This window comes from Pseudomonas sp. GW822-FHT02G04 (genome assembly GCF_058802085.1).
In genome coordinates this window covers 171,154-227,174 of the sequence record NZ_JBXANU010000004.1, presented here as the reverse complement: position 1 = coordinate 227,174, position 56,021 = coordinate 171,154, and the positions used below count along the sequence as shown (strand labels likewise).

The following is a 56,021-nucleotide window of genomic DNA, read 5'->3' as shown; positions in this document are numbered from 1 at the left end:
GGCAAACCGGTCAGGGTTTCGATGTGCTGCAAGGTCTCGGTGATACCTTGTTCGGTCGCACAGCCGAGCACGAACCACATGTTCCAGGCGTGTTCGCGTCGATAGTTGTGCGCCACTTCAGGCAGGGCGTGCAGTTGCTCGGCGACCTCTTCGAAGCGTTCTTCCGGCACCGCCAGTGCCGCGAGGGTGAAGGCGCCACCGAGGCGTTCGATGTCGAACATCGGGCCGAAGCGCGTGAGTACGCCGTCTTCCAGCAGGTCATGGAGGCGATCGAGCAGTTCAGTGCTGGTGCTCTCCAGTTCGCCAGCCAGTACCTGCCACGGATGGCGTACCAGCGGCAGGCCCAGCTGCAAGCGGTTGATCAGCCGACGGTCGAGGTCATTCATGGAGGGGAGCTCCTGTTGGCGAGGGGGCAAAGCGTGCGCCGCATTGTTTGAAGGCATGGGTGCTGAACAGCAGTTGATGGGGCAGGTCGCTCAGCAAGTGTTCTTCCAGCAACGCCTGGATCTGCGCCTCGACCTGCGCGCGTTGGCGTCCGTGAACCATGCAGAACAGGTTGTAGCGCCACTGCGGCAGGCGCCGTGGCCGTTGATAGCAGAGGGTGATACCGCACGCTCGCCCCAGGCGTTGGCCGACTTCGTCGATCAGTGCGTCCGGAACATCCAGCACCAGCATGGCGTTGGCGGTAAAACCCAACGCGCGATGGTTGAGCACCAGGCCGACCCGGCGAAACAGCCCCTGTTCGTGCCATTGGTGCATTTGCGCGAGCACCTGGTTTTCGTCGGCGTCTATCCGCTCCGCGAGGGCCTGATAAGGGCGTGATACCCGCGGCAATCCGCCTTCCAGATGCCGACGTAGCGCCAGTGCCTGTTTGGGGCTCAATCCCGGCTTCATGGGCCTTCTCCCAGGGCAAAACCGAGGTCGATGCGGTAAGCGGTCAACATCGGCAGATCCAGCGGAACGAGGCCGGTTTCGTTCTCAAGTTCTTCGAGAACACGTTCGATGTGCGGGCGATCAGGCCCGGTCAGCACAAACCACAGGTTGTAGAAATGCTCCCGTGCATAGTTATGGTTGACCTCGGGATATTGGCTGACGCGCTCGGCGACCTGCTGCAGGCGATCGGCGGGCACGGCGAGGGCGGCGAGGGTGCTGGCACCGGCGCGACTGTGCTCGAACACCGGGCCGATCCGTGAGAGGACGCCGGCCTGATCCATGGCGTCCAGGCAAGCCATCACCTGAGCCTCGCGACAACCGAGAATCCGCGCCATCTCCTTGTAAGGTTCCGGGCACAACGGCATGCCGTGCTGGAAGCGGTCGATCAGTTGGCGGCTGAACAGGTCGAGGTTCATTTCAGTAGCCCATTTTCTGCGCGCGACTGCTGAAGAAGATGCCGCTCGGCGCGGTGGCGGGAAGGGTGCTCAGCTGCTTCAGGCTATACGGATCCCAGACCTGAACCTGATCGCCATCGCGTAACGACAGCCACAACTGGTCGCCGCGCGCGGTGAATTCCATGTGCAGCACCGCCGGCCCCGGTCGCAGATCGGCGACTACGGCACGGGTTTCGCTGTCGATGACCTGGACTCGATCGTTGTCCGGGTAGGCGAAATTGACCCACAGTTGCCGACCGTCCGGCCGCGACGTGACGAACACCGGCTGGCCGGCCACCGGGATGACAGCGGTCTGCTGCCACGTGCGCGAATCCATCACCAGCACCTGATGACGGCCGACGGCGGGCACGAAGGCCTGGTGATCGGCGACGGCCCAGCCCTCCAGGTGCGGCATCTTGTAGACGGGCAACTTCGCCTGGCCGCGTCCGTAATCACCGAGCACTCGCTGCACGCCGCGCTCCGGATGCCAGAGGTCGAGTTGCGCCATGCCGTCTTCGCCGAACAGTCCAGCCATGTAATAGCGGCCATCGGGGGTAATCAGCGCGTCGTAGGGTTGCTGGCCGATGTCGGTAAAGCGGCTGATCCGCGGCGTGCTGCCTTGACTGAAATCGGCGGTCCAGATCTCGCCAGTATCGAACAGGCTGAACACAAAACGCTGACCGGGCGCGTCGACCAGGCCCACCACCCGAGAACGTTTGCTGCCATCGGCGAGCGGTGTCGCGGGAATATCGGCCACCTGTTGCAGAGTGACGGCATCGAACACCTTCACGCCGCCAGGCACGTAGTTGGAGACCGCGATCAACTTGCCGTCCTGACTGATGGCGCCGCCGATGCTGTTGCCGCCCTGGATGACGCGGTGGTCGATGCGTTGGGTCAGCAGGTCGATTTTGCTCAACCCGCCGTCGCGGCCGAACACATAGGCATAACGCTGGTCGCGGGAAAACACCACCGAGGCATGGGACAAGTCGCCGAAGCCCACGAGGCGGGCCAGCGCGGTGTGGGTAGCGCTTTCGATGATTTGCACGCTGCCGGTGGCGCGTTCCACCACCACGCCCAGATCGCCGGTACCACGCAAGGGTGACTGAGTGCAGGCGGATAACAACAGTCCAGTCGCCGCTGACAGCAGGATTGAACGGATCATGGTGCGGGATATCCCTGGAGAAGAAGATCGACCAGCCAACGGATGTCGTCCGGGCTGAGCAACGGGGCCCAACCGGGCATCGCGGTGCCGGGGCGACCTTGGGTGACGGTGGCAATCAGGCTGTCGCGGGACTTGCCTGCCAGCGTTGCACGCCTCAGGTCGGGACCCAGCCCGCCGGTCATGTGCAGTCCATGACAGGCGCCGCAATCCTGGGCCAGCAGGTGCTCGAGTTGGGCCTGACGCTTGGCGTCCGGCGCCGCAACCGAGGTCGCGCAAAAAAGGAGGAGGGCCGCCAGAACCACTGCGTGTCGATGAACCATCATGGCGCCCTCCGTTGGCTATTTGAGACTCAGGACCCAAGTTGCAAGTGTCTTCGCTTCGTCATCCGTCACCGGGTTGGCCGGCATTGGTATCGGGCCCCAGTTGCCTTGCGTACCGTTCTTGATGTGGTTGGCCAGGGTGTCCACGGCCTCGGGCACGCCAGCGTTCTTGGCCGCGACATCCTTGAGCGCCGGGCCAACAAGCTTGGTGTCGATGGAATGGCAGGCGGCGCAGGGTTTGCTCTTGAACAGTTCCTGCGCGTCTTGGGCCAGCGCCGGCTGCACGCTCAGCGCAGCGGTCAGGGCGAACAGTGAAAACAGAGTATTTTTCATGGTCGTTCCTTGCATTGATGGAGCTCAATAAATGTCGTGTTGGGTGTTGTAGACATTGAATTTCCCGGTGGGGGTGATCAGTCGTTTGTCCTTGATCACCGATTTGAGCTTCAGCGTTTTGTCGTCGATCACCACCAGTGCTGACTCCTCTGATTGACCGCTCCACACGGAGAACCAGACCTCATCGCCGGCCTTGTTGTATTCCGGCTGCACGACCCGCATGGCGCCTTGCTTGATGCCGGCGTACTCGGCGATGGGCAGCACGGTGTAGCCGGCGTCGAGTTTGTCGAGGTTGAACACCGCCACTGACTGGCTCAGCTTGGCGTCCGGGTTGAGGGTGGTGTCGACATACAGGTGGCGCGAGTTGGGGTGGGTTTTGATGAACAACGAACCGCCGCCCTGGCCCTTGAGCGAGGCGACCTGTTTCCAGGCGTATTGCGGGTGTTTGACCGGGTCGGTACCGATCAGCGAGATGCCCTCATCACCCAGATGGCTGGTGGCCCAGACCGGCCCGAAGGTCGGGTGGTCGAAGTTGGCACCGCGACCGGGGTGAGGGGTTTTGCCGACGTCGACCAGGGCCGCCAGATTGCGCTCCTTGGAATCGATCACGGCGACTTTGTTGGAGTTGTTGGCGGCGGTCATGAAGTAGCGATGGGTGCTGTCCCAACCGCCGTCATGCAGGAAGGGTGTGGCATCGATGTAGGTGATGGTGAGGTTTTTGATGTCCTGGTAATTGACCAGCATGACCTTGCCGGTTTCCTTGACGTTGACGATGAACTCCGGCCATTCGTGGGAGGCGATGATCGCTGCGACCCGGGGTTCCGGGTGATATTCCTGCTTGTCGACAGTCATGCCGCGGGTCGAGACGATCTGTTTTGGCTCCAGGGTTTCGCCATCCATGATGGTGAATTGCGGTGGCCAATAGGAGCCGGCGACAGTGTATTTGTCTTCGTAGCCCTTGAACTTGGAGGTCTCCACCGAGCGCGCCTCGATGCCCACTTTGACTTCGGCAACCTTGGTCGGCTCCACCGGCCACAGGTCGATCATGTCGATCCGGGCGTCTCGACCAATCACCAGCAGGTAGCGACCGGAGGCAGAAATGCGCGAGATGTGCACCGCGTAACCGGTCTCGATCAGCTTGACGATTTTCTTGCTGTCACCGTCGATCAGGGCAATCTTGCCGTCATCGCGCAACGTCACCGAAAACAGGTTCGGCAGATTGAGTTTGCTCAGTTGCTTCTTCGGACGGTCCTCGGGCTTGACCAGCACTTTCCAGGTTTTCAGCGTCTCGGCCATGCCCCATTCCGGTGGCGTGGGCGGTGTGTGCTGAATGAACTTGGCCATGGCCGTAATCTGATCCTTGGTCAGCGCGTTCGATGTTCCCCAGTTCGGCATGCCTGCCGGTGAACCGTAGGTAATCAATGCCTCCAGATACGGTTGGCCGCGAGACTGGGTGATGTCCGGCGTCAGTGGTTTACCCGTGGCGCCTTTGCGCAGCACGCCGTGGCAGCCGGCGCAGCGCTGGAAGTAGATTTCCTTGGACGCGTCGAACTCGGCCTGACTCATGTCGGGCGCTCCGGCGGTTTTGACCATCAGCGGGCTGGCCGCGGCAGCGACGGGCTCATCGGCTCTGGCCGTGTGAGTCGCCGCAAGGGCCAGCGCCGACCACAATGTGGCGACAGTCAGAGCAAACGTTTTTCTATTGCTGATCAGCATTCCATTTCTCCTCAGGCAAGACCTTTGCGATGTGCTGGAACGGCAGCGCAGAACGCAGGTTCTTAGTGCCATGCAAGGCTATGCCCGAGCAGGCCAATGCTCGCTTGACCGCGATCAAGTTTGCCGGCCATGCCGCTTGCCAGGTTGTCGCAGGCGCCCGTAGCGTGTTGCTTGAATCCGCTTTTGGAACAGGTAGCCCATGGACCGAATTCAGTCTTGCGAACCCTTCTATCAACCGCTCAACAATGAGGAGGCGCTGTTCGAGCAAGCCTGGCAACACGGCATGCCGGTGCTGATCAAAGGCCCGACGGGGTGCGGCAAGACCCGTTTCGTCCAGCACATGGCCCATCGGCTGAAGCTGCCGCTGTACACCGTGGCTTGCCATGACGATCTGAGTGCCGCCGACCTGATTGGCCGCCATCTGATTGGCGCCCAAGGCACCTGGTGGCAGGACGGGCCGCTGACCCGTGCGGTGCGTGAAGGCGGCATTTGTTATCTGGACGAAGTGGTCGAGGCGCGGCAGGACACAGTGGTCGTACTGCACCCACTGGCCGATGATCGTCGCGAGTTGTTCCTGGAACGCACCGGCGAAGTGCTGCAGGCGCCGTCGTCATTCATGCTGGTGGTGTCGTACAACCCTGGCTACCAGAACCTGCTCAAAGGCATGAAACCCAGCACCCGACAACGTTTCGTGGCGATGCGTTTCGGCTATCCGCCGGTGGCCGACGAAGAGCGTATTGTCAGCCGGGAAGCGCAGGTGGACAGCGCGTTGGCGGCGCAAGTGGTCAGGCTGGGGCAGGCCCTGCGAAGGCTGGATCAGCATGATCTTGAGGAAGTCGCCTCGACGCGGCTGCTGATTTTCACCGCGCGAATGATCCGCTCCGGCATGAGCCCGCGTGAAGCGTGCATGGCCTGCCTGGCCGAGCCGCTGAGCGATGATCCGCTGACGGTTGCGGCGCTGATGGGCGTGGTTGATGTCCACTTTGGCTGAGTCCAGACGCGTTTCACCGGGTCACTTGCCGGGCGATCTGGCGATGTGGTTGTTCATTTTGGCCGAGTTGTCGGTGTTCGCTATCCTGATTCTGGCGTTCGCCGTGACCCAGGCACTCAAGCCGCAGTTGTTCGGTGAAAGCCGTCAATTGCTCAACACCTCTACCGGCCTGGCAATGACCCTGAGCCTGCTCACCGCCGGGCTGTTCGCCGCGCTGGCTCAGGAGCAAGTCAGGCGTTCCCGGTCCCGCCACGGCGCCGTGCTTCTGCTGGCCGCGTTGCTTGCCGGCAGCGTCTACGTGGTGTTGAAACTTACCGAATACCGGCACTTGCTGGCCTCGGGGCTGGGCATGGAGCACAACACGTTTTTCACCCTCTACTGGATCCTCACCGGTTTTCATTTTCTCCATGTATTGCTCGGCATGGTCATTCTCGGATGGCTGGCCGAGCGCTGCCGTCGAGGCCTGTACAACGCCACCAACCGCAGCGGGTTTGAATCAGGCGTGCTGTATTGGCACATGGTCGATCTGATCTGGGTCGTGCTGTTTCCGCTGGTGTACGTGCTGAATTGACGGAGGTTCTGATGTCGGCTTCCAGGTTGTTGCTCGTCTGCTGGGCAGCGTTGGCCACATTAAGCGTGTGCACCGTTGTGTTGTCACAAGTCGGTGCGACGTGGCTGTTGTCCATTGCCATTTTGCTGGTGGCGGTTGGCAAGGCCTGGCTGATCACCGATGGCTTCATGGAGATGCGCCACGCGCCGCGATTGTGGCGCCGGTTGATGGTGAGCTGGGCGCTGGTGTTGGCGGCCGTTGTCGGGTTGACGCTGGTGTCGTTCCGCTAGCCATCTGTGGCGAGGGAGCTTGCTCCCGTTGGGGCGCGCAGCGGCCCTAAAACCAGTCACCGCGAATATTCAGATAGAAAGCAGACACAGGTTTTACGGCTGCTTCGCAACCGAGCGGGAGCAAGCTCCCTCGCCACAGGTGGTGCCTGGCTTCATGGCGCCGATACCCGACCAAAACCATCTGCCTTTCTTGATCGCCATCAAGCAGGTTTCAGCTCTTGGCTTTCTATCATGGGCACGCCAAGCAAAGAGGAAGCGACCATGTCAGAGACCTTCACCAAAGGCATGGCCAGGAATATCTACTTCGGGGGAAGCGTCTTCTTCTTCCTGATATTCCTGGCCTTGACCTATCACACGGAACAGACCTTTCCAGTGCGCAGCAACGAAGCGCAGTTAACCGAATCAGTGATTCGCGGCAAAACGGTCTGGGAGCAAAACAACTGCGTCGGCTGCCACACGCTGCTGGGCGAGGGTGCCTATTTCGCCCCTGAGCTGGGCAACGTATTCCAGCGGCGCGGCGGGGAGGAGGGTTTTAAACCTTTTATGCATGCCTGGATGAAAATGCAGCCGCTGGGTGTACCGGGCCGACGAGCGATGCCGCAGTTCAAGTTGAGCGAGCAAGAGGTGGATGACATCGCCGAGTTCCTCAAATGGAGCTCGAACATCAACACCAATGGCTGGCCGCCAAACAAGGAGGGCTAAGAGATGAGCATCGCTAATCCGCATCTGAAATTCGCCTCGCAAGCCGTGGCCAAACCGTACTTCGTATTTGCCCTGATGCTGTTTCTCGGTCAGGTACTGTTCGGTTTGATCATGGGTGTGCAATACGTGATCGGAGACTTTCTGTTCCCGATCATTCCCTTCAACGTGGCGCGGATGGTGCACACCAACCTGCTGATCGTCTGGCTGCTGTTCGGCTTCATGGGCGCTGCCTATTACCTGATTCCGGAAGAGGCCGACCGCGAACTGCACAGCCCGAAACTGGCGATCATTCTGTTCTGGGTATTCGCTGCCGCCGGTGTGCTGACGATTCTCGGCTATCTGCTGGTGCCTTATGCGGGCCTGGCCAAACTGACGCATAACGAGCTGCTGCCGACCATGGGCCGGGAGTTCCTGGAGCAGCCGACCATCACCAAGATGGGCATTGTGGTGGTGTGCCTGGGCTTCCTCTACAACATCGGCATGACCCTGCTCAAAGGTCGCAAGACCACGGTCAGCATGGTGATGATGACCGGGTTGATCGGCCTTGCGGTGTTCTTCCTGTTCTCCTTCTACAACCCCGGCAACCTGGCCCGCGACAAGTTTTACTGGTGGTGGGTGGTGCATCTTTGGGTGGAAGGCGTGTGGGAACTGATCATGGGCTCGATGCTCGCCTTCGTGCTGATCAAGATCACCGGTGTCGACCGGGAAGTCGTGGAGAAATGGCTCTACGTGATCATCGCCATGGCGCTGATTACCGGGATTATCGGCACCGGTCACCACTTCTTCTGGATTGGTGCACCCGAGGTCTGGCTGTGGGTCGGCTCGATCTTCTCGGCACTTGAGCCGCTGCCGTTCCTGGCCATGGTGATCTTTGCCTTCAGCATGGTGAGGAACCGTCGTCGGCAACACCCGAACCGCGCCGCCACTCTTTGGGCCAAGGGCACCACGGTCACGGCGTTCTTCGGTGCGGGTGTCTGGGGCTTTCTGCATACCCTGGCGCCGGTCAACTTCTACACCCATGGTTCGCAACTGACGGCAGCGCACGGTCACCTGGCTTTCTACGGTGCTTACGCGATGATCGTGATGACCTTGATCAGCTACGCCATGCCACGACTGCGCGGGCTGGGTGAAGCGGGTGACGAGCGTTCACAGACCCTCGAAATCTGGGGCTTCTGGTTGATGACCCTGTCGATGGTGATGATCACGCTGTTCCTCACCGCGGCCGGTGTCGTACAGGTTTACCTGCAACGCTGGCAGGCTGATGGGATCGCATTGCCATTCATGGCCACGGTCGAACATCTGCAAGTGCTGTTCTGGGCGCGTCTGGGCGCCGGTCTCGGCTTCTTCGCCGGGTTGCTCTGTTACCTGTTCAGCTTCAAGCAACGTGGCCGCGCAGCCTTGCGCGCCGCGGCTGCGGTTGTGCCTTCATGAACGGCTAGAAAAGGTCGGCCCGGCTGATACAGCGGGCCGTTTTTTTGGTTTCCAGCAAGGGCAATCATCATGGCGTTTACCGTTGAACTGGAAGAGTGGGTAGGCAGTGTCTGGCATCGTTTCATCACCCGGCGCGCCAGCCCTGATTTCCCCGAAGCACGGGTTGAACTGGCCAGCCAGCAACGCCCGCTGGCGCTGTTGTTCCGCGCCATGGGCGGTGCCAATGGCGTCGGTGTGGAAGCGGCCAGCGACCGCGATCTGCTGCTGCGACGCAATGTGTTGCAGCAAATCGCCGGCACCTGCAAACAAGTACCGTTGGCGTGGTGTGACGAGCGTAATTTACGGCTGCCATCGAGCCTGGCGGTGTTTCCTGAAGTGGCACTGAATGAGGAACTCTATCGGTGGCTCGCGTTGCTCGCGGCGCAGGCCGGGCAGATGCGCCACTGGGGCCGGGACAATCAACGCTGGACGCAACAGCTGCTGCGACGCTATCCCGCGCTGCGTGTTCGGTACCAACGACTGGTCGATGCCCATCTGCAATTGCGCCCCGATCCGGCCTCGTTGAACGCCAGCGAAGCGGCGCTGGAACGGGCGTTATGCCAGGCGTTGCGTGAGCCCGGCAGTGTCGAGCATTTTCCCCGTAGCGAACGGGCCGCGTGGCCGCTGCCGCTGTGGTTGTACCCGCCGCAACACCTCGCTAGTCCCCAGGCTGCCGATCTGGGCGATGAGTCCGAAGAGTCGTTGACCACGCCACCCGGCGAGCAGAAAGGCGGGCGTAAACGCGCGACGCGGATCGATGAAAGCACCCGTGAAGGCGGGCTGCTGGTGGTGCGTCTGGAGAACCTGTTCAGCTGGACCGAGCACGTGGACCTGGATCGCTGGTCGGATGACAGCGAAGACCCGGACGCTGCCCGAGTCGCCGACGACCTGGATGAGTTGACGCTGTCGCGCACACGCCTGCGCAAGGGTGGCGGTCTCAAGCTGCATCTGGATTTACCACCGGCCGATGTCGACGATATCCCCCTCGGCGAGGGCATCAAGTTGCCGGAGTGGGACTATCGCAAACAACAGATGCAGGACCGCTTCGTCAACCTGCAAATGCTGGTGCCGCGCGACTGTGAGGCGCAGCCGCTGCCGCTACGCTTGAAGGCCTCGGCGCACCGCTTGCGGCGCCAGTTCGAGCACCTGCGCAATGATCGTCAATGGTTACGCCAACAACCTCAGGGATCAGAGCTGGACATGCAGGCCTGGCTGGATTTTCACGTTGATCGCGAGCATGGCCAGTGCGCCGAACGCGGTTTGTTCATGGAGCAGCGGCAGACTCGCCGCGACCTGGCGTGCCTGTTGCTGGCCGACGTGTCGATGTCCACCGACGCCCACCTGAACGATGAGCATCGTGTCATCGACGTCATCCGCGACAGCCTGCTGCTGTTCGGCGAAACCTTGTCGGTGCTGGGTGATGATTTCGCCCTGTACGGGTTTTCCTCGTTGCGTCGTCAGCAAGTGCGCATGCAGGAACTCAAGTCGTTCATCCAGCGTTATGACGACACCACCCGAGGTCGTATTCAAGGTCTCAAACCGGGGTATTACACACGCATGGGCGCCGCCATTCGCCAGGCCACGCAACTGTTGGGCACGAGCAAGCGGCGCAGCAAACTGTTGTTGCTGCTGACGGATGGCAAACCGAATGATCTGGATCTGTATGAAGGGCGCTACGGTGTTGAAGATACCTGCGAGGCGGTGCTGGAGGCACGGCGTCAGGGGCTGACGCCGTTCTGTATCACGATCGATCGCGAGGCCGGGGATTACCTGCCGTACATGTTCGGCGCCAATGGCTACACGTTGATCCGCCAACCCGAACAACTCCCCCTGCGCTTGCCGCAGCTGTACCGCCAGCTGACCCAGCCTTGAACCCCGGTTTGATCAACGCAGCATCAGCTGATGCTGCGCGGCAGCCAGAAAAACATCACCACGCAAAAGACCGTCAGGCCAACGCAGAACCACATGAATCGGCGCTGCCGACGTTCCCCGGCGTGTTCGGCCAGTACTGGCAGGGGCATGCCGCATTGGTGGCACTCGGTTTCTTGTGAAGGGTTGGCATGTTGGCAATACAGGCAGGCGGGCATGGTACTCACTCGAACTGTTCCAGGCGCAGACGATCAAGAATGGCAATCTGACGGCCGTCCTGAGTGATGATGTTTTCATCGATCAAGCGGCGGATGATTCGCGAAAAGGTTTCTGGCTGGATCGACAGATGCCCGGCAATCAGTTGCTTGGCCATCGGCAGTTCGAATTGGCAGTCAACGGTTTGCTGGCGCACCAGTTGCGTCAGCAGATAACGCACGACCCGGTGGGTGGCGTTTTTCAGCGACAGGGTTTCGATTTCGTTGACCCGTTGATGTAAACGAACGCAGAGCTTGCCCAGTAGTGCGAAGGTCAGCCGACTATTGCTCTGCAGCAGGCGCATATAGGTGCTGTTGGATAAACGATAGAGCTGGGTGGGGCAGATCGCTTCGGCCGAGGCTACATAGTTTGGGGTGTCCATTAGCATCATCGCCTCGGCAAAGGTTTGCCGATCGCTGATGACCTCGAACACTTTTTCCTGCCCATCCGGTGTCAGTCGGTAGATCTTCACCGCGCCGGAAATTATGAAATAGAACGCATCGGCCGGCTCACCCTGACGAAACAACGGCTCGCCTTTATCGATGCTCAGCAATTGGCTGGTACTCATCAATTCGTCCAGCTGTTCTTCGTTCAACGGCTCGAACAAATGATGACTGCGCAGAATCTGGTGATGGACGCGGTGAAGCACCATGAGAATTCATCCTGAAGATTGAGAAGGGGGCTGGCGATCAAGTCAGACGAGGCCCAGGGAAACGCCGCTGGCCACGGCCAGGATTGAGGTCAACACCACGAACCAGGCCAGTGGCTGGATGACTTTTTTCATGACGACTCCGGGTAATCGAGAGGGAACCAGGGTTTCTGTAAGGTTGCCCATGTTGAGCAAGACGCGGGCCAGGCCCGGAGGCCTTTGTTTAGTGGGGTTCTCAGCGATCAGGGTAGAAAATACCGTGATCTTTAGGGTTTAAATAACCATTAAAGGGTCATTTGTACCCTGAGCCGATCACCCTGTGGCGAGGGAGCTTGCTCCCGCTGGAGTGCGAAGCGCTCCCAAACATCGGCCATCGCAAACCGACAGATACAAGGCGTCAGCCGGTTTTACGGCTGCTGCGCACCCGAGCGGGAGCAAGCTCCCTCGCCACAGGAATACGAGAAAGCATCGAGGCACGTCCCTTGCACACTTGATCTGCGACAACGGCAATGGATCGGCAATACCCGATGATTGCCCCTGGACTCACCTCGGCGCCTGCGGGTTGGTGTCAGGTCAGCAACAAGGTAGAGGAGTGGTTTTATGCAAGTGCTTGACCGCCGTAAAGCGATGGCAATCACACCGCTGTTTCGGCTGGCCTTTCGGCCATTTTTCCTCGCCGGTTGCCTTTTGGCGGTGCTGGCCATTCCGCTCTGGCTGGCGGCCTTCAGTGGTTCGATTTCCAACTGGCAGCCGGCGGGCGGCTGGCTGGGCTGGCATCGGCATGAATTGCTGTTCGGGTTCGGGTTGGCGATTATCGCGGGCTTTCTGTTGACGGCGGTGCAGACCTGGACCGGTCGCCCCGGCCTCAGCGGCAAACCGTTGGCCGCGCTGGCGTTGCTGTGGTTATTGGCGCGGGTGGCCTGGCTGGCCAATGCGCCGTGGCCGTTGCTTGCAGTGCTGGAGCTGGCGTTCCCGTTGGCGGTGGCGGTACTCATGGGCTTCACCTTGTGGAAAGTGCGGCAGAAACGTAACTACCCGATTGTGGTGGTTTTGCTGTTGTTGGCCGTGGCTGACGGGTTGTCCCTGTATGGTCTGGTCGAGGGGCATGAAGGCTGGCAACGCCAAGGCGTGCTGAGCGGCATCTGGCTGGTGGCGGCGATGATGGGGTTGATCGGCGGGCGGGTAATTCCGTTCTTCACCCAGCGCGGCCTTGGTCGGGTTGAAGGCGTTGCCGCCTGGCCCTGGCTGGATCGACTGCTGTTGGTCGGTTCGCCGCTGGTGGCGTTGTTGTATGCCGCAGGACCTGCGCTCGCTCCCAATGTCTGGGTGGGCCTGCTGTTCGCGGTGCTGGCGGCAGGGCATCTGGTGCGCCTGGTGCGCTGGCATGACCGGGCACTCTGGCGCGTGCCGTTGCTGTGGTCGCTGCATCTGGCTTATGGCTGGTTGGCGGTGGCTTGTCTCGGGATGGCGCTGTGGCATTTCGGTGTGCCGATCAACCCGAGTCTGGCGGTGCATTGCCTGACCATAGGGGCCATGGCTGGCCTGGTGCTGGCGATGATCGCACGGGTCAGCCTCGGCCACACCGGTCGTCCCCTGGAGCCGCCATCGGGCATGACCCTGGCGTTCATTCTGCTCAACCTGGCGTGTCTGAGCCGGGTGGTGTTGATCCTGTTCTTGCCGTTGGCCGCATTGTGGCTGGCCGGTCTGTGCTGGGCGCTAGTGTTTGCGCTGTATGCCTGGCGCTACGGGCCGATGCTGCTGCGGGCCCGGGTTGACGGTCATCCGGGATGAGCACGCACACTGACAGAGGCTGCCGCTGATGTATCCGTTTTTTCTGGTCACACACCTGCTGGCGGCAATCGCCTTCATCGGCACGCTGTTTTTCGAGGTGGTCATCTGGCATCGCGCCCGCCAGCCGTTGACGGAGATTGCGCAAGTGACGGCGGATCAGGCGATTGCCCTGCGTTCGCGTAAGGTTCTGCATGGTGTGGTGTTGCTGTTGTATGGCGCCGGCATCGGTTTGGCGTGGCAGTACCGGGGCGCATTGAGTCAGCCGCTGGCCAGCAGTTTTGGTACGTTGCTGAGCCTGAAAATCCTGTTGGCCCTGAGCATCATTGGTCATTACTTGCTGCTGGCCTATTGGCTGACCCACGCGCGCCTGACCGCGACCCGCGCAAGCTGGATTCGCCGCAGTATCCTCGGGCACATGGTGTTGATCGTGATCCTGGCCAAGGCCATGTTCTATTGGCACGGCTGATCGCAATACGCCCCTCATAACCAAAACCCGCGTCAACCGGTTGGATGGCGCGGGTTGGGGGTGGCCGGCAATCGATCAATGGCGGGGGTTCAGGGCATTCATGAACAACACGTTGTTTTCCAGGTGGATGTGTTGCATCAAGTCGTCTTTGAACTCCAGCAGTCCGCGATAGAGGGCGCGCCAGGTGTTACAGGCATCGGCGGGCGGGATGATGTGATTGGTCAGGGCGAGCATTTTCTCGAGTGCTTCACCATGTTGATCATGTTCGAAACGCAGCACCTGGATCGGCGGTGCGGCCTGAGGACCAACGCCTTGTTGCAGCATCGGGAAGAGCACTTGTTCTTCCTTGAGCATGTGGCCTTCGAGTTCCTGCTGCATGTCTGTCAGCAGATCGGCCAGGCCGTTGGGGCAACTGCTGCGCGCGCCATGGACCTGCTCGACGCGGCAGGCCAGTCGGATCAGCTCCGGCAGTTGCTCGCGGTGGCGGGCGTGGTAGCGCGTCAGAAGGTGGACGATCAGCAGTTCCGACGGTTCGTTGCGCCAGTCGTGCTGGGTTTCGCCGGCGTCTTGCAGAATCTGCAGGGCGTCGGCAATGAGGACCGGATCGAGGTTTTTGCCAAGGGCCGCTTCACGCAGGCTTTTATGCCCGCCGCAACAGAAGTCCAGTTTGAAGGTGTGAAAGATCCGGGTGGCGCCGGGAATGTCGCAGGCCAGTTGGCCGAGGCTTTGTTCCAATAGGGGCTGGCTCATCAGGGTTCCTTGTTTAGGTTTCAACAGGTTCCCCAGACCCATTGCATCCGGCATGCCATTTTTAACTGATTGAAAACCATGGATTAATTTTTAGTTGTGGTGACAGGCACCCTGACGCTTTAGGGTGAATCCAACCATAGAGGGTGATTACTACCATGCTGCGAGAAAGCCTGGCAGCCGACCTGATCGTCGAGTTGCCCAATGCCGTACGGTTGCAACGACTGGTCCAGACCTTGCGCGAATACTTCAACAGTGGCGCCGTGGGGTTGTTACGTCTGGATGACGACAGCCTCAGGCCCGTTGCGACGGTGGGGCTGGTTCATGAAGCGTTGGGGCGTCGGTTCGTCATTGCCCAGCATCCTCGGCTGGCAGCGATCATGGCGTCGCGCGAGCCGACCTGGTTCGAGCCCGACAGCCGCCTGCCGGACCCCTACGACGGCTTGCTCGACAACCATGTCGGCGAGCCGCTGCCGGTGCATGACTGCATGGGCGTGAGCCTCTATGTCGAGGGGCGGATCTGGGGCGCGATCACCCTCGATGCGCTGCACGCCGGGACCTTTGACAACCGGGCGCGGGAAGAACTCAAGCGTTGCACTTTGCAGATCGAAGCCGCCGTGCGGGTCACCCGCCTGGAGCAGGAAAACCGCAGCTTGCGCCTGTCCCGTAGCGATCCCCAGGACTTGCGCATGCCCGTCGGGGAGGGCGAGATCCTTGGGCAGAGTGAGGTGTTGCATCAGTTGCTCAATGAGCTGGATGTACTGGCCGATTCCGATCTGCCGGTATTGCTGCTGGGCGAGACCGGCGTCGGCAAAGAGCTGTTTGCCCGGCGCTTGCATCGTCTTTCAAGGCGCCATCACAAACCGCTGATACAGGTTAACTGCGCAGCCTTGCCGGAGTCGCTGGCGGAGAGTGAGTTGTTCGGGCATGTCAAAGGCGCCTTTTCCGGTGCCACCAGTGACCGTGCCGGACGCTTCGATGCCGCCAACGGTGGCACGCTGTTTCTCGATGAAGTGGGTGAATTGCCGTTAAGTGTGCAAGCGAAATTGCTGCGCACCCTGCAAAACGGCGAGATCCAGCGCCTGGGCGCCGACAAACCATTGCACGTCGATGTACGAATCATCGCCGCCACCAACCGGCACCTGCCGGACAGCATCCGCGATGGCTTGTTTCGCGCCGATCTGTATCACCGCCTCTCGGTGTACCCGGTGCCGATTCCAGCCCTGCGCGAGCGTGGTCACGATGTGTTGATGCTGGCCGGGCATTTTCTGGAGCTCAATCGGGCGCGGCTCGGCCTGCGAGGTTTGCGTTTGTCGCCGGCGGCGGAGCGAGCCTTGCTGGCATACACCTGGCCGGGCAATGTGCGCGAACTGGAGCACGTAATCAGTCGGGCCGCGTTGAAGCAGCTCAGTCGCGGGACGAGTCGCACGTCGATCATGACGCTGGAGCCAGAGGTTCTCGATCTCGACAGCCCTATGGCAGTACCGGGGGCAGAGGTCGAGCCATCCCGAAACATTACGGCTGATCTGCCGTTCCAGCCCTTGGGCGAAGCCGTCGACGATTACCAGCGCAAGAAGATCCTCGAGGCACTGAGTCTGTCCGGGGACAACTGGGCCAGCGCCGCGCGGATGCTGGAAGTCGACCCCAGCAATTTGCACAAACTGGCGCGGCGCCTGCGTCTGAAGTAGGTAAGGGCGCTGCCGCTTCGACGCTCGGCGTTGATGACGGTCAAGGTGGTATTGCGCAGTGCCTCGCACACTGCGCAAAACCTTCCGGAGATCACCGTCATGCCCCTGTCCCTGGCCCAAATGCGCCGTAACTACACCCTTAATGGCCTGCAAGATGAGGCTGCGCTGGACGATCCGCTGGCGATGTTCCGGCAATGGCTGCAACAGGCCCGCGACACCGAGTGCGCACCTGTCGAGGCCAATAGCATGGTGCTGGCGACGGTCGATGATGAAGGGCGGCCGCACTGTCGGGTGCTGTTGCTCAAAGGCTTGAGCGATGAAGGTTTTACTTTTTTCGGTAATTATCAGAGCGACAAGGGTCGGCAACTGGCCGCCAATCCCTATGCCGCCATGACGTTTTTCTGGCCGGGGCTGGAGCGTCAAGTGCGCATCGAAGGCCGGGTGTCCAGGCTCGACCCACAACTCTCGGATGCATACTTCGATTCCCGCTCGATGGCCAGTCGCCTGGGCGCCTGGGCTTCACCGCAAAGCCGTCCGTTGGCCAGCCGTGCCGCGCTGGAATCGATGCTGGCGCAAACCATCAAAGGCTTCGTCGGCCAGACCGTTTCGCGCCCCGAGCATTGGGGTGGCTACTGCCTGCACCCTGAACGTCTGGAGTTCTGGCAGGGCCGTGCCGACCGCTTGCATGACCGTCTCGATTACCGGTTGCGAGATGGTGCATGGCAACGGCGCCGCTTGGCACCTTGAACACTTCTCACCGACTCACGAAATGATGCACCAAGCACAAAACCTGTGGCGAGGGAGCTTGTCGGATCGCCGCACCGTCCCGTTCGGCTGCGAAGCAGTCGTAAAACGGCGGATGCGGTCTACCTGAAGAATTGCGGGGGCAGGTTTTGGGGCCGCTCCGCAGCCCAGCGGGAGCAAGCTCCCTCGCCACAGGTCTGTGCGCCACTTGTCATCACCGCCGACTGGTATTCCACCATGTCCCCTGTCGAGGTACCTCCTTGGAGGAATAGGCTCGTTCGCTATTCCGGTTCAGGCTTTGGGCCATACCCTCATCTACGGGAAAGTCTGGATATGGCCCATCTGACGCAACGCAGTTTCGAACCCCTGAACATTGCCGTGCTGACCATCAGCGATACGCGCACTTTTGACACCGACACCTCGGGACAGACCCTGACGGATTTGCTGCAAACCGCCGGGCATGTGTTGATCGATCGGGATCTGGTCAAGGACGACATTTATCAGATCCGCGCAACGGTCTCCCAGTGGATCGCCGACCCCCGGGTGCAAGTCATATTGATGACTGGCGGCACCGGTTTCACCGCTCGTGACAACACACCGCAAGCGGTGCTGCCTCTGCTGGACAAACATGTGGAAGGCTTCGGCGAATTGTTCCGCCAGGTGTCGCTGGAGGAGATTGGCATGTCCAGTCTGCAGTCCCGGGCACTGGCCGGGATGAGTAACGGTGTGCTGGTGTGCTGCGTTCCTGGCTCGCCGGGTGCCTGCCGGACCGCCTGGAACAAGATTCTGCTTGAGCAGCTGGACAGTCGCACCGGCCCGTGTAACTTCGCCCCGCATTTGAAAGCGCAAGCGCAGCGGGTCATCGACGCCTGCGAGACACGTTCATGAGCGGCCGGGTGTGCGACCTCGGCAACCTGATGCCCGTGGACGAGGCCATCAGCCGTCTGCTCGACCAGGCGCCGCCACCGCCCCTTGCGCAAAAGGTCCGTCTGGACCAGGCCATGGGGCGGGTACTGGCGGTGGACATTCATTGCCCGGTGAATCTCCCTGCCTGGAACAACAGTGCCATGGACGGTTATGCCCTCAGGGCGGCTGATTTGCCGCAGGCGGGTGGCTGGTTGACGATTGGCGGGCGAATCGCGGCGGGGGATCAGGCGTATTCGCCTTTGCTCGCGCAACAAACGGTACAGATCTTTACCGGCGCGCCATTACCTCCGGGTGCCGATACCGTGGTGCCGCAAGAGCGCTGCCGGGTCGAGGGTGAGCGCGTCTGGTTCCCGCCGGTATCCGTTGGTGATCACGTGCGCAAGGAAGGGGAGGAAGTTCGCCGCGGGCATCTGTTGCTCAAGGCCGGCAAACGCCTGCGCGCACAAGAACTGGGGTTGCTGGCCGGTGCCGGGATAGCGCGGGTCGAGGTCTATCGGCCGTTGCAGGTGTGCCTGCTCAGCAGCGGAAATGAACTGCGCGAGCCCGGCGACCCTTTGGCGCCCGGGCAGATTTACAACAGCAACCGGTATTGCCTCGCTGCGTTATTGCGCGGCTGGGGCGTCGAGGTGCATGACTATGGCGTCATGGCCGATGAGTTGGTGGCCAGCCGGCATGCCTTGAGTCTGGCGTCTTCGGAATGCGACTTGCTGTTGAGCTCCGGTGGCGTGTCGGTCGGCGAGGAAGATCACCTCAAGCAGGTCATCGAGGAGCTGGGCAGTGTGGATTTCTGGCGGCTGGCGATCCAGCCGGGTAAGCCATTGGCCTATGGCGAAGTGGCCGGTAAACCGTGGATCGGTATGCCGGGAAACCCGTCAGGGGCGCTGATTACCGCGTTGGTGGTGGTGCGTCCGTTCCTGCTCAGGGCCCAGGGCGTGACTGACATGCTGCCAGTGCCGTTGGCTGTACCCGCCGGGTTCGACTGGTTGCAGCGAAACAAGCGTCGACAATACCTGCGGGCCAGATTGATGCCCGGCGCCCATGGCCAGTTGAGTGTGGAATTGCACCCTCAGCAAAGCTCGGCGATGTTGACCGCCGCGTGCTGGGCCGACGGGCTGGCGGTGATCGAGTGCGAGCAGCAAGTGCTCAAGCACGACAACGTGATGTTCCTGTCCTTCGCCGACCTGATGCAGTGATGGCAATTGATTGCCGTCAAGGCTGTGCCTGTCGGTCTGGCTAGACTGTGTGGCGAGGGAGCTTGCTCCCGCTGGGTCGCGAAGCGGCCCTGTTATTCAGGCCTGCTGCGCAGTCCAGCGTCGGAACGCCGCCCGGAACAGGCTCGCTCGCCACAAGCGCATTCCAACCATGGCTGATTAGGCTCCGGACTGCGCTTTTTGATGAGGATTACCCATGCAACTGGTCTGCCCGGCAGGGAACCTGCCTGCGCTTAAAGCGGCGGTGCGCCAAGGCGCCGATGCCGTGTATGTCGGCTTTCGCGATGACACCAACGCCCGGCATTTCGCGGGGCTGAACATGGACGACAAACAGTTCGACGCTGCCGTCGCTCACATCCGCCAGCATCAACGCAAACTCTACGTCGCGGTCAACACGTACCCACAACCCAAGGGCTGGGAGCGCTGGCAACGAGCGGTGGATCGTGCCGCCGATTTCGGCGTCGATGCGCTGATCGCCGCCGACCCCGGGGTGCTCGACTATGCCAGTCAGCATCACCCGCAATTGGCCTTGCATCTGTCGGTTCAGGGTTCGGCAACCCATGCCGCGGCGCTGGAATTTTATGCGCAGCGCTACGGCATTCGTCGTGCGGTGCTGCCACGGGTGTTGTCGTTGGCGCAGGTACGTCAAGTCGCCGCCAGCAGCCCGGTGCCCATCGAAGTCTTCGGCTTCGGCAGCTTGTGCATCATGGCCGAAGGGCGTTGTCACCTGTCTTCCTACATTACCGGCGAGTCGCCGAACCTGTGCGGTGTTTGTTCGCCAGCCAAAGCCGTGCGTTGGAGCGAGGACGCCGAAGGCTTGAGCGCGCGCCTCAGCGAAGTGCTGATCGATCGCTACACCCCTGACGAATCGGCCGGTTACCCGACCTTGTGCAAAGGCCGTTTTCTGGTCGATGGCAAACGCTTTCATGCGCTGGAGGAACCCACCAGCCTCGACACCCTGGACTTGCTGCCGGAACTGACAGCCATCGGCGTCGAAGCGGTGAAAATCGAGGGCCGCCAACGCAGCCCGGCGTATGTCGAACAAGTCACCCGGGTCTGGCGAGCGGCACTGGACGCCCATCGTGGCGCGCCAGGCAGTTTTCGGGTCAAGGAAGAATGGCGTCAGGTGCTGGCCGGTTTGTCCGAAGGCAGCCAGACCACCCTGGGCGCTTATCATCGATCATGGCAATGAGGGACGCGACATGAAACTCAGCCTGGGACCGGTCCTGTTTTATTGGGACAAAGAGCAACTCAGCAACTTTTACGCCGACATGTCGACCTTGCCCCTGGACGTGATTTATCTGGGGGAAACCGTGTGTTCCAAACGCCGGGCCTTTTCCCTGGATCAATGGCTGGGGCTGGGGCGCGAGTTACAGGAATGCAGCCCGGCACAGTTGGTGCTTTCCAGCCTGACGCTGATCGAAGCAGCGTCCGAGCTCTCGAGCCTGCGCCGGCTGTGCGACAACGGCGAGTTGTTGGTGGAGGCCAACGACATGGGCGCGGTGCAATTCCTGGCCGAACGCAAGCTACCTTTCGTGGGCGGCCCGGCTCTCAATCTGTACAACGGTCACTCATTGGCACAATTACTCGACAGCGGAATGACTCGCTGGGTGCCGCCGGTGGAGTGTTCGGCGGCGCTGATCAGCGACGTGATCGGGCAGGTGCGTGAATTGGGTCGTGCAGTGCCGGAAGTTGAAATCTTCGCCTATGGGCATCTGCCGTTGGCCTATTCCGCCCGCTGCTTCACTGCCCGTGCAGAAAACCGACCCAAGGACGACTGCCGGTTTTGCTGCATCAACTACCCCGATGGCCTGGCGCTGACCAGCCAGGAAGGGCAACCACTGTTTACCCTTAACGGTATTCAAACGATGTCGGCCGAGGTGACCAATCTGCTGGCCGATTACGCCGGACTGGTGGCCTGCGGTGCCGATCTGTTGCGCTTGAGCCCTCGTGCCCAGGGCATGGACGAAGTGATCGCGGCCTATCAACGGGTTCGTCTGGGCGAAACACCGCCGCTGTTCGTCGAAGGTTGCAATGGCTATTGGCATGGCCAGGCCGGCATGCTGCGCGTCGAGGAGGTCGGCCTGTGTTGAATCGAAAAAAGTGGCTGTTGAAAGGTGCCGACCGGTTGTTGCCACTGGTGCGACGGGTGCCTTTTGCCGTTCAGCGCCTGGCGTTGCAGCAGGCGCTGAATCGCTGCCTCGCCGAGCCATTGCGCGAGGGCGAGTTCGAAGTGCTGCGCGGGCGTTGGCTGTGCTTGCGGATTCCGGACCTGGGTTTGTCCTGGTACTTGACGCTCAGTCGTCAGGGCTTGCGGATTGCCGAGCGCGCTACGGCGAACGTGACCATCAGCGGTAACTGGCGCGAATTTTTACTCCTGGCCAGCCGTCAGGAAGATCCGGACACGTTGTTCTTTCGCCGGCGGCTGGTCATCGAGGGTGATACTGAACTGGGTCTGGCGCTGAAGAACCTGATCGACAGCCTTGACCCCGATGTTCTGCCTGTGTGGTTGTGGCGCAATCTGGAGAGGGCGGGGAAGGGTTTGGCGGCGGGGTAATCGACATCGTTCGGTCCTGCTCCGTGGGCCTTCCGACGGGGCAGATCAAGATCAAAAGCCAAAGCAAAGCAACAGCAGCCGTTCCCACACTGATCGTTCCCACGCTCTGCGTGGGAATGCCGCCGGGGACGCTCCGCGTCCCGCTGTCGACGCAAGGCGTAAATCCTGCGCACTGGTGACGCGGAGCGTCACGGGATGCATTCCCACGCAGGAGCATGGGAACGATCATTACGCGCAAGCGTTAAATTGCGTTGATCATCAGACCACCGTTTACTGCCGGTTTCCATGCTGGCGGGCATCACTGGCAATCAACCGCCTGATCCCTTCAAACAACTCATCACTCTGTGCATCCGTACAATCCTCGCCATAGCGTTTGCGCAGCCCGTAATGGCTGAGAATCAGGTGCACGTCGGCGTGCAGGCCATGTTGCTTGAGGCAGTTCTCGACGCATTGCAGCGGGCAGCCGTCCAGCGCGAATATCCGGCGCCCCGAGCGCGCTTTGTTGACCAGCGCTGCCACATGCCCGCCGACACCAACGATGCAGGACATTTCAGCGAGACCACTGCGATCCAGGCGCACGGCCAGGGTGTTGGCCAGTTGGGCGACGTTGGAGCAGCCTGAGCAGGAGTAAACCAAAGGCAGGGTTGAACGGGGCATTTACACTCTCCGTGGATGGGCTCTGTCAGTGTGCAAGAGGTGTGGCACGGCGCCTTGATGACGGTCAATTCTGACTATTGGAAAGCGGCCAGTTCCTCTTCAGCGAGGATGCTGATGTGGCGTCGTTCCATGGCAATCAGGCCGCTTTCCACCAGGCGATGCAGTATCCGCGAAAAGGTTTCCGGCTGAATTCCCAGCTTCGACGCCACCAGGCGTTTGGACATCTGCAAGACAATCTGGCCGGTCATCGGGTGGCGTTCCTGGAACAGGAAATTGATCACCCGACGGCTCGCACTGGCCATAGTCAAGGTATCGATGTCGCGCAGACGCAGGTGCAGGTGAACGCTCATGCTCGCCAGGATGGCCAGGCAGACTTTTGGCTGGTCCTCCAGGGCATTGCGGTAATGGTTGCCGTCGATGCTCACCAGCACGCTGTCCTTCAGCGCGGTGGCGCTCACCGGATACAGACGAGCCTGGCTGAACAGCAAGGCTTCGGCAAAAGTCTGGCCGGGCTGAATGATCTCCACCAGGTTCTCCTGGCCTTCACCGGTGAGCCGGTACAACTTGACCTGGCCGCTGACCAGCAGGAAAAAACGCCGGGCCGGATCCCCTTGATGCATGAGCGTACTGTGACAACTCAGACGTTTGAGCATGGCCAGGCTGCAGACTTCCTCGAAGACTTTCTCCGGCAGTTGGCTGAACAGATGATGACGGCGCAACGTTAAAACGATGGAAGGGTGAGTCAGCATGGCGTACCTCCGCTGACGGCCATAGTAGAGAGCGCGGGCCCGATGACCTATGCCTCTGCAGGTCTACCTCCAAAGAGGAATACCCGTCAGCCGGCGTTGCGCAGATGCTCCATGGCCCACACCGCCGCCTCTACTCGTGAGCGCAAGCCGAGTTTGTGCAACAGATTCTTGACGTGAACCTTGACCGTGCCTTCGGTGATGCCCAGCTTGTGCCCGATGACCTTGTTGCTGAAGCCGCTGGCGATGGTCTTCAACACCTGGCGTTCGCGCTCGGTGAGTTCCACCACGGCCTGACGTGCAGGAGCACGCAGCGCTTGCGCCATGACTTGGGTCAGTCCCGGGCTGATCACCAGCGCTCCGTTCAGGGCATCGCGGATGTACTGAATCAACAATTCGGGCTCCATGTCCTTGAGCAGATAGCCGTCGGCATCCAGGCGCAGTGCATCGCGAATATCGTCTTCGGCGTCCGATACCGTAAACAGCAGCACTTTGCCGGTGTAGTGCATGGCCCGTAGTCGGCGCAGGGTTTCGATGCCATTCATTTGCGGCATGTTGTTATCGAGCAAAACCAGATCCGGTTGAAGCGGCTCAATGAGGCTGAGTGCTTCTTCACCCTGGCTGGCTTCGCCGACGATCAGGAAATCATCTTCGAGTTCGAGCATCTGGCGAATGCCGTGACGCATCATCGGGTGATCGTCTACCAGCAGGATTTTGTGTTGTGGGGACGGGGTCATGTGGCGCTACCTTCTGTTTGCTGCCCGAGAAACTCCGGGTGGAATTCCAGTTGGACACGGGTGCCTTGGGGCTCCCTGGAAAATATCTGCAGTTGGCCGCGCAAGCTGCGAGCCCGCTCATCCATGATGTTCAGGCCGTGGTGTTCGCGTTGATCGACGTTGCCACTGAACCCACGCCCGTCGTCTTCGACCGACAACCTGACGGTCTCGCCATCCTGGCGCAGTTGCAGCCAGGCGTTTTGCGCATGGGCGTGACGCAGGCAGTTGGAGAGTGCCTCGCGGGTGATCTGCAAAATGTGGATCTGTTCGCTGGCCGATAGCTGAAAGGCCAGCGTGTCGACGTGCAGGTGCACCTGAAACTCTCCGCGACGGGAAAACTCCTCGGCCGTGTCCTTGAGTTCCTGGACCAGTCCCGCGTCGTGAATCTGTAAGCGAAACGTGGTCAGCAACTCGCGCAACTGGCGATAGGCATTGTTCAGTCCCTCGCGCAATTCGCCGGTGACGGTTTCCAGGGTCTGGACCGGTTCGCCGCGGCGCATCAGGGTCTGCATGCGGCTGACTTGCAGCTTCATGTAGGACAGGGCCTGGGCCAGTGAATCATGCAGCTCGCGGGCGATGATCGTGCGTTCTTCGAGCAGTAGCAGGCGATGATCCTGTTCCCGTTGGCGCTTGAGCGAGAGCGAGGTGCCGATCAGATTGGCCAGGGCCTGGATCAGTTGGGTTTCCCAGGCTTGCATGGGGTGCCCGTCGACAAAGTGCGCCTTGAGCTCACCCAGTTCACTGCCCTGGTTGCTGATGCTGAAGATTTTCGGGTTGGTTTTAGGGTGTCGCTGGCACGTGGCGCAGTCGCTACTGGCGCAGACTTCCCGGATGTTCGCGCCATGCAGGGCGAGCAACTGCTGGGCCGGTGCCTGCAGCTGTCCCTGCAGACACAGCGACAGGCGCAAGCCGGGCAGGCGTTGCTGGAAGCGTCGAATCAACTCGTCCAGCCCCTCGGCATTGGCCAGGCGTGTGGCCAGGCTTCGGCTGCTTTGATACAGAAGCTCCAGGGCGGCATTGGCTTGTTGCAGGTTCAGGGTTTTTTGCTGGACCTGACTCTCCAGGGTGCGATGCGACTCTTCGATCGTCTCGGCCATGGTGTTGAAACTCATGGCCAACTGGCCCAGCTCATCCTCGGACTGATGGTTGACCCGCACCTTGAAGTCGCCGCGACGAAAGCGCTGGGTTGCATCCACCAACTCCTTCAAAGGAGTGACAACGCCGTACTGCAGTTCGTAGAGCCCGAGCAACAGGACAATCATGGTGGTGAACAGTGCCAGGCCCTGGATCGCCTGTTGCCAGCCTTGTTTTTGTTCGCTTTGGCGCTGCAACAGATCGACGAACTGGTTCAGTTGCTCAACGAAGGACTGCGCCTGGACCTGAAAGGCCGCAGCATCGCCGCGCTCCAGTGCCGGACGCAAATCCTCATTCCAGTGTTGCTGGATTTGCCCATAACTGAGTTGCAATGCGATGCTCGGGCCATCTTCCAGCACCGCTTTGAGCGAGTGGCTGTCCAAGCGGTTTTGCAGGCTGTCGATGATGGCGGTGATTTCTTCGCCGGCGGCGCCAGCGGCGAGTTTCCAGCTCAGGTGATAGGTCTCCATGCGCACCGAGCCTGCGGTGTTGATGGCAGCGGCATCGCCCTGGCTGAACCAGGCAATCAGCCCGGCGCTCAATGAACTGGCGAGCGCCAGCACGGCGATCAGGATCACCGCCAGCCCGGCGCGAGCGGGCAGGGAGCTGCGCAACCAGCGCATCATCGGCGCAGGTCCGGGCAACAAATAAGAAAACAGAGCATGCAAAGTTCCAGCGTGGGGTTTTGCCGCCGATCCGGGGCGCGCTACCTCTAAAGAGTTGTCGACAGTTCCTTGTCGGCAAAAGCATCGGCTAAAACCCTTAACAAGCTGATAAATAAAGGATTTTAAGCTTTTCTTGTACTACCTCCTTGGAGGTAGGCAGTGCAAGCATAGGCTTAGGCCCCCTTGGGCTTCGTTGACCTGGGTCAAGTTTTTGCGGGGTTTGCCTCTCTAGTCTGCCGGCATGGCTAATTGACGGGAGAGCATTGTGACCCAACCGCGTGTACGACAAGGCTTGGTGCTGGGCATGAGCACGCTGGCCTTCACTGTGTGCTTCATGGTCTGGATGATGTTTGCCGTGCTCGGGGTGCCGATCAAGGATTTGCTCCAGCTTAATGAAACCCAATTCGGCCTGCTGGCCGCGACCCCGGTGCTGACCGGCTCGCTGGTGCGTTTGCCGCTGGGTTTGCTGACCGACCGATTTGGCGGGCGCAGCGTGTTTTTCCTGCTGATGCTGACCTGCGTCACGCCGCTGTACTTGATCAGTCACGCCACCGCCTACTGGCAGTTCCTGGTACTGGGTTTGTTCGTCGGCCTGGCCGGTGGCTCGTTTTCCGTGGGGATTGCCTACGTCGCCAAATGGTTCGACAAGGAGAACCAGGGCTTCGCCATGGGCATCTTCGGTGCCGGTAACGCCGGGTCGGCGGTGACCAAGTTCCTGGCCCCGGCGCTGATCGCCGCCGGCAGCTGGCAGCTGGTGCCGAAAGTCTTCAGTGCGATCTTGTTTATCACTGCGCTGCTGTTCTGGTTCCTGACCTCAGAAAACAAGGGCCATCGCAGTGCCACGGGCGCCAGCTTGCGTGAGCAACTGCGCTCGCTGAAAGATCCTGCGGTGTGGCGCTACTGCCAGTACTACTCGATCGTCTTCGGCGGCTACGTTGCCCTGGCACTGTGGATGACCAAGTACTACGTGCAGGAATACGGTTTCAGTTTGCAAAGCGCGGCGCTGCTGGCGGCCTGTTTCTCCCTGCCCGGCGGCGTACTGCGCGCCGTCGGCGGCTGGATGTCGGATCGCTGGGGGGCGCAAAGCGTGACCTGGTGGGTGTTGTGGGTCAGCTGGATCTGCCTGTTCCTGCTCTCGTATCCCCAGACCCAACTGCAAGTGCAGACCATCGATGGCCCGCTGGATTTCCACATTGGCCTGAGCCCCGCGCTGTTCACCGTGCTGCTGTTCGTCATGGGCATCGCCTTCGCATTCGGCAAGGCCTCGGTTTTCAAATACATCGCCAATGACTACCCGAAAAACATGGGCGCGGTGTCCGGCATCGTCGGCCTCGCGGGTGGCCTGGGCGGTTTCGTGCTGCCGATCCTGTTCGGCGCCCTGGTGGACCTCACCGGCGTGCGCTCTTCCTGCTTCATGTTGATGTACGGCGTGGTCTGGGTCTCCCTCACCTGGATGTACTTCAGCGAAATACGCAAAAGCCCGGTGCTTGGTAAAGAGCCGCTGCTGACCCCGTCCCCGATTTCCAGCATTGCCCAAGGAGAAGAACATGTCCGTTCTGCAAACGCCTGACAAAGGCCCGGTCATTCATGACTGGCGCCCCGAGGACCCCGCATTCTGGGGAAGTAGCGGCAAACAGACCGCCACTCGCAACTTGTGGATTTCCATTCCTGCACTGTTGTTGGCCTTTGCGGTGTGGATGGTCTGGAGCACGGTGATTGTGCGGTTGAACGCCATCGGCTTCAGCTTCACCACCGACCAATTGTTCTGGCTGGCGGCATTGCCGGGGCTGTCCGGTGCGACCTTGCGGGTCTTCTATTCCTTTATGGTGCCGATCTTCGGCGGCCGGCGCTGGACTGCCCTGAGCACCGCGTCGCTGCTGCTGCCATCGATCTGGATGGGCTTCGCCGTGCAGGACCCGAGCACCTCATACAGCGTGTTCGTGTTGATTGCCTTGCTCTGCGGTTTTGGCGGCGGCAACTTCGCATCGAGCATGTCCAACATCAGCTTCTTCTATCCCAAGTCCCAGCAGGGCACCGCTCTGGGCCTCAACGCCGGGCTGGGCAACCTGGGCGTCTCGGTGATGCAGTTCTGTGTGCCGCTGGTGATTACCTTCGGTGTGTTCGGCTTCATGGGCGGCTCGTCGCAAGCGTTGCCGGACGGCGGTCAATTGTGGCTGCAGAACGCCGGGTTCATCTGGGTGCCATTTATCGTCCTGGTGACGGTGTTGGCCTGGTTCGGCATGAATGACCTGTCCAGCGCCCGGGCCTCGTTCAGCGAACAGGCGGTGATCTTCAAGCGCAAGCACAACTGGCTGATGTGCTGGTTGTACCTGGCGACCTTCGGTTCGTTCATCGGGTTTTCCGCCGCGTTTCCGCTGCTGATCAAAACCTCCTTTCCGGATGTCATCGCCTTGAAATTCGCCTTTCTCGGTCCACTGGTTGGCGCTCTGGTGCGGCCATTGGGTGGCTGGCTGGCGGACAAGCTCGGTGGCGCGAAAGTGACCCTGTGGAACTTCGTGGCGATGATCGCGATGGTCTTCGGCGTGATGCACTTCTTGCCGCAGAACGGCGCGGGCGGCAGCTTCTACGGCTTCCTTGGCCTGTTCATGCTGCTGTTCATCACCACTGGCGTGGGCAACGGCTCCACCTTCCGGATGATCCCGGTGATCTTCCGCACACAGCACGAAAAAGCCTCGGCCGGGAAATCGCCAGCCGTGCGCGAACAGGCGCTCAAGGATGCCGGCAAGGAGTCGGCCGCCGTCCTGGGCTTCAGTTCGGCCATGGGCGCCTTCGGTGCGTTTTTCATTCCCAAATCCTTCGGCACTTCGATGGCCCAGACCGGCGGCCCTGAGATGGCTTTCTATATGTTCGTCGGCTTTTACCTGAGCTGCATCGTGGTGACCTGGTGGTGGTACGCGCGCAAAGGCGCCGCAACCCCCTGCTAAGCCGACCCGAATCCAACCATTGCGTGGGCGGGGCATAGAACCCCGCAGCAAGCCTGAGAGGACACACCGTGAGTCATTTACTGGATCAACTGCGGTTTTTCAATCGCAAGCAAAACGAGTTTTCCGACGGTCATGGAGAAACTCGCAAAGAGTCTCGCGACTGGGAGAACGTCTACCGTTCGCGCTGGCAGTACGACAAGATCGTGCGCTCCACCCATGGGGTGAACTGCACCGGCTCGTGCTCGTGGAAAATCTACGTCAAAAACGGCCTGATCACCTGGGAAACCCAGCAGACCGATTACCCGCGCACCCGCAATGATCTGCCCAACCACGAACCCCGCGGTTGCCCGCGTGGCGCCAGTTACAGCTGGTACATCTACAGCGCCAACCGCCTCAAGTACCCGAAAATCCGCAAGCCATTGCTCAAACTCTGGCGCGAGGCGCGGCTGACCATGGCGCCGGTGGAAGCCTGGGCGAGTATCGTCGAGGACAAGGTCAAGGCCGATTCCTATAAAAGCAAGCGCGGCATGGGTGGCTTCATTCGCTCCAACTGGGAGGAAGTCAACGAGATCATTGCCGCGTCCAACGTCTACACCATCAAGCAATACGGCCCGGACCGGATCGTCGGTTTCTCGCCGATTCCGGCCATGTCGATGGTCAGCTACGCCGCGGGTTCGCGTTACCTGTCGCTGATCGGCGGTGCGTGCCTGAGCTTTTATGATTGGTACTGCGACTTGCCACCGGCCTCGCCGATGGTTTGGGGCGAGCAAACCGACGTGCCGGAATCGGCCGACTGGTACAACTCCAACTACATCATTGCCTGGGGCTCCAACGTTCCGCAGACCCGTACTCCCGATGCGCACTTTTTTACCGAAGTCCGTTACAAGGGCACCAAGACTGTCGCAATCACCCCGGACTACTCGGAAGTCGCCAAGCTCACCGACCTGTGGCTAAACCCCAAGCAGGGTACCGATGCGGCGCTGGCGCAGGCGTTCAACCATGTGATCTTCAAAGAATTCCACCTGGACAAACCGAGCGCTTATTTCACCGACTACGCCAAGCGCTACACCGATTTGCCGGTGCTGGTGCTGCTCAAACAAATGGCCGACAAGGCGCCGGGCGCCGGTTACCAGCCGGACCGCTTCCTGCGCGCCAGCGACCTGACCGACAACCTCGGCCAAGAGAACAACCCGGAATGGAAAACCATCGCCCTGGACGTCAGCGGTGAACTGGTTTCCCCTCAGGGCTCCATCGGCTATCGCTGGGGCGAGAAGGGCAAGTGGAACATCCTGCCTCGTGAAGGCGGCGAAGGGCGTGAGATCGATCTCAAGCTGAGCCTGATTGGCGATGACGTCGCCGAAGTGGCGTTCCCGTATTTTGCCGGCGAGTCCCACGAGCACTTCCAGCACGTCGCTGGCGATGCCGTGCAATACCGCCGCGTGCCGGTGCACAACGTGGTGCTGGCGGACGGCAGCGTGGCCAAAGTGGCCACCGTGTTCGACCTGTCGGCGGCCAACCTGGCGATCGATCGTGGCCTGGGTGGCGCAAACGTCGCCAAGGATTACAACGACGCAAGCGTACCCGGCACCCCGGCCTGGCAGGAGCAGATCACCGGCGTCAGCCGCGAGAAAGCCATCCAGATCGCCCGCGAGTTCGCTGACAACGCCGACAAGACCCGTGGCCGCTCGATGATTATCGTCGGCGCGGCGATGAACCACTGGTACCACATGGACATGAACTACCGCGGGCTGATCAACATGCTCATGCTCTGCGGGTGTGTCGGCCAGACCGGTGGCGGTTGGGCGCACTATGTCGGTCAGGAAAAACTGCGTCCGCAATGCGGCTGGCTGCCCCTGGCATTCGGCCTGGACTGGAACCGTCCGCCACGGCAGATGAACGGCACCAGCTTCTTCTACGCCCACAGTTCGCAGTGGCGCCACGAGAAGATGAGCATGCACGACGTGCTCTCGCCACTGGCCGATAAATCACAGTTTCCCGAGCATGCCCTGGACTACAACATCCGCGCCGAACGCGCCGGCTGGTTGCCCAGCGCACCGCAACTCAACACCAACCCGCTGCACATTTGCCGCGATGCAGCGAAGGCCGGCATGGACCCGAAAGACTACGTGGTCAAGTCGCTGCAAGACGGCTCGCTGCGTTTCTCCTGTGAACAGCCGGACAGCCCGGTGAACTTCCCGCGCAACATGTTTATCTGGCGTTCCAACTTGCTGGGCTCCTCGGGCAAGGGCCACGAGTACATGCTCAAGTACCTGCTCGGCACCAAGAACGGGGTGATGAACGAAGACATCGGCCAGGTCGGCGATTGCAAACCTGAAGAAGCCGAATGGGTGGACGAGGGCGCCATCGGCAAGCTCGATCTGGTCACCACGCTGGACTTCCGCATGTCCTCGACCTGCGTCTATTCCGACATCGTCTTGCCGACCGCGACCTGGTACGAAAAGGACGACATGAACACCTCGGACATGCACCCGTTCATTCACCCGTTGTCGGCCGCCATCGACCCGGCGTGGGAATCGCGTTCCGACTGGGAAATCTACAAAGGCATTGCCAAGGCCTTTTCCAGCATGGCGGTCGGGCATCTGGGCGTTGAGAAGGACCTGGTGACCATCCCGCTGATGCACGACAGCGTCGGCGAACTGGCTCAACCTTTTGGCGGCACCGACTGGAAAACCGCCGGCGTGGCCCCGGTGCCAGGCAAGAACGCGCCGAACCTGCATGTGGTGGAGCGTGATTACCCGAACATTTACAAGCAGTTTTCCTCGCTGGGGCCATTGCTGGAAAAACACGGCAACGGTGGCAAGGGCATCAACTGGAACACCGACAAGGAAGTGAAATTCCTTGGCGAGCTCAACCATCACGAAACCGCTGCTGGTATCAGTCAGGGGCGACCGAAAATCGACACGGCCATCGATGCCGCAGAAGTGATCCTGTCCCTGGCCCCGGAAACCAATGGCCATGTCGCCGTCAAGGCCTGGGCTGCGTTGTCGGAATTTACCGGCATCGATCACAGCCACCTGGCGTTATCCAAGGAACACGAGGCGATTCGATTCCGCGACATTCAGGCGCAGCCGCGCAAGATCATTTCGAGCCCTACCTGGTCGGGTCTCGAAGACGATCACGTCAGCTACAACGCCGGCTACACCAACGTTCACGAAGCCATCCCATGGCGCACCATCACCGGTCGCCAGCAGTTCTACCAGGATCACCCGTGGATGCAGGCGTTCGGCGAGCAACTGATGAGTTACCGCCCGCCGGTCAACACCCGCACCATTGCAGGGGTGAAAGGCAAGCGCAGCAATGGCGAGACCGAAATCGTCCTGAACTGGATTACTCCGCACCAGAAATGGGGCATCCACAGCACTTACAGCGACAACCTGCTGATGCTGACCCTCAGCCGCGGCGGGCCGATTGTCTGGCTCTCGGAGAACGACGCGAAACGCGCCGGCATTGAAGACAACGACTGGATCGAATGCTTCAACGCCAACGGCGCGCTGACCGCACGAGCGGTGGTCAGCCAGCGGGTCAAGGACGGCATGGTGATGATGTACCACGCCCAGGAACGGATCGTGAACGTGCCTGGTTCGGAAACCACCAAGACCCGTGGCGGCCACCACAACTCGGTCACCCGCGTGGTGCTCAAACCTACCCACATGATCGGTGGCTATGCGCAGCAGGCCTACGGTTTCAACTATTACGGCACGGTCGGTTGCAACCGCGATGAATTCGTCGTGGTACGCAAGATGGCCAAAGTCGACTGGCTCGATGGTTCGTCCGGCGATGACCTGCCGCGTCCTCTGCCGACCGATATCGAGGAGAACTGAGATGAAGATTCGCTCACAAATCGGCATGGTTCTGAACCTGGACAAGTGCATCGGTTGCCACACCTGTTCGATCACCTGCAAGAACGTTTGGACCAGCCGCGAAGGCATGGAATACGCCTGGTTCAACAACGTCGAATCGAAACCCGGCATCGGTTACCCGAAAGAATGGGAAAACCAGGACAAGTGGAAGGGCGGCTGGATCCGCAATGCCAACGGCACGATCAACCCGCGCATCGGCGGTAAATTCCGGGTGTTGGCGAATATTTTCGCCAACCCGGACCTGCCGAGCCTCGACGATTACTACGAACCGTTCGACTTCGATTACCAGCACCTGCATACCGCGCCGCTGGGCGAGCATCAGCCCACTGCGCGCCCGCGTTCGCTGATCTCCGGCAAGCGCATGGAGAAAATCGAGTGGGGCCCGAACTGGGAAGAAATCCTCGGCACCGAATTCGCCAAGCGCCGCAAGGACAAAAACTTCGACAAGATCCAGGCGGACATTTACGGCGAGTACGAAAACACCTTCATGATGTATCTGCCGCGCCTGTGCGAGCACTGCCTCAACCCGACCTGCGCGGCGTCGTGCCCGAGCGGGGCGATCTACAAGCGTGAAGAAGACGGCATTGTGCTGATCGACCAGGAAAAATGCCGTGGCTGGCGGATGTGCATCAGCGGCTGCCCGTACAAGAAGATCTATTTCAACTGGAAAAGCGGCAAGTCCGAGAAGTGCATCTTCTGCTACCCGCGTATCGAAGCCGGGATGCCGACTGTTTGCGCCGAAACCTGTGTCGGGCGCATTCGTTACCTCGGTGTGCTGCTGTATGACGCCGACCGCATCAGCGAAGTGGCGAGCACCGCCAATGAGCAAGACCTGTACGAGAAACAACTGGAGATCTTCCTTGATCCGAATGACCCGGCAGTGATTCGCCAGGCCCTGGCCGATGGCGTACCGCAGTCGGTGATTGATTCAGCCCAGCGTTCGCCGGTCTACAAAATGGCCGTGGACTGGAAACTCGCACTGCCACTGCACCCGGAATACCGCACCTTGCCAATGGTCTGGTACGTGCCGCCGCTGTCGCCGATCCAGAACGCCGCTACCGCCGGCACCGTGGGCATGAACGGGGTGATCCCGGATGTCGACAGCCTGCGTATTCCACTGAAGTACCTGGCGAACCTGCTGACAGCGGGCGATGAAAAACCGGTCAAACGCGCACTTAAACGCTTGCTGGCGATGCGCGCCTACAAACGTTCCGAGCAAGTCGATGGCGTTCAGGACCTGCAAGTGTTGAAGGACGTCGGCTTGAGCGTGGCCCAGGTCGAAGAGATGTATCGCTACCTGGCGATTGCCAACTATGAAGACCGCTTTGTGGTACCGAGTGCCCACCGTGAAGACGCCATGAGCGACGCCTTTGCCGAACGCTCCGGTTGCGGCTTCAGTTTCGGCAGCGGTTGCAGCGGCAGCTCCGACACCAACATGTTCGGTGCAAAGAAAGCCAACCGTCGCGACGTCCTGAAAACCGTCCAGTTGTGGGAGGAATGAGCATGCAAATTCTCAAAGTGATTTCGCTGCTGCTCGACTATCCGACCGAGACGCTGATTGGCGGGCGCGACGAACTGGAGCAAGCGATCATCCAGTCACGGGAGATCAGCCCTAAACAGCGCGGTGCGTTGTTCGAGTTGCTGGAGCTGATCTGCGCCAATGACCTGATGGACGGGCAGGAGCACTACGGCGCGCTGTTCGGCCGAGGTCGTTCGCTGTCACTGCTGCTGTTCGAGCACGTGCACGGCGAATCCCGCGACCGTGGCCAGGCCATGGTCGACATGATGGCGCAATACGAAGCCGCCGGTTTTGCCATCGGCGTCAAGGAGCTGCCGGACTATATCCCGTTGTACCTGGAGTTCCTGTCCACCCGCGAAGACCTCGAGGCCCGCGAGGGCCTGGCGGATGTTTCGCACTTGCTGGCCTTGCTCGCCGCACGTCTGGAAGAACGCGAAAGCGCCTATGCCAGTTGCTTCCGGGCGTTGCTGCAAATCGCCGGGGCCGAGCCCCATCAGGCGGTGGCCGACCTGCGGGCGCAGGTGGCAGCAGAACCACGCGACGACTCCCTCGAAGCCCTCGACAAAATCTGGGAAGAGGAGGCCGTGGACTTTCTCCAGGCCGAACAGCAAGACCGTTGCAGTGGACTGCCAAGCGCTCCGGGCAAGGCCCGGGAAGAAAGCGCGGTGCCGTTGCACTGGGTGGATTTTCAGCATGAAGGGTTGGCCGCCGTGCCAGCCAAGGAGGTAGGCAATGTCTAAATGGAACCTGTTGTTGTTCGGGATCTATCCCTATGTCGCTTTGGCGATTTGCCTGATTGGCAGTTGGGCCCGTTTCGATCTGTCGCAGTACACCTGGAAGGCTGGCTCCAGCCAGATGCTCAATCAGAGCGGCATGCGCGTAGCGAGCAACTTGTTTCACATCGGTGTGCTGTTCGTGCTGGCCGGGCATTTTGTCGGCCTGCTGACCCCGGCGTCGGTTTATCACCATGTGATCAGCACTGAGAACAAGCAGTTGCTGGCGATGGTGTCCGGTGGGTTCTTCGGCCTGTTGTGCCTGATCGGCCTGCTGATGCTGGTCAAGCGGCGGCTGACCGATCCTCGGGTACGTGCCACTTCCAGCCCTTCGGACATCCTGATTCTGCTGGTGCTGCTGGCGCAGTTGCTGCTGGGCCTGCTGACGATCGTCGCGTCCACCGGCCACATGGACGGATCGGTGATGGTGATGCTCGCCAACTGGGCACAGAACACCGTGCTGTTGCGGCCGATGGAAGCGGCGGCGTCCATCGCGCCGGTCGGGCTGACTTATAAGCTGCACGTGTTTCTCGGCTTGACCCTGTTCGTGCTGTTTCCCTTCACCCGTCTCGTACACATGATCAGCGCACCGATCTGGTACCTGGGTCGTCGTTATCAAATCGTTCGGCAGAAAGTCTGAGGAGAACATCATGTCAGGTGGATGTGGATGTGGCGGCGGTAACGGCGGCAGCGGTGGCTGCGGTTCTTCCAAAAATGCAGAGCCTTCGGTGCCGGAAGTTGTCGACATCGCGCAGTTTGAAGCACTGCCGGTCGAGCCGGTGGCGGCCGAGGACGTCCCGGCGCAGTTGATCGCCAGCAGCGAACAGGAGTGGCCGATCATCAGCGTCAATGGGGTGTCGATCACGCCGGAGGCAATGGCCCAGGAGCTGCAATATCACCCGGCAGAAAGCCGTGAAGAGGCGGTCTATCTGGCCGTCAGGGCGCTGGTGATCCGCGAATTGTTGCAGCAGCGCATTGCCGAGCTCGGCCTGGCGCTGGAGATCGGCGCCGGTGAGAACGAAGAAGAAGCGGCCACACGCTTGTTGCTCGAACAGGAAGTGCAGGTGCCGCAGTGCGACGAGGAAACCAGTCTGCGCTACTACGAAAACAATCGCGGGCGCTTTCACAGCGCGCCGTTGCTGGCGGTGCGGCACATCCTGCTCGAGTCCGCGCCGGATGATGTCGAGGCTCGCAGCCTTGCGCATGCTCAGGCCGAAATCCTGTTGCAGCGGCTGGCGGATTTCCCCGGCAGTTTCGCCGATCTGGCAGTGAAATATTCGGCCTGCCCGTCGAAGGCTCAAGGCGGTTCTCTGGGGCAGATCAGCAAGGGCCAGACCGTGCCCGAACTGGAACGTCAGCTATTCACTCTGGCGCCGGGCCTGGCCAGCAAACCGCTGGAAAGTCGCTACGGCTGGCATGTGGTCAGTGTCGATCAGCGGATCGAAGGCATGCCGTTGCCCTATGAAGTGGTGTCGACGGCGATCCGCACGCAGTTGCAGCAAGGCGTCTGGCAAAAAGCGCTGGTGCAGTACCTGCAAACCCTGATCGGAGCGGCGGATATTCGTGGCATCCACTTGCAGGGCGCCGACTCACCGCTGGTGCAGTGAGCATCGAGACAAACCGGGAGATGTGATGAACGCTGTCATGCAGGATGGTTTTGGACGGCAGATCGATTATCTGCGGATGTCGGTGACGGACCGTTGTGATTTTCGTTGTGTGTATTGCATGGCGAAAAACATGACCTTCCTGCCGCGTCAGCAGGTCCTGACGCTGGAGGAATTGCAGCGCCTGGCAACGTTGTTCGTCGGGTTGGGCGTCCGCAAAATCCGCCTCACCGGCGGTGAGCCGCTGATTCGTCCGGGCATTGTCGAACTGTGTCGCAACATCGCCGCATTGCCCGGTTTGCGCGAGCTGGTGATGACCAGCAACGGCTCGCAGCTGGGCCGTCTGGCCCGGCCATTGGCGGAGGCTGGGGTCAAGCGGATGAACATCAGCCTCGATAGCCTCGACGGGCAGAAGTTTCGCACGATCACCCGCAACGGCGATCTCGATCAGGTGCTGGGCGGCATTGAAGCGGCACGGGGCGCGGGGTTCGAGCGGATCAAGCTCAACTGCGTGGTGATGAAGGGGCGCAACTTCGATGAAGTCCCGGCGTTGGTGCAGTACGCCATCGATCAGCGCATCGATATCAGTTTCATCGAAGAAATGCCGTTGGGCGATGTCGGCAGGTCACGGGGTGAATCGTTTTGTTCCAGCGATGAAGTGCGGGCATTGATCGCCGTCCAACATCGGTTGCTCGACAGTACGGAAAACAGCGGCGGACCGGCGCGCTACGTGCGCCTGGAACGCCATCCCGATACCCGGATCGGTTTCATTTCACCCAACAGCCATAACTTTTGCGGCACCTGCAATCGGGTGCGGATGACTGTTGAAGGGAAGCTGTTGCTCTGTCTGGGCCAGGACGACGCGCTGGATTTGCGTGGATTGCTGCGGCGTTATCCGCTGGATGACCAACCGCTGATCAACGCGGTGCAGAAGGCTTTGCGCGGCAAGCCGCTGCGCCACGACTTTGGCCCTGAAGGAGAGGTGCAGATTGTGCGGTTCATGAACATGAGTGGCGGTTGAGCTGTTCTGTTAAGGAAAGAGTTTGCTAAACACAATACTTGTGGCGAGGGAGCTTGCTCCCGCTGGGTTGCGAAGCAACCCTAAATGAGGCACCACGATTATTCAGACAAATCGAGCTTGCAGGATTACGACCGCTTCGCGGCCGAGCGGGAGCAAGCTCCCTCGCCACAGTGTTCGCTGCGGATTTTCCCTTCACCGCCTTCGGGCGGTTTTTTTTCACCGGCAAATCTTGATGTCGGTCAATTGCAGAACAGCGCTTTGTCCGTAGTCTTAACTGCATGTTGTGTTTATTTGAATATAAATATCTATATGTAGTATCTGGAGGCCAAATGCAGAGCACGCTGATCTCAGTGGGATGTAACCGCTTGCACAAACGCGACGGCAGTCTGGTCGCCTTCGATGCGGACAAGATCCGTCAGGCGTTGATCGCCGCCGGCAAGGCAACCGGGGAGTACACCGAGGTTGAGGTTGAAGGCTTGCTTCAGGCGGTACTCGCCCGACTGGAAGGGCTGCCAAGGCTGCACGTCGAGCAGATTCAGGATCGGGTCGAACGGGTGTTGATGGATGCCGGTTTCTTCTTCGCCATGCGCGCCTACATCGTCTATCGCGAACAGCACGGGCGTTTGCGCCGCGACCGCCGGACCATGGTCGAGGTAGCGACCTCGATGAACGAATACCTGGACCGTGAAGACTGGCGGGTCCAGGCCAACGCCAATCAGGGCTACTCCCTGGGCGGGCTGGTGTTGAACGTGTCGGGCAAGGTCACCGCCAACTACTGGCTGGACGAGGTGTACAGCGAGGCCATCGGCCAGGCCCACCGCGAGGCGGATTTGCACGTGCACGACCTCGACATGCTCGCCGGTTACTGTGCCGGTTGGTCGCTGCGCACTCTGTTGCATGAGGGGCTCAACGGTGTGCCGGGGCGTGTCGAAGCCGGTCCGCCAAAGCACTTGAGCAGTGCCCTGGGGCAAATGGTGAATTTCCTCGGCACCCTGCAAAACGAATGGGCCGGCGCCCAGGCGTTCAGCTCGTTCGACACCTACCTGGCGCCTTACGTGCGCAAGGACCAGCTGAGTTATCAGGAGGTGCGCCAGGCGATTCAAGAGTTCATCTACAACCTCAATGTGCCGTCACGCTGGGGCACCCAGACGCCGTTCACCAACCTGACCTTCGACTGGGTTTGCCCGCAGGATTTGCGTGAGCAGATACCCGTCATCGGCGGTGAGGAGATGCCGTTTGCCTATGGTGACCTGCAAGTCGAAATGGACCTGCTCAACCGCGCGTACATCGAAGTGATGCAGGCTGGCGACGCGAAAGGGCGAGTGTTCACCTTTCCGATTCCGACCTACAACATCACCCATGACTTTCCATGGGACAGTGACAACGCCGACCGTCTGTTCGAGATGACGGCGCGTTACGGTTTGCCGTACTTCCAGAACTTCCTCAATTCGGACATGCAGCCCAATCAGGTGCGTTCGATGTGCTGCCGGCTGCAGCTCGATGTGCGCGAGTTGCTCAAGCGTGGCGGTGGTTTGTTCGGTTCGGCGGAACAGACCGGATCGCTCGGCGTGGTGACCATCAACTGTGCACGCCTGGGTTATGTGTTCAAGGGCAACCCCAGTGGCTTGTTGCGGCGTCTGGACACGTTGATGGAGCTGGCGATGGAGAGCCTGGAGGTCAAGCGCAAGGTCATTGCGCACCACATGGATGCCGGTTTGTACCCTTACACCAAGCGCTACCTGGGCACCTTGCGTAACCATTTTTCCACCATCGGCCTCAACGGCCTGCATGAAATGTTGCGCAATTTCACTGGCGACGAGGAGGGCATGCACACCGAGCATGGCCGGCAGTTTGCCCTGAATCTGCTGGACCATGTGCGCGCCACATTGCTGCGCTTCCAGGAAGAAACCGGTCATCTCTACAACCTGGAAGCGACACCGGCGGAGGGCACCACCTACCGCTTCGCCAAGGAAGACCTCAAGCGCTATCCGGACATTCTCCAGGCGGGCAGTGCGCAGGCGCCGTATTACACCAACTCCTCGCAACTGCCCGTGGGCTACACCGAAGACCCCTTCGAGGCCCTGGAACTTCAAGACGAACTGCAATGCAAATACACCGGCGGCACGGTCTTGCACCTGTACATGGCCGAGCGGATTTCCTCGACCCAGGCCTGCAAGCAGCTGGTGCGCAAGGCCCTTGGACGTTTCCGCCTGCCGTACCTGACCGTGACCCCGACGTTCTCCATCTGCCCGGTGCACGGCTACCTCGATGGCGAGCATGAGTTCTGCCCCAAATGCGACGAAGTTCTGCTGCTGCAAGAGCAGAAAACCGGCGCTGTTCATTGATCTCGATCCACTCAACCGCAAGGAGCTTCACCATGACTGCATCGCAACCACTGCCTCAGGCTCAACGTCAACGCTGCGAAATCTGGACCCGCGTGATGGGCTATCACCGTCCTGTATCGGCGTTCAATCCGGGTAAACAGTCGGAGCACCGCGAGCGGGTGCACTTCACTGAAAGCGCGGCACTGGCCGGGCGCCAATGAGTCGAATGCTTCGGGTCGGGGGTATGGTGCCCCTGACCACTATCGACTATCCGGGACAGCTCGCCTGCGTGCTGTTTTGCCAGGGTTGCGCCTGGCGTTGTCGTTACTGTCATAACCCGCAGCTGATTCCGCCTCGTGGCAGTGAGGAAGTGGATTGGCGGCGGGTATTAGCGTTTCTGCAACGTCGCCAGGACCTGCTCGATGCCGTGGTGTTCAGCGGCGGTGAGCCCACCTTGCAAGACGGCTTGCTCGGCGCCATGGATGAAGTGCGGGAAATGGGATTTCGCATCGGCTTGCACAGCGCTGGCATTAAACCTGTCGCCTTCGCCAAGGCGCTGACTGGCGCGGATTGGGTCGGTTTCGACGTCAAGGCGTTGCCCGAAGATTGCCTGGCCATCACCCGGGTCGAGGGCAGTGGAACGGCTAACTGGAGCAGCCTTGAGCATCTGCTGGCCAGTGGTGTGGACTACGAATGTCGCACCACCGTGCATTGGCATCTGTTCGAGCCGGCGCGTCTGCTGATTCTGGCAAAACGCTTGAGTGCGCTCGGCGTCAAACGCTTTGCCGTGCAGTTGGTTCGCACCGAGCGGATGTTCGACCCGCTGTTGCCGAGTGTTTCGGCGCAAGCCTTGTTGCCAGAGTTGTGGGAGGCCATGCGCGAGTTGTTCCCAGCCTTTGTGCTACGGGGGTAACGGGGGCTGGGGGAACTCAAGCCCAGCCCCAGAACTGCAACCACCAGCCAAACCCGATCAGGCCGTTGGCGAGGAACAGGCAAACGCCACCCGACACGCGCCGAGCCTGGGGAATACCTTCGTGTTTCAGCCGTTTCCAACCCAGTAGCAGGCTCCACCCCATGGCGGCCAATAGCAGGCAGGCCCTGGCGGGTTGTACCCACTCCAGCAGCAGACCTTCATAACGCAGTAATTTGACGGTGGTGGCCGACAGCCCGAGAAACAGTCCGGCACCACCCACAGGTGTGAGTGTCAGCGCCAGAGGCCAATACAGTGCGCGATCTCGCGCCAGTCGGGCCGTCAGTCGCAGGAGCAGCATCAACGCCGTGCCGAGCATGATCGAACTCAAACTCAAGTAAGCGACGATGCTGAAGCCGTCGAGCCAACTGAAGCTGTCGTTGAGTTGCGGGTAATGGGTCAGCAACCACCAGGGGGCGTTGTCCCGTAAGGCCCAGAGCTGGTTGTGTTCCACCAGCCACTGGGCCAGGGTTTGTTTGAGGGCGATAAACCATGGGCTGACCGTCCACTGAAACGCGCCCATGGCCAAGCCGATCACGCCGAACAGCAGCAAGCGTGTATCCCAAGGGGACAGCGCCTGCGCGGTTGCGTGAAGAATCTCCTGATTGCTGGAGCGGGCGATCAGTTGAACGGCCCCGCGTTGCCCGCTGCAGCGTCCGCAGGCGTGGCAATCACTGGCGCCTTGCAGACGGCGGATATCGAGCAGGGGAGCGCAGTTGGGGGGCGGCAGGCGTGGTGCGGCATTCTCTATCCAGCGTTGCTCATCGACCTGAAAGTGCACAGGGGCCAGCCGGGCGAGCAGGGAGAAAACGCCGCTGACCGGACACAGGTAACGGCACCAGACCCGCTTGCCCCGGGCGAACAACAACCCGATGATGACCGCTGCGACGGTCGAGCCGCCCAGAATCAACAGTGCGGCCTGGGCGTAGTCATAGACGCTGATCAATTGGCCGTAGAGGGTCGTCAGGCAGAACGCCAATGTGGGCCAGCCGCCCCAACGCAACCAACGCGGCACACCCAGGCCTTTCCCGTAATGACTGGCCCATTCGCTGAGCGAACCTTCCGGGCACAGAACGCCACACCAGAGTCGACCGAAGCACACCATCGACAGCAACACGAACGGCCACCAGATCCCCCAGAATAAAAACTGCGCGAGCAAGGTCAGGTTGTCGAGTATCCGTGCCTGGCTGTCCGGCAGCGGCAACAGCGCCGGGGTCACCAACAGCACTGCGTAAAACAGTACGACAGCCCACTGCAGCGCACGGATGACGGACGCATGGCGACGCATCCCGTCACCCAGGCGCTGGAGCCATCGATTGCGCCGGCTCAGGTCAGGCATGGGACTTTCTCCGCAGTCCGTTGGTGTAGCCAGGCGCTGACGGCCAGCCAGTAACCGACCCATACCAGTAAGGTCATGCCGCTGGGCGTTGCGCGATAACCGGCAAAACCGGCCAAAAAGCCACCCAATCCATGGCTGTCGCTCAGCCACGCGCTGCTGTCCCAAAGCGATTCGCCTACGAAGCTGTAAACCACATCCGGCACATCCATGGCGAGCAGTTGGCCGCCGATTCGCTCGGTGCCACTGACCAGCAACGCCGCGCCAAGCATGAGCAAGATGACTTCGCTGATGGCAAAGAATCGTTGCCATGAAATGAAGCGGCGACTGCTGTGCAACAGCGTAATGGTCAGCGCGGACAGCACCAGCCCCAACACGCCGCCGACGGCAAACAAACCGAGCTGCGGACCTCGTAACCGGGCGCCGGCGCCATAGAGAAATACCACCGTTTCGCTGCCTTCACGGCTGATCGCGAGCATGGCCAGCAGTAATAGACCTGCGCCTCCCTGGCGGGCCAGGTGGCTATCGGCGTGCCGTCGCAAATCGTGGTTGAGGGTGCGCCCGTGACGGTGCATCCAGCCGACCATTTGCACCATTAACAGGCTGGCAAACAGTGCGAGTGCGGCCTGGAACCATTCACTGGCCGACCCGCTCATGGCCTCACCGGCAAACAGAATCAACACCGCCAGCAGGCCCGAGAGCATCAACCCCAGCACCACACCCGCCCAGAGGTATTTGACCAAACGATGACGTTGGCCTTGCTGGCTGGCCCAGGCCTGGAGAATACCGATCACCAGCAACGCCTCGACGCTTTCGCGCCAGACGATGAACATTGATTGATTCATGGAAGCTCCGTGCGCTAACAGGTTATTTCGCGAGGATGCCGCCTTCGGGCAATTGCGGATTGAACTCGTCGAAAAAGGGATAGTGGCCGGGCCTGAGCGGGTGAATGACGACGAAGGTTGTCACGCCCGGCGACAGCACTTTTTCAACCCGCAACGGCGTGCTCTCGAACTCGGCCGGCCCCTGACCGCTATTTTTCAGGACGATCTTGAAGCGCTGTCCGGCCGGGACCTCGAGCAAGGCAGGGGAGAAGTGGCCATCGCGCAGAGTCAGTTCGTAGCTCGGCAACTCGGCATGCGCCGTCAACGGCGCAACTGCTCCGGCCACGATCAGCCAGGCAAGATGCAGGCGCTTCATTCAATAGCCGCCTTTTTTACCGATGCCGGCGTAGATGAACTCGTAGTGCAGTTCGCAACGTTCGAACCAGGGCGCTACACCGGTTTCCTTATCGGTATGACGCCCGAGGGAGCCGTGACCGGTGGGGGGTAGTACGGTGAACGTCAGCCGATATTTTCCCGGCCCCAGCAGCTTCACATTGTCGCCATAGTGCGGGCCGTCATTGGCGACCATGGCGTGGAAGTCGCCCTTGATTTCGTCCGGGGTACCCGCTCTGCTCAAGTTGAACGAGACATTGAGGTAAGGCACGAAACTGCCTTCCTGAAAGCCCTGTCGATTGTCCGCCGTGGCCCGAATGTCGGCTTCCAGGTGAATATCAGAATCGACAGTAGCCCGCATCATGCCAGCCGGGGCCATCTCGATCGGTTGCAGATACACCGCCCCGACTTCCAGCCCCTGACACAACTGTGGTTCCCCGATCGGGTATTCCTTTGCGTGAGCCAGCGGTACGAGCAAGAGCAGGGCGAGTGAGAGGTGGGTACGCATAATGTCTTCCTGGGCACTGACGAGTAGGAACCCGAGTCTAGGAAGCTTTGCTGCGAACAATAATGATTGTTATCAAGTTTTGATCAATTAAACCGTTAGAAGCTTAGCTCCAGGATCGCGATAGGGAGGGCAGTCGCTCGATGTCGATTCTTGATATCCATCAAGGATGGTTTTGCACAAAGGCTGTAGGTTGAAAGGACGTCTCTCAATGACCGGAGATCGAAATGGCCAAGAACTTCCCCGTCAACCCCAAGCACCCCGAGCGGATCTGTTGGGGATGCGACCGGTATTGTCCGGCCAAGTCCCTGGCATGCGGCAATGGCTCCGACCGTACGATGCATCCGGCCGAGATGTTCGGAGAAGATTGGTATTTGTCTGGCGACTGGGGTATCGAGCCCCTCATCGTCACAGACAAGACAGCGGATGATGGCGTCTAGTGCACGCCAATCCTCGCAGATTAAAAAATCAGGGAAATATCTGGATGCCTCTCCGGATATTTCCCTGTTGCTCAATGTTTGGAATTGCTATCGATAAACTTCTCGTAATACATCTGGAACTGCTCGATCTTCTGATCGTTGAACCAGGTTTTAATCGCGTCGACCATTGGCGGAGGACCGCACAGATAGATGTCGAATGGGTTGGCTTCGAACGACTGACGGTCGAAGTGATCAGGAATCCACCCGGTTTTACCTTGCCAATCCACGGAGGGTTTCGAAACCACAAGGTGATAGTCGAAGTCGGCGATGCGGTCGCGATAATCAGCCAGGCGTTGAGTTTCGCACAGGTCATTGTCCTGCGTGACGCCATAGAACAGCTGGATCGGGTGCCCGCAGCCACCTTTTTCTGCAATGTTATCAAGCATCCCGAGGAAGGCCGACAGGCCGGTGCCTCCAGCCACCAGTACGAGAGGCTTGGTCACCTGACGTAGATAAAAGCTCCCCAATGGGGCCTCTAACTCGAGTGTTTGACCAGGGCGGCAATGCTCACGGATGAAGTTGCTCATCACGCCATCAGGCAGGAGCCTGATGAGAAACTGCAATTGGTTGGTGGGATTGGGTCGGTTGGCGAATGAGTAGGAGCGCCACTCACTGGTGCCCGGTACATGCAGTCGAGCGTATTGCCCCGGAAGAAAGTCCAGTTGCTGCTGGTGGGAACTAGCGTCCAGATGAAGGATCGCCGTGGTGGCCGACACCTGTTCTACACCGGTGATCACCGTTTGCAGTAACCGGGTTGCGCCAGCGTTGCACAAGCTCGAATCGAAGTCGAAATAGAACGACGCATCCGATTGCACGCGGGTCTGGCAAGAGAGCATTTTGCGTTGCGCCAGATCCTGTTCGGAAAGGGCCTCTTCATCGACGTAGTCTTGAGTGAATTGGCCTGATTCGCAGCGACCCTGGCAAGTGCCACAGACACCTTCGCGACAGTCCAGCGGGATGTTCACGCCATTGCGTAGCGCGGCGTCGAGCAGCAGTTCGTTGGGTTTGACCTCGAAGAACGAGGTCTTGCCATCTGCGAAGCTGAAGGCGACTTTATGGTTCATGACAGCGTGCCCCACAGTTCACAGGTGATAGAAATCAAGCACTGAGTTGATCGTGTCGTTGAGCAGCACGATGTGCTTGCGGGTGATCTTCCAGCTGTCTGCGACCGCTTTGAGATGGTAGGTCACATGGCCGTAGAACTGCTCGGACAACCCTTGCCGGGTGTAGAGCGTGACCCAGGCGGCCTTGACTTCAAGCAAGCCGTTATCGATTTCCTTGATTCGCACATTGCTGATTTGATGCAAGGTGCGCGGCATCGGGTTTGAAGCTGCCGACTTGCCTGTGCGCAGACGAAATACCCGGTCTTCCAGGCCGGAGCGGTTCGAGTAGTAAATCAGCGACATGCCGCGCTTGGGATCGGTGGTGTACACATGCTCCGACTCCCATTGCGGCAGGTGGAATTCGCTCTGTTCATCAAACAGGGCGATGTAGGCGTCCCAATCCTGCTGATCACACAGCTCGGCTTTGCGGTAGAGGAATTGTTCGATGGAATGTTGTAGTGCGCTCATTTCACACCTCCTTCAACTTCAGGGCTTTTTGTGCAAGACCTTGCAGAAGGAAGCGCTGCCAGGATCCGTGCTGATTGATGTAGAGCCCCTCATGCGTGAACTCGGTGCCGGTCAGTACCGGATTGATGCCCAGAACCTCGCTGTTCGGGGTGGGGCCTTCGACCCATTTTTCACTGCCGCGGGATACTTCGTTCCAGCGCTCCAGGCGGGCCTGGAATCCGCGCTGGGCTTCGCGAAATTCCACCAGGTCGTCGGGAGTGCCCATGCCTGAAACGTTGAAGAAGTCCTCGAACTGGCGAATCCGGTTTTCCCGATCCGCGTCGGACTCACCCTTGACGCCGATGCACTGGCTGGTGATCTCGGTCTTGTTCCAGGCCACTGGGCGCACGATACGCAGCTGCGAGCTGATCTGATCCATGAAGAACAGGCTTGGGTAGATGTTGAGGTTGCGTAAGCGATGCATCATCCACTCGGCTTGTTGCTGGCCATACTCCTTCACCAGACGCGGCATGACGCTGGCATACCCGGCGCGTACGGTCGGGTTGGGCATGTCGCTGAACAAGAGGCTGTGTCCATTCTTGAACGAGAACCAGCCGTCGTCGGTTTCGGCATCGCCGGCGCCCAACTTGCTGTAGTCCAGCGTGTCGGCACCGCCGCCCTTGGCCGCATTGACTTGCTGGCGATGCTGCACCGTGGAGACGTAGTTGTAGTGCACGGTGCTGACGTGATAACCATCCAGGCCGTTTTCGTGTTGCAGTTTCCAGTTGCCGTCATAGCTATAGGTCGACTTGCCGGGCAGTACTTCCAGTTCTCCGGTCGGAGACTGCGCGACCATCATGTCGAAGAATACTTTGGCATCGCCGAGGTAGTCTTCCAGCGAGTCGCTGCCATTGACGTCCAGACTGATAAAGACGAAGCCCTTGTAGCTCTCGATCCGGGCCTTCTTCAGGCCTCGGGTTGCTTTGTCGAAACCTTCCGGGTATTCCCCCGGGGCCTTGACCTTGACCAGGCGGCCATCACTTTTGTAACACCAGGCGTGGAACGGACAGGTGAAGGTAGATTGGTTACCTTTGCTGACGCGAGTCAGGGTCGCGCCCCGGTGCTGGCAAGCGTTGATCAGCGCGTGGAGCTGATTGCTTCCATCGCGGGTGATGATCATCGGCTGACGACCTGCGCGCATCGTCAGGAAATCATTGGGATTGGCGATTTCACTCTCGTGGCAGGCGTAGATCCAGTTCTTCTCGAAGATCAGTTCCATCTCCAGGTCGAACAGTTCCGGCTCTGTGAACATGTCACGGGCGACGCGGTAAATACCTTCGGCCGGCCGAAAATCCAGGCAACCCTGAATGTAATCTTGCCACTGCGCAATGCTTCTAGAGCTGTTCATCAGGTACACCCTTTTTGTAGTTTTAGGCACAACCCGATTGAAAGCCTTTCTGTGCGGTGCATCTATCCGGATTCGAGGCGATATCTATCCGTTTCTGAGGGGGCGGGGGGCGTTTTTAGTGAGGGGGTGTTTTATGCGTTTTTTTGCAGATACCTGCTGGTGGAGATGGTCAGGCGCGTAACTTTTTGGGTCACATGGTGCCGCGTATCGAAGCGGGCACCGTTTGGGGCAACGCTCACGTGCTGCTCGACCCTGCGATGCCGTTTGGTGGTGTTAAACAATCCGGTATGGGCCGTGAGTTTGGTCGCGCGGTAATTGAGACTTACACCGAGCTGAAATCGGTGTGCATCGCGCACTGATTCAGCTGGCGGGTCTGGACTTGAACACACCACTCAGGACAAAGGCATAACGTTCCGGGCGGATGTAGAAGGTCGTACGGTCGCAGCAGCGGCCGTCGGCAAACCAGGAGGTGCGCTCCATGACCAGCAGTGCCGCGCCACGTTTGATGTGCAAGGCACTGGCCAGGTTTTTATCAGCTTCTTGCGCACGGATCGCCAGATCGGCGCGGGTGACCGCCATGCCGGTGATCGACTCCAGAATGGAGTAGATCGGTTGATGCTCGACTTCAGTCCAGACCACGCTGGCCAATTCGGCCGGTAAATGGCTGCGGCCCAGCGCGATGGGTTCGTCATCGACGAAATGCAGTCGTTCCAGAAGCAGGCAGTCGTCCGCTTCTTCAAACAAACCACGCAATGCCTCTGGAACCGGCTGCAGGGTATGGCTGATGACGCGCATGCTCGGTTCGAGCCCTTGCAGCAACAAGGCTTCATGAAAGCTGCGCAACGCGTCCAGGCCGTGCCGCACCTGTTTGGCCGCCACGAAGGTGCCTTTGCCTTGCTTGCGTTCCACCACGCCGTCGTCGCTGAGCTTGCCCACCGCCAGGCGAACGGTGACGCGGCTCACTGCAAAGCGTTTGCCCAGCTCAGCTTCTGACGGCAGCTTGCCGCTGGGCTCAAAGTCGCCGCGTTGAATCTCTTCCAGCAATTGATGGGCAATCTGTTCGTAGAGTGAGGTTGTGCTGTCGCGAAGAATGGACGTAGACACTGTCGGTTTCCATGGCCTTGGAGGAGGGCGGTGCGCCTTCACTTCTAAGGTTATAAAAATAGGTTATTGGGACTACTTGTATTAATACGTATTATGCCAGGCGTTCCCATTGTAAACGACCTGACGACACTTGCCATGCTCAAAACCCTCCCTTACGCACAGCAGCAAGCCGATGCGCTGACGGTCGATGACATCAGCTTCAGCTACCCCAATGGCCATCGCGTGTTTTCCTCTTTCAGTCTCAACGCCAGACCCGGTGAGTTCGTCGCGATCCTGGGGCCATCCGGTTGCGGGAAAACCACCTTGCTGAACTTGTTGTCAGGTTTTGTACAACCGCAAAGTGGTCAGATCAGTATCAACCAGACGGCGGTGCGTCCAGAGCGTTCGGAGTTGGGTTATGTGTTTCAGGCGCCGCAGTTGTTTCCCTGGTTGAGCGCCTTGGAAAACGTCCGTTTCGGTCTGCGGATGGCGGCCCGGATCAACGAATCGCAGCAGCGTTCTCAAGCCTTGCAGTACCTGCGTCTGGTCGGTCTGGAGAATGCCGCGCATCGGTTGCCGCATCAACTCTCTGGCGGCATGCAGCAGCGGGTCTCCCTGGCCAGGACCCTGGCATTGGAGCCCAGCGTATTGCTGATGGATGAGCCGTTCGCCGCGCTGGATGCCATCAGCCGCAACAGCATGAACGAAGAGACCTTGCGCATCTGGGCCGAACTGGGCCAGACGGTGCTGTTCATTACCCACGATATCGACGAAGCGGTGTTTCTGGTGGATCGGGTCATCGTGCTCAACATCGCCCCGGGCGGTATCCACAGCGAACTGAATATTCATCTGCCGCGCCCTCGCTCCAACCTGAAAACCCGCCGCCTGCCGGCCTTTCTCGATTACCGCAATGAGCTGATGGAGCGCATTTCCCAGGTTATGGACGTGTCTGCAGCCTCCGCTTACCCAACCCGCCAACCTGAGTTGACAGCATGATCAAACATTCGCTGCTTGCCCTTTCCTTGTCTGTTGCCGCCTTGGCCAGCAGCGTATTCGCCGTGGCTGGCGAAGAGAAACCCTTGCGTGTGGGTTACGTCTTCGCCATGGCCAACGCCCCGGCGTTGATCGCCGATAAACAGGGTTACTATCGCGAGGAAGGCTTGAATGTCGATCTCAAGGCCTTGGGCGATGGTCCGGTGATCCAGCAGGCACTGGCCGCTGGCGAGCTGGATGTGGCCTATGTCGGTACGCCGCCGGTGTATCAATGGTTTTCCCGGGGGCTGCAAAGCCGGATTCTGGCCAAGGTCAATTACGGTCAGGCTGCGGTGATTGTCGACGCCAAGAGTCCGGTTACCGCCCTGGATGAACTCAAGGGGAAAAAACTGGCCGGGGTCAAGAAGGGCAGTGGCATGGATGTGCTGTTGCGTGGCTATGTGCTGAAGGAAAAGGCCGGGCTCAATCCTGACAAGGATCTGGACATCATCGACATGCCACCCGGCAACATGAACGCGGCGCTGGAGCGCGGCATCGTCGACGCGGCCTTTTCCTGGGAACCCTTCGTCAGCCAGTCGTTGCTGCGCGGGTCGAGCCGGATCCTGCTCGACGTGAATCAGGCGCTGCCGAACTACCCGTGGTACGTGGTGATCGCGTTACCGAAAACCTTGCAGGAACGACCGGACGATGTGGTGAAGCTGCTGCGCGCGCACCGCAAGGCCATCGCCTTTCTCAACGAACACCCCGATGAGTCGAATCGAATCATCGCCGAGGCGTTCAAGCTCGAGCCGGTACAAGGCGCTGACGGCAAGACCATCGCCCCGCAAACCATCGTTGCCCAGGCACGTACCCGGTTGGGTTGGTCAGCGGACTTGCAGCCTGCGGATATTCAATTCATCCAGCGCCTGATGAATTACTCCCACGACCTGGGCTTTATCGACACCACGCTCAAGACCGAACAGATCGTGGACACCTCCTACCTGCAAAAAGCCTCGCGCTGAGTCTGTCATGTCCTTGCCAAAACCGAATTGGGGATGGGCGTCGCTGCCATGCCTGCTGTTGATCTGGATCGCCCTGGCCAGCCGCTTTCCCACTTACATCCTGCCGCAGCCATGGGATGTCGCCCGCGAGGCTGTGCGTTGGCTGGGCGACAGTTCGCTGTGGCAGCACCTGCGGGCCAGCGTCCTTGAAGAGGTTGGCGGCTTCTGCGCGGCGGTGATCGTTGCGGTGCTGCTGGGTACTGCCGGTGGCCTGTCTTCGCGGTTTCGCGATTTCATCTCACCGCTCAACAGCCTGTTCATGGCCATCCCGCCGATCGCCTGGGCGCCGCTGATCATGATCATTTTTGGCCTGGGCTATGTCTCCATCGTGCTGGTGATTTTCATTGCCGCGATGTTCCCCATGGCGGTGACCATTCAGGAGGGCGTGCAGAGCATCCGCGGCGGTGAAGTCCGCGCGGCACGCACCTTGGGCGCCAATTCCTGGCAACTGCTGGCTCACGTTTACTTGCCGGCCTCGTTGCCCTTCGTGACAGCGGCGTTGCGCATCGGCTTCAGCCAGGGCTGGAGGGCATTGGTCGCGGCGGAAATGATCGGTGCCTCCCAGGGCATCGGCTGGATGGTGTCGACGGGCGGGCAGATCGGCAACAGCAGCCAGGTGTTGCTGGGCATTGTCGTGATCGGCCTGATTGCCTGGCTGATGGAGAGTTTTGTGTTCAGGCGCATCGAGCGTCACTACCAGAAATGGCGAGTGCAATAAGCATCGTCATTTGATTTCAACCCCCTTCAAACCTTCAGTGGACCACTGCACGAGGTGTCATGTGAGTAACGTTTTCGATCCCCGCGAAGCCGGGCATTACATTGCCCCTCAAGGCCTCTACGAACGCAACAAACAACGCCCGTTTCTGGGCAGCATCCACTGTGATCGTGACACGCTGATTGCCGGCCAATGGGATGAAATCATCCTGGTCTACGAGGTCGGCGGAAGTGGCCTGGCGGACGGCGCCTGGCTAAAACTGGCCTTCAAGTTCTACTCCGACTGGGCCTTGTTCCAGACGTCGAATCCGGCCGGCCCCAACTATGTCAGCGCCGAATATCAGGCAAGCGAGCTGGTCCCCGGTCAGAGCCAGGCCTCTGTGCAGCATCTGAAAGTGCGCTTCGACCAGAAGGGCCATGAACGGCCGTTTCAGAAAGCGATCATCATCGACATCATCGACGGTTACCTGAATCCGGGAGACAAAATCATCATTCGCCTGGGTGATCGTCGTCAGGGCGGCGCGGGTACGCGAGTGCAGAGTTTCGTCGAGAAAGACTTCCGTTTCCGTTTGTTCATCGACCCGCTGGGCAGCTCGAAATTTGCCGAGGTGCCGGGTGATCCGCTGCTGAACATCGTGCCGGGACCGGCGCAAAGCGTGCAGTTGATCGTGCCTCGTCTGGTCAGCGCGGGTGAGGCGTTCGACGTACTGCTCAGGGTTGATGATGCCTGGGGCAACACCTGCCGCAACTTGCCGCTCAAGGGTGTCCTGACCCTCGTTGACCCTGAAGGGGGCGAGCGACAACAACCGTTCACTTTAGCGACTGAAGGCTGGGCGACTGCCCGGCTTGAGGGTTTTGATCTCGGAGCGGTGGGGGAGTGGCGTTTGTCGGCCGAGGTGGCGGCACCTTTTGTGCGCGCCGCTCAGGCGTTTGTCACGGTCGATCCGGCCGGCAGCGCATTGCGCCCGCTGTACGCCGACCTGCATGTGCACTCCGATGACACGGTGGGCACCAACGACACCTTGTACAACCTTAGTTACGGTCGCGATGTCGCCGGGCTCGATGTCCTCGGTTACACCGCCAATGATTTCAATATCACCGAGCAGCGCTGGGATCAGGCGGTCAAGCTGATTCACGAACTCAATGAGCCAGGACGATTTGTTTGCTATCCCGGCACCGAATGGTGCGGCAACTCTTGCGCGGGCGGCGACCGTAATGTGGTGTTCCTGCATGACCGCAAACCCGAGTTTCCCTTCGACAATCAAGGGCGATTGGTTCGTTCCTTCGAGTGGAACGAGTTCACCGCCGGCACCATCAAGCCGGGTGCCTGGCCGGTGGATGAGTTGTATGCCGCCTATGCCAAGGACCCCGAAGGGCATTTGATGATGCCTCACGTCGGCGGACGCCGTTGCAACCTCGACTGGCATCATCCTGAGCTGGAGCGGTTGATCGAAGTCGGCTCGGCCTGGGGGCAGTTCCATTGGGTCTACGCCGAAGCGCTTCAGCGTGGCTATCGGGTGGGTGCCGCGGCGAACAGCGATGAGCACCAGGGTCGTTGCGGCGGCGGTGTTCCGGCCACGGCGGTGTTCGGCTCTCGCGGCGGGTTGACCGGCGTGGTGGCTGAGGCCTTCGATCGAGCCAGTGTTGGCAAGGCCCTTCGCGCTCGTCGCACTTTTGCCACCACCGGCGAGCGTTCATTTGCCAGCCTGCGCCAGGGCCAGCATTTTATGGGTGAGGTTTTCACCGCTGATTCAAATGCCACGCTGGACTATCGACTGCTCGGAGAGGCGGGCTGGGAGCAGGTCGATCTGTTCGATGGCGACAAACTGATCTGGTCGCGCAACCTGCACCAGGAACTGGGTTTTTCCAGCCAGCGCATTCGGCTGCGTTTGGGCGGCGCACGGATTAAGGATCGCTATCGCGGCGCCTACTGGACCGGCGAGATTCGCGTGACGGGTGCGGTCATCAACGGCTTTCGCGCCTTGGGGCTCGATCATCCCGAGCAAACCGTATGGCGCAAGGATGCAACGGTTCTGGCTTTTCGCACCGACACCAATGGCGACACCGACAGCATCGAAATCGACCTGTCGCAATTGGCCGGCGCCACGCTGCAGGTTCATAGCCGCATCGATAACTACATCAAGGTTGGCGACCCGTCTGAGCCGCAACCTTACGTGCATGCGCCGACGGTGTTGATGGAGTTGTCCGGCGAAGCGTTGCTGGCGCAATCGCAAGTGATTGAAGAGCTGCCGGGTGCGGAGTTGAAGGTGTCCCTCGAAAGGACAACCGATGCACCGCTGCCTCGAGAACTGCAAGGGCAAATCGAGCTTGCCCGGTTGAATCTGCAACCGGGCCGTGAGCACCCATTGTTCATCTGCGCCCGGCAGCGCGATCAATCCCGAGTCTGGACCTCGGCGTTGTTTCTAACGTTATAAACGGCCATAAAGAAGGGCAGCTCAAAGCTGCCCTTTTCTTAACCTGCTTCTTAGGCCGCGGTAAACAGCTTGTGCGGATCCATGACGAATTTCTTCGGCGCCCCGGCATCGAACTCGTGGTAACCGCGCGGCGCGTCGTCCAGGCTGATCACCTGCACGCCGACGACCTCGGCAATGTTGATCCGGTCCCACATGATCGCCTGCATCAGCTGACGGTTGTACTTCATCGTCGGAGTCTGGCCGGTGTGGAAGCTGTGGGACTTGGCCCAGCCGAGGCCGAAACGGATGTTCAGGCTGCCATGCTTGGCGGCTTTGTTGACCGCGCCCGGGTCTTCAGTGACATACAGACCGGGGATACCGATATTGCCGGCGACCCGCACCACGCCCATCAGCGCGTTGAGCACATCGGCCGGTGCCTCGTGCTGCGCGCCGTCATGGCCGTGGCCACGGGCTTCGAAGCCGACCGCATCGACCGCACAATCGACTTCCGGCTCACCGAGCAGGTTGGCGATTTGCTCGTGCAGCGGAGTGTCCAGGGTCAGGTCGGCGATCTCGAAGCCCTGGGCCTTGGCATGTGCCAGACGCAACGGATTGACGTCGCCGATTATCACCACCGCCGCACCCAGCAGACGGGCGGAGGCGGCAGCAGCCAGTCCGACCGGACCGGCGCCGGCGATATACACCGTGCTGCCAGGGCCGACGCCGGCGGTCACCGCACCATGGTAGCCGGTCGGCAGGATATCGGAGAGGCAGGTCAGGTCGCGGATTTTCTCCATTGCCTTGTCGCGGTCGGGCAGCTTCAGCAGGTTGAAGTCGGCATACGGCACCAGCACGTATTCGGCCTGGCCGCCAACCCAATCGCCCATGTCCACATAGCCATAGGCACCGCCGGGGCGCGCCGGGTTGACCGTCAGGCAGACGCCAGTGTGTTGTTCCTTGCAACTGCGACAACGGCCGCAGGCGACGTTGAACGGCACCGAAACCAAGTCACCGATCTGCACGTTTTCCACGTCACGGCCCTTCTCGATCACCTCGCCGGTAATCTCATGGCCAAGCACCAGCCCGACCTGGGCCGTGGTCCGGCCACGCACCATATGCTGGTCGGAGCCGCAGATATTGGTCGAAACCACGCGCAGGATCACGCCATGGTCAATGCGTTTGCCGCGTGGGTCTTCCATTTTCGGATAGGGGATGGTCTGCACCTCGACCTTGCCTGCGCCGAGATACACGACACCACGATTACCAGACATGATTTCACCTCGCTTTTGTTGTTGTGAGAACACGGCCCTTGTACTGCGAAGAGTCGCGCGGCCTTACAGTGCGGCGGTATATGTCTTGCGTTTGCGCGTGAATGCAGATGGGTTGGAAGTCACCTTCCAACGACGCGTGATTAGCAGTTATCGTATCGATCCTACGCCTGGTATCAGCACTCTGCGAGGGCATTTAGCACCCAATCATCATCCCGGTTGGCAGGGCTGGCGCAATCGCAAGTGATCGAAGAGCTGCCGGGCGCGGAGTTGAAGGTGTCCCTCGAACGTTCGGCGACTGCTCAATAATGATTGAGCAGTCGCGTGATGTCGGCTTACTTCGATCCTGCACCGATCTGCCAGACGTAGGGCGGTTCGGTGCCGTTGATTTCCCAATCGCCGATGATGCGTTCCTTGTAGATCAGCGGGTTGTGTGAGGCCGCGGTGCGCGCGTTGCGCCAGTGCCGATCGAGGGCCTTGCCGGTGCTGGTGGCCGAGGCGCTGAGGGCGTTGAACAGGTCACTGGTGGCGCGCAGCACCAGGTCGGCGATCACCACTTGGGCCTGCGCCGATTCCAGTTCGGCGGCGATGTTGGCTTCGCGTTCGGCGACTTCGTCATGGGCGAAGCGGCTTTCGTACGCCACCTGCAAGGCGGCCGCCGCGCGCAGGGTGGTGGCGTGTGCGGCGTAGACCTGCGCCGACGCCTTGCCGACCACTTGTTGCACCTGAACGTCCTGGCTGACGTGGCTGGCATTGCCGGTGCTGAAGATGCGCGTGCGCTTACGCACTTCTTCCGTGATGTCGTGCACCGCGGCACGGCCGGCACCGGTCTGAACCGCCAACAGTACCAGCTGGTAGAAGGCCGTCTGGTACTTGAAGCGGGTGGCGAAGTCCAGCAGGTTCTCGGGTTCCACTACCGCGTTCTCGAACACTGAGGTACCGCTGCCGGTGGTGCGCTGGCCAAAACCATCCCAATCGTCGCTCTGGGTGATGCCCGGTTGCTGCACACGAACGGCGGCAATCACGTCGGCGCCGGTGTCATCGCGCTGGGCATAGAGGTCGATCCAGTCGGCGAAGATGCTGCCGGTGCTGTAGTACTTGGTGCCGTTGACCACCCATTGTTCACCCAGGCGCGAGACACGGGTGCCGACCTGGCCGATCTTCACGCTGCCGACTTCGGTCCAGGCGTTGCCC

Annotated in this window: 55 protein-coding genes and 1 pseudogene (2 of these 56 only partly in view); 32 read left to right on the top strand and 24 right to left on the bottom strand. The window is 60.3% G+C overall.

Translation table 11 applies throughout. The features are described 5' to 3' along the window. The 7 genes in view from AC1RO5_RS07825 to AC1RO5_RS07795 are tightly spaced (at most 24 nt apart) and all read right to left on the bottom strand, a layout consistent with a single transcriptional unit that may run on beyond the window. A protein-coding gene (locus AC1RO5_RS07825; protein ID WP_493174189.1) for an Lrp/AsnC family transcriptional regulator crosses the window boundary here: on the bottom strand, window positions 1-386 show its 5' portion. The gene continues 58 nt to the left of window position 1, outside the view; only the first 386 of its 444 coding nucleotides appear in the window; the start codon lies at window positions 384-386; its stop codon lies beyond the left edge, outside the window. After that, window positions 379-894: a siroheme decarboxylase subunit beta gene (ahbB, locus tag AC1RO5_RS07820; protein ID WP_493174187.1), complete on the bottom strand. Its 516-nt coding sequence runs from the start codon at window positions 892-894 to the stop codon at window positions 379-381. Before ahbB ends, AC1RO5_RS07825 begins: the two co-directional genes overlap by 8 nt. Further along, window positions 891-1,349 (bottom strand): Lrp/AsnC family transcriptional regulator, encoded by a 459-nt coding sequence (locus AC1RO5_RS07815; protein ID WP_493174185.1) that lies wholly within the window; start codon window positions 1,347-1,349, stop codon window positions 891-893. Before AC1RO5_RS07815 ends, ahbB begins: the two co-directional genes overlap by 4 nt. Window position 1,350: 1 nt before the next feature. Continuing rightward, window positions 1,351-2,529: a cytochrome D1 domain-containing protein gene (locus AC1RO5_RS07810; RefSeq protein ID WP_493174183.1), complete on the bottom strand. Its 1,179-nt coding sequence runs from the start codon at window positions 2,527-2,529 to the stop codon at window positions 1,351-1,353. Further along, window positions 2,526-2,852, bottom strand: coding sequence for a c-type cytochrome (locus tag AC1RO5_RS07805; RefSeq protein WP_493174181.1), 327 nt, complete (start codon window positions 2,850-2,852; stop codon window positions 2,526-2,528). The genes AC1RO5_RS07810 and AC1RO5_RS07805 overlap by 4 nt, the downstream gene beginning before the upstream one ends. 15 nt (window positions 2,853-2,867) lie before the next feature. Further along, a complete protein-coding gene (locus tag AC1RO5_RS07800) occupies window positions 2,868-3,182 on the bottom strand; it encodes a c-type cytochrome (RefSeq protein WP_493174179.1) in 315 nt (104 codons plus the stop codon). Between the two features lie 24 nt (window positions 3,183-3,206). Then, window positions 3,207-4,898 (bottom strand): cytochrome D1 domain-containing protein, encoded by a 1,692-nt coding sequence (locus AC1RO5_RS07795; RefSeq protein WP_493174177.1) that lies wholly within the window; start codon window positions 4,896-4,898, stop codon window positions 3,207-3,209. 208 nt (window positions 4,899-5,106) lie between these two features. Between AC1RO5_RS07795 and AC1RO5_RS07790 the strand changes: the two genes are divergently transcribed. From AC1RO5_RS07790 to AC1RO5_RS07765, 6 genes are all read left to right on the top strand, one after another. Then, on the top strand, window positions 5,107-5,889 hold the full coding sequence (locus AC1RO5_RS07790; protein WP_493174460.1) for a CbbQ/NirQ/NorQ/GpvN family protein: 783 nt from the start codon (window positions 5,107-5,109) through the stop codon (window positions 5,887-5,889). Then, window positions 5,873-6,460: a cytochrome c oxidase subunit 3 gene (locus AC1RO5_RS07785; protein WP_493174175.1), complete on the top strand. Its 588-nt coding sequence runs from the start codon at window positions 5,873-5,875 to the stop codon at window positions 6,458-6,460. Before AC1RO5_RS07790 ends, AC1RO5_RS07785 begins: the two co-directional genes overlap by 17 nt. An 11-nt stretch (window positions 6,461-6,471) precedes the next feature. Then, window positions 6,472-6,729 carry a cytochrome C oxidase subunit IV family protein gene (locus AC1RO5_RS07780; RefSeq protein ID WP_111454564.1) on the top strand — a complete coding sequence of 86 codons (258 nt, stop codon included), beginning with the start codon at window positions 6,472-6,474 and terminating at the stop codon, window positions 6,727-6,729. A 261-nt stretch (window positions 6,730-6,990) separates the two neighbouring features. Further along, window positions 6,991-7,431 (top strand): c-type cytochrome, encoded by a 441-nt coding sequence (locus tag AC1RO5_RS07775; protein ID WP_019649082.1) that lies wholly within the window; start codon window positions 6,991-6,993, stop codon window positions 7,429-7,431. 3 nt (window positions 7,432-7,434) lie between these two features. Further along, a complete protein-coding gene (locus AC1RO5_RS07770) occupies window positions 7,435-8,862 on the top strand; it encodes a cbb3-type cytochrome c oxidase subunit I (RefSeq protein ID WP_493174173.1) in 1,428 nt (475 codons plus the stop codon). Between the two features lie 69 nt (window positions 8,863-8,931). After that, on the top strand, window positions 8,932-10,773 hold the full coding sequence (locus AC1RO5_RS07765) for a nitric oxide reductase activation protein NorD (RefSeq protein WP_493174171.1): 1,842 nt from the start codon (window positions 8,932-8,934) through the stop codon (window positions 10,771-10,773). Window positions 10,774-10,796: 23 nt separating this feature from the next. Here AC1RO5_RS07765 and AC1RO5_RS07760 read toward each other — a convergent pair whose 3' ends face one another. Continuing rightward, a complete protein-coding gene (locus AC1RO5_RS07760) occupies window positions 10,797-10,997 on the bottom strand; it encodes a protein DnrP (RefSeq protein ID WP_493174169.1) in 201 nt (66 codons plus the stop codon). After that, the gene (locus AC1RO5_RS07755; RefSeq protein ID WP_258673691.1) at window positions 10,994-11,677 is read right to left on the bottom strand and encodes a Crp/Fnr family transcriptional regulator; all 684 of its coding nucleotides are present in this window, start codon (window positions 11,675-11,677) and stop codon (window positions 10,994-10,996) included. The genes AC1RO5_RS07760 and AC1RO5_RS07755 overlap by 4 nt, the downstream gene beginning before the upstream one ends. A 597-nt stretch (window positions 11,678-12,274) precedes the next feature. On the opposite strand from AC1RO5_RS07755, the gene AC1RO5_RS07750 reads away from it, so the two are divergent. Both AC1RO5_RS07750 and AC1RO5_RS07745 read left to right on the top strand, forming a co-directional pair. After that, window positions 12,275-13,465, top strand: coding sequence for an NnrS family protein (locus AC1RO5_RS07750; RefSeq protein WP_493174167.1), 1,191 nt, complete (start codon window positions 12,275-12,277; stop codon window positions 13,463-13,465). Between the two features lie 28 nt (window positions 13,466-13,493). Beyond that, the gene (locus AC1RO5_RS07745) at window positions 13,494-13,931 is read left to right on the top strand and encodes a membrane protein (RefSeq protein WP_019649076.1); all 438 of its coding nucleotides are present in this window, start codon (window positions 13,494-13,496) and stop codon (window positions 13,929-13,931) included. 75 nt (window positions 13,932-14,006) lie between these two features. Here the strand turns inward: AC1RO5_RS07745 and ytfE are convergent, their stop codons facing one another. Then, the gene (gene ytfE, locus AC1RO5_RS07740) at window positions 14,007-14,681 is read right to left on the bottom strand and encodes an iron-sulfur cluster repair protein YtfE (RefSeq protein WP_493174165.1); all 675 of its coding nucleotides are present in this window, start codon (window positions 14,679-14,681) and stop codon (window positions 14,007-14,009) included. A gap of 155 nt (window positions 14,682-14,836) precedes the next feature. Here ytfE and norR point away from each other — a divergent pair, with 155 nt between their 5' ends. The 7 genes from norR (at window position 14,837) to ubiT (ending at window position 21,805) form a co-directional block, all read left to right on the top strand. Further along, a complete protein-coding gene (gene norR / locus AC1RO5_RS07735) occupies window positions 14,837-16,366 on the top strand; it encodes a nitric oxide reductase transcriptional regulator NorR (RefSeq protein ID WP_493174163.1) in 1,530 nt (509 codons plus the stop codon). A gap of 99 nt (window positions 16,367-16,465) precedes the next feature. Then, the gene (gene pdxH, locus AC1RO5_RS07730) at window positions 16,466-17,113 is read left to right on the top strand and encodes a pyridoxamine 5'-phosphate oxidase (protein WP_493174161.1); all 648 of its coding nucleotides are present in this window, start codon (window positions 16,466-16,468) and stop codon (window positions 17,111-17,113) included. Window positions 17,114-17,443: 330 nt separating this feature from the next. Continuing rightward, complete coding sequence (gene moaB, locus AC1RO5_RS07725; RefSeq protein ID WP_493174159.1) at window positions 17,444-17,998, top strand: molybdenum cofactor biosynthesis protein B; 555 nt, start codon at window positions 17,444-17,446, stop codon at window positions 17,996-17,998. Then, window positions 17,995-19,230 (top strand): molybdopterin molybdotransferase MoeA, encoded by a 1,236-nt coding sequence (locus AC1RO5_RS07720; RefSeq protein WP_493174157.1) that lies wholly within the window; start codon window positions 17,995-17,997, stop codon window positions 19,228-19,230. Before moaB ends, AC1RO5_RS07720 begins: the two co-directional genes overlap by 4 nt. Window positions 19,231-19,444: 214 nt before the next feature. Then, window positions 19,445-20,440 carry a ubiquinone anaerobic biosynthesis protein UbiU gene (ubiU, locus tag AC1RO5_RS07715; protein WP_493174155.1) on the top strand — a complete coding sequence of 332 codons (996 nt, stop codon included), beginning with the start codon at window positions 19,445-19,447 and terminating at the stop codon, window positions 20,438-20,440. 10 nt (window positions 20,441-20,450) lie between these two features. After that, entirely contained in the window at window positions 20,451-21,341 is an 891-nt protein-coding gene (locus tag AC1RO5_RS07710; RefSeq protein WP_493174153.1) for a U32 family peptidase, read from the top strand. Continuing rightward, window positions 21,335-21,805, top strand: coding sequence for a ubiquinone anaerobic biosynthesis accessory factor UbiT (ubiT, locus tag AC1RO5_RS07705; RefSeq protein ID WP_258673701.1), 471 nt, complete (start codon window positions 21,335-21,337; stop codon window positions 21,803-21,805). The genes AC1RO5_RS07710 and ubiT overlap by 7 nt, the downstream gene beginning before the upstream one ends. Window positions 21,806-22,075: 270 nt before the next feature. Here the strand turns inward: ubiT and AC1RO5_RS07700 are convergent, their stop codons facing one another. The 4 genes from AC1RO5_RS07700 to AC1RO5_RS07685 all read right to left on the bottom strand — a co-directional run bounded on the left by AC1RO5_RS07700 (window position 22,076) and on the right by AC1RO5_RS07685 (window position 25,744). After that, complete coding sequence (locus AC1RO5_RS07700; protein ID WP_493174151.1) at window positions 22,076-22,462, bottom strand: putative zinc-binding protein; 387 nt, start codon at window positions 22,460-22,462, stop codon at window positions 22,076-22,078. A 74-nt stretch (window positions 22,463-22,536) separates the two neighbouring features. After that, a complete protein-coding gene (locus AC1RO5_RS07695) occupies window positions 22,537-23,211 on the bottom strand; it encodes a Crp/Fnr family transcriptional regulator (protein WP_493174149.1) in 675 nt (224 codons plus the stop codon). Between the two features lie 86 nt (window positions 23,212-23,297). Beyond that, window positions 23,298-23,945: a two-component system response regulator NarL gene (gene narL, locus AC1RO5_RS07690; RefSeq protein WP_018927806.1), complete on the bottom strand. Its 648-nt coding sequence runs from the start codon at window positions 23,943-23,945 to the stop codon at window positions 23,298-23,300. Continuing rightward, window positions 23,942-25,744, bottom strand: coding sequence for a HAMP domain-containing protein (locus AC1RO5_RS07685; protein ID WP_493174147.1), 1,803 nt, complete (start codon window positions 25,742-25,744; stop codon window positions 23,942-23,944). Before AC1RO5_RS07685 ends, narL begins: the two co-directional genes overlap by 4 nt. A 304-nt stretch (window positions 25,745-26,048) precedes the next feature. Between AC1RO5_RS07685 and AC1RO5_RS07680 the strand changes: the two genes are divergently transcribed. The 11 genes from AC1RO5_RS07680 (at window position 26,049) to AC1RO5_RS07630 (ending at window position 40,763) form a co-directional block, all read left to right on the top strand. Continuing rightward, window positions 26,049-27,353, top strand: coding sequence for an MFS transporter (locus AC1RO5_RS07680; RefSeq protein ID WP_493174145.1), 1,305 nt, complete (start codon window positions 26,049-26,051; stop codon window positions 27,351-27,353). Then, complete coding sequence (locus AC1RO5_RS07675) at window positions 27,331-28,728, top strand: NarK family nitrate/nitrite MFS transporter (protein WP_305409212.1); 1,398 nt, start codon at window positions 27,331-27,333, stop codon at window positions 28,726-28,728. The genes AC1RO5_RS07680 and AC1RO5_RS07675 overlap by 23 nt, the downstream gene beginning before the upstream one ends. Before the next feature lie 68 nt (window positions 28,729-28,796). Beyond that, window positions 28,797-32,570: a nitrate reductase subunit alpha gene (locus AC1RO5_RS07670; RefSeq protein WP_493174144.1), complete on the top strand. Its 3,774-nt coding sequence runs from the start codon at window positions 28,797-28,799 to the stop codon at window positions 32,568-32,570. 1 nt (window position 32,571) lies between these two features. After that, window positions 32,572-34,110: a nitrate reductase subunit beta gene (gene narH, locus AC1RO5_RS07665; protein WP_493174142.1), complete on the top strand. Its 1,539-nt coding sequence runs from the start codon at window positions 32,572-32,574 to the stop codon at window positions 34,108-34,110. Between the two features lie 2 nt (window positions 34,111-34,112). Next, window positions 34,113-34,868: a nitrate reductase molybdenum cofactor assembly chaperone gene (gene narJ, locus AC1RO5_RS07660; protein ID WP_493174140.1), complete on the top strand. Its 756-nt coding sequence runs from the start codon at window positions 34,113-34,115 to the stop codon at window positions 34,866-34,868. Next, window positions 34,861-35,541 (top strand): respiratory nitrate reductase subunit gamma, encoded by a 681-nt coding sequence (narI, locus tag AC1RO5_RS07655; RefSeq protein ID WP_493174138.1) that lies wholly within the window; start codon window positions 34,861-34,863, stop codon window positions 35,539-35,541. Before narJ ends, narI begins: the two co-directional genes overlap by 8 nt. 10 nt (window positions 35,542-35,551) lie before the next feature. Then, on the top strand, window positions 35,552-36,508 hold the full coding sequence (locus tag AC1RO5_RS07650) for a peptidylprolyl isomerase (protein WP_493174136.1): 957 nt from the start codon (window positions 35,552-35,554) through the stop codon (window positions 36,506-36,508). 25 nt (window positions 36,509-36,533) lie between these two features. After that, window positions 36,534-37,526, top strand: coding sequence for a GTP 3',8-cyclase MoaA (gene moaA, locus AC1RO5_RS07645; protein WP_493174134.1), 993 nt, complete (start codon window positions 36,534-36,536; stop codon window positions 37,524-37,526). Between the two features lie 329 nt (window positions 37,527-37,855). Further along, window positions 37,856-39,871 carry a ribonucleoside triphosphate reductase gene (locus AC1RO5_RS07640; RefSeq protein ID WP_493174132.1) on the top strand — a complete coding sequence of 672 codons (2,016 nt, stop codon included), beginning with the start codon at window positions 37,856-37,858 and terminating at the stop codon, window positions 39,869-39,871. Window positions 39,872-39,903: 32 nt separating this feature from the next. Continuing rightward, window positions 39,904-40,071, top strand: a complete 168-nt coding sequence (nrdD, locus tag AC1RO5_RS07635; protein WP_258673711.1) for an anaerobic ribonucleoside-triphosphate reductase — start codon at window positions 39,904-39,906, stop codon at window positions 40,069-40,071. After that, the gene (locus tag AC1RO5_RS07630; protein WP_493174130.1) at window positions 40,068-40,763 is read left to right on the top strand and encodes an anaerobic ribonucleoside-triphosphate reductase activating protein; all 696 of its coding nucleotides are present in this window, start codon (window positions 40,068-40,070) and stop codon (window positions 40,761-40,763) included. The genes nrdD and AC1RO5_RS07630 overlap by 4 nt, the downstream gene beginning before the upstream one ends. A gap of 16 nt (window positions 40,764-40,779) precedes the next feature. Here AC1RO5_RS07630 and AC1RO5_RS07625 read toward each other — a convergent pair whose 3' ends face one another. From AC1RO5_RS07625 to AC1RO5_RS07610, 4 genes are read right to left on the bottom strand one after another with little or no spacing between them, the layout of a single operon-like run. Beyond that, on the bottom strand, window positions 40,780-42,159 hold the full coding sequence (locus tag AC1RO5_RS07625; RefSeq protein ID WP_493174128.1) for a 4Fe-4S binding protein: 1,380 nt from the start codon (window positions 42,157-42,159) through the stop codon (window positions 40,780-40,782). Further along, the gene (locus AC1RO5_RS07620; protein ID WP_493174126.1) at window positions 42,147-43,001 is read right to left on the bottom strand and encodes an FTR1 family iron permease; all 855 of its coding nucleotides are present in this window, start codon (window positions 42,999-43,001) and stop codon (window positions 42,147-42,149) included. The genes AC1RO5_RS07625 and AC1RO5_RS07620 overlap by 13 nt, the downstream gene beginning before the upstream one ends. Before the next feature lie 22 nt (window positions 43,002-43,023). After that, window positions 43,024-43,356 (bottom strand): cupredoxin domain-containing protein, encoded by a 333-nt coding sequence (locus AC1RO5_RS07615; protein WP_493174124.1) that lies wholly within the window; start codon window positions 43,354-43,356, stop codon window positions 43,024-43,026. Further along, window positions 43,357-43,881 (bottom strand): iron transporter, encoded by a 525-nt coding sequence (locus AC1RO5_RS07610; protein ID WP_493174122.1) that lies wholly within the window; start codon window positions 43,879-43,881, stop codon window positions 43,357-43,359. It abuts the gene before it with no gap. 224 nt (window positions 43,882-44,105) lie between these two features. On the opposite strand from AC1RO5_RS07610, the gene AC1RO5_RS07605 reads away from it, so the two are divergent. Next, window positions 44,106-44,318, top strand: coding sequence for a DUF3079 domain-containing protein (locus AC1RO5_RS07605; RefSeq protein ID WP_018927823.1), 213 nt, complete (start codon window positions 44,106-44,108; stop codon window positions 44,316-44,318). A gap of 71 nt (window positions 44,319-44,389) precedes the next feature. Here the strand turns inward: AC1RO5_RS07605 and antC are convergent, their stop codons facing one another. Genes antC through antA form a run of 3 tightly spaced genes read right to left on the bottom strand, consistent with a single transcriptional unit; the run spans window position 44,390 to window position 47,315 of the window. Next, complete coding sequence (antC, locus tag AC1RO5_RS07600; RefSeq protein ID WP_493174120.1) at window positions 44,390-45,421, bottom strand: anthranilate 1,2-dioxygenase electron transfer component AntC; 1,032 nt, start codon at window positions 45,419-45,421, stop codon at window positions 44,390-44,392. An 18-nt stretch (window positions 45,422-45,439) separates the two neighbouring features. Continuing rightward, a complete protein-coding gene (gene antB, locus AC1RO5_RS07595; protein ID WP_019649046.1) occupies window positions 45,440-45,928 on the bottom strand; it encodes an anthranilate 1,2-dioxygenase small subunit in 489 nt (162 codons plus the stop codon). A gap of 1 nt (window position 45,929) precedes the next feature. After that, a complete protein-coding gene (gene antA / locus AC1RO5_RS07590) occupies window positions 45,930-47,315 on the bottom strand; it encodes an anthranilate 1,2-dioxygenase large subunit (protein WP_493174117.1) in 1,386 nt (461 codons plus the stop codon). 194 nt (window positions 47,316-47,509) lie between these two features. Between antA and AC1RO5_RS07585 the strand changes: the two are divergent. Beyond that, a pseudogene (locus tag AC1RO5_RS07585) lies at window positions 47,510-47,674 on the top strand (aldehyde dehydrogenase family protein); the annotation flags it as partial. A 1-nt stretch (window position 47,675) separates the two neighbouring features. Here AC1RO5_RS07585 and AC1RO5_RS07580 read toward each other — a convergent pair. Then, a complete protein-coding gene (locus AC1RO5_RS07580; RefSeq protein ID WP_493174115.1) occupies window positions 47,676-48,419 on the bottom strand; it encodes a GntR family transcriptional regulator in 744 nt (247 codons plus the stop codon). A 135-nt stretch (window positions 48,420-48,554) separates the two neighbouring features. Between AC1RO5_RS07580 and AC1RO5_RS07575 the strand changes: the two genes are divergently transcribed. The 4 genes from AC1RO5_RS07575 (at window position 48,555) to AC1RO5_RS07560 (ending at window position 53,580) form a co-directional block, all read left to right on the top strand. After that, window positions 48,555-49,394, top strand: coding sequence for an ABC transporter ATP-binding protein (locus tag AC1RO5_RS07575; protein WP_493174113.1), 840 nt, complete (start codon window positions 48,555-48,557; stop codon window positions 49,392-49,394). After that, window positions 49,391-50,392: an ABC transporter substrate-binding protein gene (locus AC1RO5_RS07570; RefSeq protein WP_493174111.1), complete on the top strand. Its 1,002-nt coding sequence runs from the start codon at window positions 49,391-49,393 to the stop codon at window positions 50,390-50,392. Before AC1RO5_RS07575 ends, AC1RO5_RS07570 begins: the two co-directional genes overlap by 4 nt. A 7-nt stretch (window positions 50,393-50,399) precedes the next feature. Continuing rightward, on the top strand, window positions 50,400-51,149 hold the full coding sequence (locus tag AC1RO5_RS07565; RefSeq protein WP_493174109.1) for an ABC transporter permease: 750 nt from the start codon (window positions 50,400-50,402) through the stop codon (window positions 51,147-51,149). A 61-nt stretch (window positions 51,150-51,210) separates the two neighbouring features. Next, a complete protein-coding gene (locus tag AC1RO5_RS07560; RefSeq protein WP_493174107.1) occupies window positions 51,211-53,580 on the top strand; it encodes a CehA/McbA family metallohydrolase domain-containing protein in 2,370 nt (789 codons plus the stop codon). Window positions 53,581-53,630: 50 nt separating this feature from the next. Here AC1RO5_RS07560 and fdhA read toward each other — a convergent pair whose 3' ends face one another. Together fdhA and AC1RO5_RS07550 are read right to left on the bottom strand one after the other, a co-directional pair. After that, window positions 53,631-54,830, bottom strand: coding sequence for a formaldehyde dehydrogenase, glutathione-independent (gene fdhA / locus AC1RO5_RS07555; protein WP_493174105.1), 1,200 nt, complete (start codon window positions 54,828-54,830; stop codon window positions 53,631-53,633). A gap of 332 nt (window positions 54,831-55,162) precedes the next feature. Next, window positions 55,163-56,021: the 3' portion of an acyl-CoA dehydrogenase family protein gene (locus tag AC1RO5_RS07550; protein WP_493174103.1), read on the bottom strand. Its footprint extends 380 nt past the window's final position; 859 of the gene's 1,239 nt are visible here — the last part of the coding sequence; its start codon lies beyond the right edge, outside the window — the gene reads right to left on this strand; it ends in the stop codon at window positions 55,163-55,165.

Bases quoted from the DNA above. Each gene is read 5' to 3' on its own strand.
- ahbB (WP_493174187.1), bottom strand. From the start codon at position 894: ATGAAGCCGGGATTGAGCCCCAAACAGGCACTGGCGCTACGTCGGCAT.
- AC1RO5_RS07815 (WP_493174185.1), bottom strand. From the start codon at position 1,349: ATGAACCTCGACCTGTTCAGCCGCCAACTGATCGACCGCTTCCAGCAC.
- AC1RO5_RS07810 (WP_493174183.1), bottom strand. From the start codon at position 2,529: ATGATCCGTTCAATCCTGCTGTCAGCGGCGACTGGACTGTTGTTATCC.
- AC1RO5_RS07805 (WP_493174181.1), bottom strand. From the start codon at position 2,852: ATGATGGTTCATCGACACGCAGTGGTTCTGGCGGCCCTCCTCCTTTTT.
- AC1RO5_RS07800 (WP_493174179.1), bottom strand. From the start codon at position 3,182: ATGAAAAATACTCTGTTTTCACTGTTCGCCCTGACCGCTGCGCTGAGC.
- AC1RO5_RS07795 (WP_493174177.1), bottom strand. From the start codon at position 4,898: ATGCTGATCAGCAATAGAAAAACGTTTGCTCTGACTGTCGCCACATTG.
- AC1RO5_RS07785 (WP_493174175.1), top strand. From the start codon at position 5,873: ATGTCCACTTTGGCTGAGTCCAGACGCGTTTCACCGGGTCACTTGCCG.
- AC1RO5_RS07780 (WP_111454564.1), top strand. From the start codon at position 6,472: ATGTCGGCTTCCAGGTTGTTGCTCGTCTGCTGGGCAGCGTTGGCCACA.
- AC1RO5_RS07775 (WP_019649082.1), top strand. From the start codon at position 6,991: ATGTCAGAGACCTTCACCAAAGGCATGGCCAGGAATATCTACTTCGGG.
- AC1RO5_RS07770 (WP_493174173.1), top strand. From the start codon at position 7,435: ATGAGCATCGCTAATCCGCATCTGAAATTCGCCTCGCAAGCCGTGGCC.
- AC1RO5_RS07765 (WP_493174171.1), top strand. From the start codon at position 8,932: ATGGCGTTTACCGTTGAACTGGAAGAGTGGGTAGGCAGTGTCTGGCAT.
- AC1RO5_RS07755 (WP_258673691.1), bottom strand. From the start codon at position 11,677: ATGGTGCTTCACCGCGTCCATCACCAGATTCTGCGCAGTCATCATTTG.
- AC1RO5_RS07750 (WP_493174167.1), top strand. From the start codon at position 12,275: ATGCAAGTGCTTGACCGCCGTAAAGCGATGGCAATCACACCGCTGTTT.
- AC1RO5_RS07745 (WP_019649076.1), top strand. From the start codon at position 13,494: ATGTATCCGTTTTTTCTGGTCACACACCTGCTGGCGGCAATCGCCTTC.
- ytfE (WP_493174165.1), bottom strand. From the start codon at position 14,681: ATGAGCCAGCCCCTATTGGAACAAAGCCTCGGCCAACTGGCCTGCGAC.
- norR (WP_493174163.1), top strand. From the start codon at position 14,837: ATGCTGCGAGAAAGCCTGGCAGCCGACCTGATCGTCGAGTTGCCCAAT.
- pdxH (WP_493174161.1), top strand. From the start codon at position 16,466: ATGCCCCTGTCCCTGGCCCAAATGCGCCGTAACTACACCCTTAATGGC.
- moaB (WP_493174159.1), top strand. From the start codon at position 17,444: ATGGCCCATCTGACGCAACGCAGTTTCGAACCCCTGAACATTGCCGTG.
- AC1RO5_RS07720 (WP_493174157.1), top strand. From the start codon at position 17,995: ATGAGCGGCCGGGTGTGCGACCTCGGCAACCTGATGCCCGTGGACGAG.
- ubiU (WP_493174155.1), top strand. From the start codon at position 19,445: ATGCAACTGGTCTGCCCGGCAGGGAACCTGCCTGCGCTTAAAGCGGCG.
- AC1RO5_RS07710 (WP_493174153.1), top strand. From the start codon at position 20,451: ATGAAACTCAGCCTGGGACCGGTCCTGTTTTATTGGGACAAAGAGCAA.
- AC1RO5_RS07700 (WP_493174151.1), bottom strand. From the start codon at position 22,462: ATGCCCCGTTCAACCCTGCCTTTGGTTTACTCCTGCTCAGGCTGCTCC.
- AC1RO5_RS07695 (WP_493174149.1), bottom strand. From the start codon at position 23,211: ATGCTGACTCACCCTTCCATCGTTTTAACGTTGCGCCGTCATCATCTG.
- narL (WP_018927806.1), bottom strand. From the start codon at position 23,945: ATGACCCCGTCCCCACAACACAAAATCCTGCTGGTAGACGATCACCCG.
- AC1RO5_RS07685 (WP_493174147.1), bottom strand. From the start codon at position 25,744: ATGATGCGCTGGTTGCGCAGCTCCCTGCCCGCTCGCGCCGGGCTGGCG.
- AC1RO5_RS07675 (WP_305409212.1), top strand. From the start codon at position 27,331: ATGTCCGTTCTGCAAACGCCTGACAAAGGCCCGGTCATTCATGACTGG.
- narH (WP_493174142.1), top strand. From the start codon at position 32,572: ATGAAGATTCGCTCACAAATCGGCATGGTTCTGAACCTGGACAAGTGC.
- narJ (WP_493174140.1), top strand. From the start codon at position 34,113: ATGCAAATTCTCAAAGTGATTTCGCTGCTGCTCGACTATCCGACCGAG.
- narI (WP_493174138.1), top strand. From the start codon at position 34,861: ATGTCTAAATGGAACCTGTTGTTGTTCGGGATCTATCCCTATGTCGCT.
- AC1RO5_RS07650 (WP_493174136.1), top strand. From the start codon at position 35,552: ATGTCAGGTGGATGTGGATGTGGCGGCGGTAACGGCGGCAGCGGTGGC.
- moaA (WP_493174134.1), top strand. From the start codon at position 36,534: ATGAACGCTGTCATGCAGGATGGTTTTGGACGGCAGATCGATTATCTG.
- AC1RO5_RS07640 (WP_493174132.1), top strand. From the start codon at position 37,856: ATGCAGAGCACGCTGATCTCAGTGGGATGTAACCGCTTGCACAAACGC.
- nrdD (WP_258673711.1), top strand. From the start codon at position 39,904: ATGACTGCATCGCAACCACTGCCTCAGGCTCAACGTCAACGCTGCGAA.
- AC1RO5_RS07630 (WP_493174130.1), top strand. From the start codon at position 40,068: ATGAGTCGAATGCTTCGGGTCGGGGGTATGGTGCCCCTGACCACTATC.
- AC1RO5_RS07625 (WP_493174128.1), bottom strand. From the start codon at position 42,159: ATGCCTGACCTGAGCCGGCGCAATCGATGGCTCCAGCGCCTGGGTGAC.
- AC1RO5_RS07620 (WP_493174126.1), bottom strand. From the start codon at position 43,001: ATGAATCAATCAATGTTCATCGTCTGGCGCGAAAGCGTCGAGGCGTTG.
- AC1RO5_RS07615 (WP_493174124.1), bottom strand. From the start codon at position 43,356: ATGAAGCGCCTGCATCTTGCCTGGCTGATCGTGGCCGGAGCAGTTGCG.
- AC1RO5_RS07610 (WP_493174122.1), bottom strand. From the start codon at position 43,881: ATGCGTACCCACCTCTCACTCGCCCTGCTCTTGCTCGTACCGCTGGCT.
- AC1RO5_RS07605 (WP_018927823.1), top strand. From the start codon at position 44,106: ATGGCCAAGAACTTCCCCGTCAACCCCAAGCACCCCGAGCGGATCTGT.
- antC (WP_493174120.1), bottom strand. From the start codon at position 45,421: ATGAACCATAAAGTCGCCTTCAGCTTCGCAGATGGCAAGACCTCGTTC.
- antB (WP_019649046.1), bottom strand. From the start codon at position 45,928: ATGAGCGCACTACAACATTCCATCGAACAATTCCTCTACCGCAAAGCC.
- antA (WP_493174117.1), bottom strand. From the start codon at position 47,315: ATGAACAGCTCTAGAAGCATTGCGCAGTGGCAAGATTACATTCAGGGT.
- AC1RO5_RS07575 (WP_493174113.1), top strand. From the start codon at position 48,555: ATGCTCAAAACCCTCCCTTACGCACAGCAGCAAGCCGATGCGCTGACG.
- AC1RO5_RS07570 (WP_493174111.1), top strand. From the start codon at position 49,391: ATGATCAAACATTCGCTGCTTGCCCTTTCCTTGTCTGTTGCCGCCTTG.
- AC1RO5_RS07565 (WP_493174109.1), top strand. From the start codon at position 50,400: ATGTCCTTGCCAAAACCGAATTGGGGATGGGCGTCGCTGCCATGCCTG.
- fdhA (WP_493174105.1), bottom strand. From the start codon at position 54,830: ATGTCTGGTAATCGTGGTGTCGTGTATCTCGGCGCAGGCAAGGTCGAG.